This window comes from Microbacterium dauci (assembly GCF_030065535.1).
In the GTDB taxonomy this organism is placed as follows: Bacteria; Actinomycetota; Actinomycetes; order Actinomycetales; family Microbacteriaceae; genus Microbacterium; species Microbacterium dauci.
In genome coordinates this window covers 674,380-728,741 of the sequence record NZ_JASJND010000001.1, presented here as the reverse complement: position 1 = coordinate 728,741, position 54,362 = coordinate 674,380, and the positions used below count along the sequence as shown (strand labels likewise).

Sequence of the window (54,362 nt, the reverse complement as noted above, 5' to 3'; positions counted from 1 at the left end):
GGGGGGGGGGGGGGGGGTGTGGGGGGCCCCCCGGGGGGGGGGGGGGGGGGGGGCCCGGGGGTGGGGGTGGGGGGGGGGGCGCCCCCGGGGGCCCCCCCCACCACCTCAGGATCATTCGCCCTCGAGCTCGAGCAGTCGCTCGATGATGTTCGTCAGCTGCTCGTCGGCCACACCGTAGGCGGCCCAGTCGCCGTCGGCCATCGCCTCGTTGCGGTCGACCATGGCCTGCTGCGCCTCGGCGAGCAGACGGTCGAACTCATCCGTCGGGATCTCCGGCGTCGTCGGATCGGTCGGCGCCTCGGTCTCACCCGGCGTCGGGGTCGGCGTCGGGCTGCCAGTGCCCTGATCCGGCGTGTCCGCACCGGAGTCGCCGCCGAAGAGCTCGTCGAGCGCCTCCTGCAGGGTGTCCTCGAAGGCGACCTCGTTACCGAACGCCACGAGGATCTTCCGGAGCGTCGGGAGCTGCGTGCCACTCGACGCCTGCACGAACACCGGCTGGACGTAGAGCAGACCGCCACCGACCGGCAACGTCAGCAGGTTGCCGTTGAGCACCTCGGACGCACCCTGCCGGAGCAGGTTCATCTGCGACGAGATCGTCTCGTTCGAGTCGAACGTGTTCTGCACCTGGCCAGGACCGGGCACCGACGTGTCGGCGCTGATCTCGAGCATGCGGAGTTTGCCGTAGCCCTCTGCCTTCACGCCCTTTTCGTTCCCGGCGTTGCTGTCGACCGCGAGGTATCCCATGAGCACGTTCCGGGCGCCGTCACCGACCGAGGCCGGGATGAACGACGTGAACATCGAGTAGGACGGCTCGTCCTGCCCGGGCATCTGCATCGTGAGGTAGTACGGCGACTGCAGGTTCGTCTCGGTGACCGGGTCGGCCGGTGTCCGCCACGCGTTGTCGCGGCGGATGAACGACTCGGCGTCGTCGACGTGGTAGGTGCCGAGCATGGCGCGCTGCACCTTGAACAGGTCGGTCGGGTACCGGACGTGGCTCATGAGGTCGCCCGACATCTTCGAGATCGACTCGAGACCGGTCGGGTACACCTGCTGCCATGCCTGCAGCAGCGGGTCCTCCTCGTCCCACGCGTACAGGTTCACCGAACCGTCGTACGCGTCGACGGTCGCCTTGACCGAGTTGCGCATGTAGTTGATGTCGTCGAGCGCCACCCGCGGCGACGTGTTCGCCGTGTCGGCGATGGAGTCGCGCAGACTCACGATCGACGAGTACGGGTAGTTGTTGCTGAGCGTGTAGCCGTCGATGATCCACACCACGCGACCGTCGACGACGCTCGGGTACGGGTCGCTGTCGAGCTCGAGGTACGGGGCGACCTTCTGCACGCGCTCGCGGGGGTCGCGGTCGTAGAGGATCTGTGACTCCTCGTTGATGCCGTCGGTGAAGAGCATGTCGGTGGACTGGAACTTCAGCGCGTAGATGAGGCGGTTGAACGGGTTGCCCACGTTCGGACCGCCGTCACCCTCGAAGGTCGTGCGGGTCTGCGCCGCACCGTCTTCACCGCGCGGGTAGTCGAGCTCGATGTCGTCGCCGTCCTCGGGACCGCCCACGATCGAGTACTGGGGCGAGAACTCGCCGAAGTAGATGCGGGGCTCGTACTCCGCGCCCGTGGTGAGCTGACCGGCGGTCGGGATGCCGCGTTCGAGGAACACGGGGTTGCCGTCCTCGGTGCGCTCGTTGCCCTTCGCCGCCACCATGCCGTAGCCGTGCGTGTAGACGAGCGTGTTGTTGTACCACGACTGCGCCGTGCCGAGCTGCTCGAGGTTGAGCTCGCGCACCGAGACGACGGTGTCTTGGACTTCACCGTCGATCTCGTAGCGGTCGACGTCGAGGGGGTTCGTGAAGCGGTAGTACGAGCGGTACTGCTCGAGCTGGCGGACGGTCGGGCCGATCACCGCAGGGTCCATGATGCGCAGCGACGCCGTCGTGTCGGCATCCGCTCGGAGTTGACCCTCCTCGGCGGTCGTGACGGCCGCGTAGTCGGTCTTCTCGAGTCCGTCGATGCCGTACGCGAACTTCGTCGCCTCGAGGTTGTCCTCGACGTACGGCGCCTCATAGGTCTCGAGGTTCGGCGCGACCTGGAACTGCGACACCGCCCACGGATAGGCGACGCCCACGACCAGCGACGACACGATGAGGAGCGCCGTTCCGATGAGCGGGAAGCGCCAACGGCCGATGACCGCCGTGACGAAGAACAGCAGCGCGACGATCGCCGCGGCGATCGCGAGGATCGCAAGCCCCGGGATCACGGCGTTCACGTCGACGTAACTGGCGCCGGTGAAGCGGTCACCCTGCGTCGTGAGGCTGCGGTACCGGTCGAGCCAGAGGCTCACCGCCTGGACGGCGAGGTAGAGACCGGCGATGATCGCGAGCTGGATGCGCGCGGCCTTCGAGATGCGCAGCTCACGCTGACCGACGCGCACCGAACCGTAGAGGTAGGCCACGACGGCGGTCACGAGCAACGAGATCAGGAGCACGGCCGACGCGAAGCCGAGCGCCACACCGTAGAAGGGCATCTGGAAGAGGTAGAAGCCGGTGTCCATGCTGAACACGGGGTCGGTCTGGCCGGTCTCGACCGCGTTGGCCCAGAGCCACACGGTCTCCCATTGCGCGGATGCCGCGAACCCGGCGAAGAACCCGAAGAACACCGGGATGCCCCACATCGCGAGACGGCGGAGCGGCTCGACGACCTCCTGGTAGTGGTCGAGCTGCGAGCTCAGTCGCGCGTACACCGGACGAAGGCGGTAGGCGAGCTGGATCGCGGCGAAGACCGGCGCTGCCATGGCGACGAACCCGATCGCGAACATGACCACTCGGGCGAGCCACTGCGTCGTGAGCACCCCGTCGAAGCCCAGCTGGCGGTACCACTGCCAATCGGCGTACAGACTCGCGAATGCGAAGAACGCCATGACGAGCACGATCAGCGCACCGATCGTGATGGCGATCGCGCGACGGACAGGATTCGGAGCGGAGGGCGTGGCCGGGCCCGCAGTCGGTGTCGAGGTCACCCCTTCATCCTAAGTGGGGCATCTCGCGGCAGCGGCGTTCCGGCGGTGCGCTCTCGGCGGAATCCCGGTTCAGCGGCAGGTGGGGAGGTCTTCGACGCCTTCGTCCGAGCTGATCGCCTCGAGTGCATCGAGCGAGTCGGCGAGCGTCTCGACGGCGACCACGCGGAGATCGCCCGGGATGTGCCCCACCACCTCGTCGCAGTTGTCGACAGGTGCGAAGAACCATTCGGCGCCGGCGTCGTCGGCCCCGTGCAGCTTCTGACGGATGCCGCCGATCGGGCCGATCGTGCCGGCGGCATCGATCGTGCCGGTCCCGGCGATGTGGACGCCGCCGGTGAGGTCGCCGGGGGTGAGGACGTCGATGATCCCGAGCGCGAACATCTGGCCGGCGCTCGGGCCACCGATGCGGTCGAGCTGGATCGTCACGTCGATCGGGAAGTCGTAGTCGTGACTGGTCGTCACGCCGATGATCCACGAGGTCGTGCCGTCGACGACGTTCTCACGAGGCGTGATCTCGGTCTCGACCTCGTCACCGTCGCGGCGCACCACGATGGTGACAGGGTCACCCTCCCCGGCGTTGATCACCCCTCGGAGCTGGTCGGTGGTCTCGATCGGCGTGCCGTTCGCCGAGACCACGACGTCACCCTCTTCGAGCACGCCGGCCGCGGGTGAATCCTCGCTGAATCCGAACACCGCGACGTAGGGCGAGACGTCGTATCCGAGCTCGGTGAGCGCCGCAGCGGTGGCTTCCTTCTGCGAGTCGACCATGAGCGCCGCGCTCTCCTCGTTGCGCTGTTCGGTCGTCGTACCGACGGGGTAGATCTGCTCGATCGGCAGAACCGCCTTCGACGTGTCGAACCAGGCCATCGCGAGCTCGAACCAGGAAGGGGTCCGCTCGCGGTTGCCCACAACCTGCACGGTCGTCAGGTCGAGCGACCCCTCGGCCGGGTACGTGTCGGCACCTTCCACCGAGATGAGCGGCACCTCCTCGCCGTCGGCGTCGCTTGCGCTGCCGAGCGTGTTGACGACCGGACCCTGCTGCTGGATGACGTACGCCGTCGGAAGGAACGTCAACGCGAGCAGCGCCACCAGCGCGACCGCGAGCGACCAGATGCCGAGCACCGTACCGGCGCGACGCTGCCGCCGGCGACGCGGCTCGGGAGCGGCGGAGACATCGTCGAACAGGGACACGCAGGACCTTCTTCCGTCGCTCGTTCGCGACCGGCGTACACGGGACGGCTCCCGCTCGGACCGTGCGATGGAAACCCGCGACTAGCGTAGATCCAGATGTCTTCCCCCTGCTGAAAGGCGCCTGACATGAGCGACGACGACCGCCCCGACGACGACCTCGCCGAGATGCTGCGGCGCCTGCTGAGCGGCCAGGGCGGTATCGACCCCGAGGAGCTGCAGCGGATGTCGGGGCTGAACCTCGACCCGGCGATGATGCAGAACGTCATGCGGCACCTGCAGCAGGCGATGTCGGGCACCGACGAGGGCATCGACTGGTCATCGGCCAAGACCGGTGCACTCCACATCGCAAACCAGGACGGACTCGGAATCACCTCCGGCGCCCGTCAGGAGTTCGACCAGGCCTTCACGCTCGCCTCGTTGTGGCTCAGCGAGGCCACGGCGATCGGCGACCTCGCGGCGCCACCACGCGCGATCACGCGCAGCGAGTGGGTCGAGGCGACGCTCCCGGTCTGGCAGGAGCTGGCCGAGCCGGTGGCATCCTCGATCAGCGATGCGCTCATGGGCGCACTGGAATCGCAGACGCCGGATGAGATGCGCTCGGCCATCGCCGGCGCCGGTCGGATCATCCGGAACGTCGGCGGCGCACTGTTCGCGAATCAGCTGGGCACCGTCATCGGCCGCCTGTCGCTCGAGGTCGTCTCGGGCGGCGACGTCGGCATCCCGCTCATGCCCGACGGCGCGGCGACGATTTTGCCGCAGAATTTCGCCGACTTCGGCCGCGACCTCGAGATCGCCGAGGACCAGCTCGCTCTGGCCCTCGCGACCCGCGAACTGGCCCACGCACGCCTCTTCCGCCACGCGCGGTGGCTGCGCCTGCACGTGATCTCGCAGGTCACCGACTTCGCGCGCGGCGTGCACGTGGATGTCTCGGCGCTCGAGGAGCTGGCGGAACGCTTCGATCCGTCGTCGCCCGACGAGCTCCGCGGCCTCATCGAGAGCGGCGCGCTGCTTCCCCAGCGTTCCGAGGCGCAGGTCGCGGCGCTGACGCGACTCGAGAACCTGCTCGCCACGATCGAGGGCTGGGTCGACGTCGTCACCGCCGACGCGCTGACGCGACTGCCGGCCGCCGACAAGATCGCCGAGACGGTTCGCCGCCGCCGCGCCGCCGGCGGCCCGGGCGAGCGCGCGATGGCGTCGCTCGTCGGTCTCGAGCTGCGACCACGCCGACTGCGCGAAGCGGCCGCCATGTGGCGCGCCGTCACCGACGCGGTCGGGCCCGCCGCGCGCGACGCGCTGTGGGACTACCCCGACCTCATGCCGGGTGCGGACGACATCGACGACCCCGCCGGCCTGGTCGCACGCCTGCAGGCGCACGCCCGCGGCGAGACCCCCGCACCCGACGCGTTCGATGACGCGCTCGCCGAGTTGCTCGCCGCCGAGGAAGGACGACCCGAGGAGGGCGACGAGGAGGGCCCGAGCGGTCCTCGCCCCGTCTGAGCGCGCCTTCTCCACAGGCGCGTAAATGGGCGAACCGATCCGCCGACTGTGGACGGCGGGCGTCGCCGCCATCGCGAGAGGCGCAAGATCACGACATGCTCCGACTCGCCGACTCGCATCCGCCGCTGTGGCGGACACCGTCCTCCGTCCAGCTCGGCGCCGACGACCGGCGCCCGCTCGAGGGACTGAGCCTCTGGCAGGAGCGACTCCTCGACGAGCTCGTCGTCGGCATCCCCGATGCACGGTTCGGTCCGCTCGTCAAAGAACTCGGCGCCTCCGATCAGGATGCCGCCGACTTCCTCGACCGGATCGGCGGGGCGCTCGCACCGTCGCCGACCGCGTCGAGCGACGTACGCGTCGAGCTCCCCGCCGATCTCGACCAGGATGCCGAGACGACCATCCGTGCCGGGCTCGGCGCCGCCGGCATCCGGACCACGACGATGACGGGCTGGACGGTCGACGACCCGCGCGACCGGACGCCACTCCTCCTCGTCGCGCACCGCCTGGCAGATCCGACCCGCGTCGCGCGACTGGTGGCTGCGGATGTGCCCCACGTGCCGCTGCAACTGCACGGCGATCGCGTCACGGTCGGGCCGTTCGTCACGCCGGGTTCGGGAGCATGCCTCGCGTGCGTCCATGCGGCGCGTGCCGACGTCGACCCGGACTGGCCGCTCGTGGCGTCGCAGTTGCTCGCCCGCGAGGCGCCGCGGACGGAGCCACTCCTCCTCCTCGAAGGAACGATTCTCGCCGCGCGACTGCTCCGCGGCCGCGAGACCGGACGCTCGGTGTCGATCAGCGCCGCGGACGCGCGGCGCGAGTGGCGCGTGCACCGCCCTCACGAACGGTGCTGGTGCCGATCTCCTGCAGGAACCGCGACCGTTGCCGCTCCCGATGGCCCGACGTCCGAGCCCACGACAAACTCAAGGTTCGCGCGGCCCGCGTGATCCCGACGTAGGCGAGCCGCCGCTCCTCGTCGATCTGCTCGAACGTGGTCGCGTACGAGATCGGCAGCAGCCCCTCGCTGAGCCCCATGAGGTGCACGTGGTCCCATTCGAGACCCTTCGCCGCGTGCAGGGTCGCCAGCGTCACGGTGCGCAGCGCCGGCTCGTGCTGTGACTTCGCGCGGGCCGTGAGTTCGTCGGTGAACCCGCGCAGCGTCGTCCCCTCGGGCGCCTCCTCGGCGAGTCGGAGCACCGCTGCGCGCGCCTCCCACGCGTCACGGAGCGCACCACCCGCCGGCGGGGCCTCGTCGGTCAGTCCGAGCGAGCGCAACACGTCGCGGACGGTCGCTGCGAACGAGCCGGTCAGCGGCGCGACGGACGCACCACGCAGTGCGAGGAGCGCCTGCCGCACCTCGGGAAGGTCCCAGAACCGCTTGCCGCCGAGGACGGATGCCGCGATCCCGCGGGCCGCGAGCGCGGCCAGCAGCGGCGCGGACTGTGCGTTCAGGCGGTACAGCACCGCGATCGTGCTCGGTTCCACGCCGGCACGGAGCTGGGCCGCGACGCGGTCGGCGACACCGTCCGCCTCGGCCGCGTCGTCGTCGAACGCGGTGACCTCGGGCGCGGGGCCGGGCTCTGCAGGCGTCTCGAGCCGCAGCGCGCCGGGGCGCCCGCGCATCAACTCGTTCGCGACGGCCAGGACCGCGGCATCCGATCGGTAGTTGCGCTCCAGGCGCACGACCTGAACATCGTCGTAGCGTTCCTCGAACTCGAGCAGGTACCGCGGGTCCGCGCCCGCGAACGAGTACACCGTTTGGGACGCGTCGCCGACGACGCACAGGTCGTGCCGGTCGCCCAGCCAGAGCTCGAGCAGACGGTGCTGCACGGGCGAGACGTCTTGGAACTCGTCCACCGTGAAGTGGCGGTACTGCTCGCGGACGGCGAGGGCGACGCGCGGCTCCGACTCGATCATGCCGGCGCAGGCCAGCAGCACGTCCTCGAAGTCGAGCTGGCGACGCTCATCCTTCACGCGCTCGTAGGTCTTCTGCAGCTCCACGAGCGGGGTGATCGCGAGCCCCGGGATGCCGGTCGGCCGATCGGCCGCGTAGGTTTCGATCGACCGCATCGTGACCTTGCGCCACTCGATCTGCGAGGCGACGTCGCGCAGGGTCGCGGCGTCGAGTCGCAGCCCGATGTCACCGGCAGCCTGCCCGAGGAGACGGACCTTGCTGTCGACGATCGACGGGGCGGAGTCGCCCGCGACCTGCGGCCAGAAGTAGTTCAGCTGCGCGAGGGCCGCGGCGTGGAACGTCCTCGCGGCCACGCCCTCGACGCCGAGGGCGCGAAGGCGGCCGCGGAGCTCACCCGCAGCCTTCGCGGTGAACGTCACGGCCATGACGCGCTGCGGTGAATACGCGCCGGTGTCGACACCGTGCGCGATGCGGTGTGTGATGGTGCGCGTCTTGCCGGTACCCGCCCCGGCGAGCACGCACACCGGTCCGCGCAGCGCGGACGCGGCCTCGCGCTGCCGGTCGTCCAGTGCGTCGAGGGGCGAGGTCATCCGCGTGCCCACGACTGGATCAGGCTTCGCGCGATCGATGCCGGTCCCGGCAGACGGACGTCACCGTCGCCTGCGAGCAGCGCGACGATCTCGGTGCGGGAGAACCACCGCACTTCGACGATCTCGTCGCCGTCGGGACGCGCCTCGGCGTCGTCGATCGCGTGCGCGTGGAAGCCGAGCATCAGCGACCGCGGGTACGGCCATGCCTGCGAACCGCGGTACTCGACGCGCTCGACCCGCACGCCGGACTCTTCCGCCACCTCACGGTGGACTGTGCTCTCGAGCGACTCCCCCGCTTCGACGAACCCGGCGAAGGTGGAGAACACGGGTACGTCCCCCCACGCGGCGTTTCGTCCGAGCAGCAACCGCTCGCCGTCGGCGCTCGCGACCGAGACGATGACGGCGGGGTCGGTGCGGGGGAAGTGCTGCCGCCCGCACGACGGGCAGGTGCGCGACCAGCCGGACGAGCCGACCTCGGTGCGCGCGCCGCAACGGGGGCAGAACGGCGCTTCCCACAGCCAACGGCCGAGCGCGACGGCCTGCACGAACCGTCCGGCGTCGTCCGGCGCGAGGTCCCCGCCGACGGCACGCAGTGATTGCCACGGCAGGTCGGGTTGCGGCGCGGCATCCGGGTCGGCGATCGCGGCGAGCAGTGCGGATCCGTCCTCGGCGCGACCGAGGAACGCCCACTCGACGGGCTCGGTGACGTCGAGAACGCTTCCCCACTGCAGCAACCCGTTCGCAACGGGTGCGCGGTCTCCGTGCACCCGCAGCGCCCGAGTGGACGCGTCGGCGCGGACACGATCCAACAGTGCGGCGTCGAGCCGCTCACCGTCCGCGCGGTCGAGGACCGCCCGGGCCAGCGGCGGCGGAACGTCCTTCGTCGTCATCCGAGGACCTCTCTTGCGGGCGTGGCGCAGGAGCGCGGGGGCATCGCCGACCTACCCTTGGGGGCATGGCACGCTCACCCCTCACTCTAGCCGCGGCGGCGACGGCCGCTCTCTCGGGGACCGGCACCGAGGGCGCCCGCTTCGTCAGCGCCGCGGCGCTCACCGAGCACGCCACCGGGCGCTACGACAGCGCCCTCCTGCGCACTGACGACGATCGCCGACTCGTCGTCCGCGTGCCCATCACCGCCGACGCAGAGAACGATCTCGCGCTCGAAGAACGCGCCCTCGCCGCGCTGACCACGGGCGTCCGCTCGGTCATCGGCTTCCGCGCGCCCGACGTCCTGGGGCGCGCGCGCCTCGGCGACCGGATCGCCCGAGTTTTCACCCATCTCGACGGCTATCGAGTGGATGCCGCGCACGTGCCCGCCGGCCGTGGCGTCGCCTCCGCGTTGGCCGGCGCGATCGCCGCCGTCCACGACCTCCCCGCCTCGATCGTGCAGGGGGCCGGGGTCCCCGTGTCGACCGCCGCGCAGGTGCAAGGCGACACCGAGCGGCTGCTCGACCGCGCTGAAGCGACCGGACGCCTGCCGTTCGGCTTGCTCCGACGCTGGAGCCGTGCGCTCGCTGTCGACACGCTGTGGCGCTTCGAGCCGACGGTGACCCTCGGCGGAGTCGATCCCTCGTCGTTCACCTTCGTCGACGTCGACGACGTGCCCACCATCTCGGGGCTCCTCTCGTGGGCAGGGCTCCGCGTCGGCGATCCCGCCGAGGACCTCCGGTGGATCTCGTCCGCACCGGATGCCGCCACCGATGTGGTGGCGGCGTACGCGGCATCCGCGGGCCGCGCCCCCGACGCGATGCTCGCCGAGCGTGCGCGACTGCACGCGGAGCTGGAGTTCGCGAAGTGGCTCGTGCACGGCCACGAGGCCGGCTCGGAGTCGATCATGGACGACGCCGTCGCCCTGCTCACATCGCTCGACGACAGCGTCCGCGATGAGCCGGCGATCGCCGCCGCACCCGTGACCGTCGACGACGCGTTCGCGGCGCTCGGTCGGGTGCCCGACGCGCGCGATGCCGCCGTCGACACGTCGATGCAGACCGACGCGTACGACCCCGGTTCGATGGACCTCTTCGACGACGAGGACGACGACCGGTCGGGCGACGAGACGCAGCCGATCGAATCCGCCGAGTGGCCCGTGACGACGGATGCCGCGGAGTGGTCAGCGCCCGCCACCGACGAGGACGACGACCGCGACCCCGACGACGCCGCCCGGAACGCGCTGCGTCGCTGGACCGGCACCGCCTGAGCGATCGCGCTGAGTCGCGCCCTTCACCCGCGCAGGATCACGCCGTCACCGACGTAGAAGAGCACGACGTCGATCTGCTCGACCGGGACACCGTGTCGCACGTGGTACGCGCGTCGGTAGAGCTCGAGCTGCAGCATCCGCTCGGCACGCTCTGCCGCGGTGCGCGGTGGACGCCCCGTCTTCCAGTCGACGATCTCGATGCGGTCACCGCGGCGGTAGACGGCGTCGAGCTTGCAGATGATGACGTGTGCGCGGCCGTCGCCGAACGCGTCGGGATCGGTGAAATCGATCTCTGTCTCCACGGCGATCGGCTGGAGCTCCGCCCACTCCGAGGCGAGGAACGCCTCCTGCAGTCGTGCGAGGGCGGCGGCATCGGCTTCGTTGACGCTCCCCGTGCGCTCCTCGTCCTCGTCCCACAGTGTGTCGTCGCTCGAGCGGGCCGAGGCGACAAGGCCCGACCTGCGCTCGACCCAGGCGTGGAAGATCGTGCCCAGCCGCGTCTGCCGATAGGGCCGCTCCGGCAACGGGCGGTGCACGGCGACGGCGGCTGCCGCGTAGTCGGCGACGAACTCCTTGTACCGCGACGCCGGGATCCGGGTCGGCGCGGGCGTGTCGTGACCCGCGAGGCGGGCCGCACGCTCGGCAAGGAGGAGCTCGAGGTCGCGCGTCGGCTCGTGCCGCGGGGCCCCCTGCGCGGCGCGGACGTCGGCAGCACCCCGCTCGACGCCTGAGCGACGGGCGCCGAGCGGATCGAGCGGCCACTGAAGGGTCGCCCTCGCCCCGTCGAACGGGTTGTCGCCGACATCGAGGTCGGGCAGGTCGATGCCGAGTTCTGCTGCGATCTCGACTAGGAACCGGCTCGTCCGCCGCGGCTGCTTCGTCCCCGCCCACGGTGACCCCGTCAGCAGGAGGTGCTCACGGGCACGCGTAACTGCGACATAGGCGAGCCGGCGCTCTTCGGCGAGGTGCCGCTCCTTGATGCCCTCGTGATATCGGGCGAGTGCGGTTTTGAGTTCCTGCTGCGTCTCGGACTGATGCTCCCGCCACGCGAACTCGGGGAGCCACGCGCGGTCGCCGCGGAATGGGAACGGGAGCACGCCGAATCCGAGCCAGCCCTGTTTGTCGCGCAGCGCCGATGGCAGTTCGTCCTCCACGCCGCGGACCACGGCGACGGCGTCCCACTCGAGCCCCTTCGACCCGTGGATCGTGAGGAGCTGCACAACGTCGTCCTCGGGGGGCTCGGTGCGAGGTGCGAACTCGTCGAGCCGCTCGGCGCGGTCGAGCCATGCCAGCAGTGCCGAGAGCGACCCGCGCTCCTCGGTCTGCAGGAACCCTTGCAGTTCGTCGACGAACGCGCGCAGCTGATCGCCGGCGATCCGCGCCGGCCCGCGCGCCTCGTTCGCAGCGAGCTCCACATCGAGCCGCAGCTCGGCCTCGACGAGTCGCACGAGCTCGGGAATCGGCAGCGCCGCGGCGCGGCGCAGCCCCGCGAAGACCGCACCGGCGTCGCGGAGTCGCGTGCGTGCGGCATCCGTGAAACCGGCGAGCCACCCGTGGTCGGCCTTCTGTCGGGCGATGAAGTCGAGTGCAAGGACGATCGATCCGCGTTCGTCGCCGGCCGACGAGCGCATGCCCTCGGCGACGTCGGCGGCGAGCGGTTGCAGTGCCGTGTCGTGTCGTGAGAGCCGGTCGGCGAGGCTCGACAGCTCGCGCAGGTCGGCGAGCCCGATCGCCCAGCGTGGGCCCGCGAGCAATCGGATGAGCGGCGAGCCGGCGCGTGGATCGGCGATCACGCGGAGTGCCGCGACGACATCGACCACCTCGGGAGTCGACAGGAGGCCGCCGAGGCCGAGGATGCGATGCGGGATGCCGCGCCTGCCCAGCGCATCGGCGAAGCGCTGCATGTGCCGCTTGCTGCGCAGGAGCACCGCGCCGGTCGTGCCGTGCCCGGCGCCCCGTCGAGCGCCGCGAACCTCATCGAACCACGCAGCGACGCGATCCGCTTCGGCCTCGACATCGGTGTCGACCACGACCTCGACGTGCCCCTGCGGCGCGTCGGGCCGCGGCCGGAGCGTTCCGACCTCGACCGGAGCGGATGCCGCGAGTGGCGCGAGCACGGCAGTGGCCGCACGCAGCACGTCGACGCTGTTGCGCCAGCTCGTCAGCAGTGAATAGGTCGTCGCGTGTGCGTCACCCTGGAACGCGGCGGCGAAGTCGCCGAGGTTGCCGGCGCTGGCGCCGCGCCACCCGTAGATCGACTGGTGGGGGTCGCCGACGGCCATCACGGCAGTCCCTGCGAAGAGCCCCGAGAGCAGGTCGGTCTGGACAACCGAGGTGTCCTGGTACTCGTCGAGCAGAACGACGCGATAGCGCTCGCGCAGGTCGTCCCCGACGGCGCGGTGCGCGTCGACGACGGATGCCGCGCCGGCGACCTGGTCCGAGAAGTCGATCACGCCGCGCCTCCGCTTCTCGTCGTCGTAGGCGCGCGCGAGCCCGACGAGCACGCCCAGCCCGCCGACCTTCTCGGCGGCCGCGCGGATGTCCGCGTACACCGTCGTGCGACTGTTCTCGGACGGGCGCTCGAGGACGTCCTGGAAGGCATCCGCGAACGCCTCGAGTTCGTCGAGGTCGGCGCGGTTGTCGACGCGGTCGCGTGCGACGCGGAGCGCGGCGTCGATGATGGTCGACGGACGCTCGATGCGGTCCGGCAGTCGTGGGTCGTCCGACGCGTAGACGACCTGCCGCATCAGCAGCCACGCCGCCGACTCGCTGAGCACCACAGCGTCGGCATCCCGGCCGATCCGCACGGCATGCTCGCGGACGATCGCATCGGCGAAGCTGTTGTACGTCGCGATCGTGGGGCGGTCGAGGAGCGCGTCGGCGTCCGGGGGCGATGACGGCGACGGCGCGAGTGCATCGAGCGCGGCGCGTCGCTCCGCTTCGGGGGCGCCCGCACGTTCGAGCCGACCGAACACGTCGAGGCGTCCGGCTGCGTGGAGTGCCGGGAACTCGACCAGCAGACCGCGCCGCTCGAACTCCGCGAGCCGTTGCAGCCGTCTGCCGATCCGCTCGCCGAGCTCACCGGCGGCCTTGCGCGTGAAGGTCAGCCCGAGCACCTGGTCGCGGCGGACGAGCCCGTTCGCGACGAGCCACACGACGCGGCCCGCCATCGTCTCGGTCTTGCCGCTGCCGGCACCCGCGACGACGAGGGCCGGTGCGAGCGGCGCGGCGATCACCGCCGCCTGCTCCGGTGTCGGCGGGAACTGGCCGAGCGCCGCGGCGATCGCCTCGGGACTGATCGTCATGAGGCACTCACCGGCCCCACCGTGTGGATGCGGCAGAGGCCGCGGGTGTGGTCGTCGCGGCAGTGCGCCTCGTAGGGAGCCTCGAAACTCGTCCCCTGCATGATCTCGACCGCGCGGTGGATCCGGCCGACGAACGCAGCGCGCGTCTCCTCGTCGAACGGCGGCTGGGTGGGCTGCGCGTAGGGGGACTTCTGCTTCTGCTTGAGGACGACGAGTTTCGCCCCGGCGGATTCCGCGTCGCCCGCGGCAGGGATGGCGCCTGCTTCGAAGGCCAGCTGGTACGCGGCGAGTTGCGGGTTGTCGATCGCGGCGCCGTCCCCCGTCGCCTCGCTGCGTCCGGTCTTGAGGTCCACGATCACGACGCGGCCGTCCGGGAGCCGCTCGACCCGGTCGATCGAGCCCCGGAGCACAGCGGGGTGCGCGGCACCCTCGACGGGAACCTCCACCTCAAAGGTCCGCTCGGCACCGATGAGCTCGCCGCCGCTGCGTTCGACGTCGCGGAGGTAGGAAGCGAGGCGCGACACCAGGTCGCGTGCGCGTCGCCGCTCCGACTCGTCGACCCACCCCGATTCGAAGTCGAGCTGCGACCAGCGTGCATCCACGAAGGCCCACAGCGCCGCCTCATCCGACACGGCGATGTGTTCGAGCGCGGCGTGCAGCAGTGTGCCGACACCGGCCGTCGCCGTCCCGGGATCCCCACCGAGATCGCCGATCACCCAGTCGAGTTGGCATTCCTCGAGCGCGTGGATCCGCGACGGCGATACCCGAACGGGCGCGACGTCGAGGTCGCGCAGCGCTGCGTCGGAGGTCGGCGCGGCGACGCCGTACCACTCGCCCGGGTCGGCGCCGGCGACACCGGCATCCGCCAGCAAGGCGAGCTGACCTGCGGCGTGCTCCCGGGCAGCGCTGCCCGCGCGCGGGTCGGTGAGCGTACGACGGTGCTGCGCCACGAGGCCGCGGAGCGTCAGCGGATGCCCCGCTTCCCGCGGCGCGGGCTCAGCGGGCGGCAGCAGGTCGAGTAACGCACTCGGCCCGGTGTCGTCGTCGTCGACCGCGGTCACGACGAGGCGGGACCGCGCCCGTGACACCGCGCGGGCGAACAGCCGCAGCTCGTCGTGCAGCACCGTGCGGCGGCGGTCGAGCGCGTTGTCCGCGTCGTCGGCGAGGAGCCACGTGTCGAGCAGCCCGCCGCGCACCCGCAGGTTCGGCCAGACGCCGTCCTGCACACCGGCGACGACGACGGTGTCGAACTCGAGCCCGAGCGCACCCGCCGGCGTCGAGACCTGGACGCCGCTCGCCCGGACCGACGTCGCGAGGCGGTCTTCCGCGACCTCGGAGTCGAGCACCGCGCGCAGGTAGTCGACGGGCAGCGTGCCGTCTTCGCGCTCGCCGTGACGCTTGGCGGCCTCGAAGAGCGCGACGACGGCGTCGAGGTCGCGCCTCGCCTGCTCCGCGAGCGGACCGTGGCCGTCGGCGGCGACGCGGAGCGGACGCTCGCGCCCCTGCTGCTCCCACACGGTCCACAGCAGCTCGTGCGCCGTCGCGCCGCGCCCCTGCTGTTCGCGGAGGTCGGCGACCGTCCGCGCGATCCGCGCGGCGCGGCGCGCTTCGGGTGTGTCGATGAGATCGAACTCGAGCGGATGCCGCACCCCGGACGCCAGCAGCTCGCGGGCGCCGCGGTCGCCCCCTTCCGTGAGCTCGTGGTGTCGCAGTGCGGTGCGCAGCCGGCGGAGTTCGACGGGGTCGAGCCCACCACCGGAGAGGAGGTCCTGGACGTCGTCGGCATCCCACTCGTCGTCGTCACGAGCGGAGACGACCACGGCACGCAGGAGTTCCCGAACGATCGCGGTGTCGGCGAACGACCGTGCCGGACCGATCGCGGCCGTCGGGACGTCGCGCGCGGCGAGCTCGGATTCAAGGGCGGTGACTTGTCGCGTGTCGTGTGCGATGACGGCGCACTGCTCCCACGGCACGCCGTCGTGCACGTGCCGTTCGCGGAGCAGCCGTGCGATGTGGTCGTACTCCTCGGCGCGCGAGCGCAGCGCGAACGCACGCACGCTCCCGTCCGGTGGCGCACCACCGGGCGCGCGGCGGTGCGCCACGAGGCCGGCGGCACCGATCCGCGCCGTCACCTCGGCGACGAGATCTCGCTGCATCCTCGTCCCACGGTGCGCGCCGTCGAGCACATGGGTGTCGACCGCGAGCCGCGCGAAGTTCTCGGGCCGCGCGCCGCGGAATGAGCCCGACCCGACATCCGGGTCGCCGACTGCCAGGACCGCGACACCGTGGCTGCGGCACGCCTCGAGCAGCTCGACGCCGCCGAGCGTGAGCTCCTGGGCGTCGTCGACGACGATCGCGCGGAGGTCCGACAGCAGGCGCGCCCCCGTGACGCGATCTCGGAGCAGTCCGACCGCCTCACGGATGAGTCCGGCCGCGTCGCGATGCGCGCCACGCATGCGCCCGCGCACCCCGCTGTACTCGCGGGCGAACGACGCGAGCGAGTGCCAGACCTCACGATCGTCGCGATCGGCACGGTGTTCGAGCTCGTCCGCTGTGATCCCGAGCGTCGTCAGCTCGGCGAGGAACGCTCGGAGCTCAGCGCGGAACCCCGCCGTCGCCCGGATCTCGGTGCCGAGCCACGTCGGCCAGCGCGAGGCTCCGTCGAGCTCGTCCTGGGCGTCGCCGGCAAGCAGATCCGCGATGATGCGGTCCTCGTCGGGGCCGGTCAGCAGCCGCGGCGGTTCGTCGCCGGCGTGCACCGCGTGCGCTCGGACGACCTGGAATGCGAACGCCGCGAGCGACCGCGCCAGCGGGCCCGCGGTCGCGACGCCCACCGCCAGCGCGAGGCGGTCACGCAGCGCGGTCGCGGCCGTCCGCGTCGGCGTCAACACCATCACCTGCTCCGGTGCGAGCCCGCCGCCGACGAGCGCCACGATCCGTTCGACGACAACCGTCGTCTTCCCACTCCCGGGCGCGCCGATCACGACGCCGTTCGCGGATGCCGGGAGGTCGACCACGCGACGCTGGGCGGCATCGAGCGTCGGAGCGGAACCCATGCGCCCACGCTAACCCGCACGGCCGACACCGTTCGCCCACAGCGTTGCGGTGGCGGCATCCGCTCGGTACCGGTGTCGTAGGCTCGGACTGCGCCCGCACCGGCGGGCAGGGAAGGCAGGCACCACCGTGGAGATCCGCATCGGCATCGCGAACTCGCGCGAGCTCAGCTTCGATTCGAACGAGACCGCCGACGCGGTGCGTACCACCGTTGCGACCGCGCTCGACGCGGGCGCCGCCTACGTGACCCTCGCCGATGCGAAGGGCGCCACCTACCTCATCCCGACCGCGGGCATCACGTTCGTCGAGGTCGGCACCGACCAGTCGCGGCGCGTCGGCTTCGTCGCCTGACATGCTCATCGTCCTCGCGCTCGTCATCGGCGCGTCGATCGGCACCGCCGCACACTTCGCGCTCCCGCAGCGCGGCCTGCGCGGCGTCGCCGTCGGACCGCTGCTGGGGACCGCAATCGGGGCGCTCGCGTGGATGATCCTCACGTGGGCAGGGCAAGGTCCCGACTCGCTGTGGACCTGGCTCGCGACCTTCGCGGCACCGGCGGTGATCGTACCGCTCGCGCTCCGTACGCTCAGTCGGCGTCGTGCGAGCGCCGACGCGAGCGAGCGCGCAGCGCTCGGCATCGGCTGAGCGCTTCGCTCGGTCTCGGCTGAGCGCTTCGCTCGGTCTCGGCTGAGCGCAGCAGCAGCCGACTGACGCCGTCTCGATCGGCCTTCAGGCCTCCAGGCCGATGGCGGTCATCCGACGCGCGTGCGCGCCGAGGAGCTGGGTGAACACCGGCTCGACCTGCTTCTCGTCGTTGACGTCGAGCCCGCCCGGGCGCAGTGCGCCGCGCGCGACGAGCAGTGTGTCGCCGACGAGCCGCCTGCCCCACATGCTGAGCATCCCGCGCCACTCCTCGTCGGCGGCGATCGCGTCGGTGATGATCGCGACGAGCTGGGCCTGGTCGTCGTCGGCGCGGAGGATGGATGCCGCGCGGCGGCCGGCATCGCCGTAGCTGCCCGAGAGCGACAGATAGAAGTCGTCGAGGATCCCCGCGGTGATGTGCACCGAGAGCATCGTCTCGAGCGGACGGGCACCGTGCGTCGCGAGGCGGAACGCGTCGAGCGGCTCGCGGAACGGGAGCATGAGCGCGAGTGGGTCGTCACCGCGGTCACGGATCAGCTCGACGAGGCGCTCGTGCTTGAGCAGCGCCGCGCCGACGGCGCGCGAGAGCGAGGCCTTGTGGGAGAGCTCGGGGCTGCGCTCGATCAGCGCGCTCAGCGTCTCGACGTAGCCGAGCTGCAGGTACGCGGCCTGGCCGAGATACGTCGACACGTCGGGCGCGAGCTGCTCGAAATCGACACGACGGACGTCGCTCGCCTCGTCGCGCGAACGCAACCGAAGGATGCGACCGGGCGCCGGACGCCGCTGCCAGAACCACCTCACCACCGGGCCAGCCTACGGGGAGCCGAGTGCCGCTCGGGTAGGGTGGATTCGTCCCGGCGTCGGATCGGGACCCCGCGCCTGTGGCTGAGTGAAGGGCGTGGACCCTCATCGCGGCGGCCTCTCACCGCCAGACAGGCATGGAAACAGTGACGACTTTCGCAGAGCTCGGCGTCGACCAGGACATCGTCGATGTCCTCGCCGCCAAGGGCATCGTCGAGTCCTTCCCGATCCAGGAGCAGACCATCCCGCTCGGGCTCCCCGGCCAGGACATCATCGGGCAGGCCAAGACCGGTACCGGTAAGACGTTCGGCTTCGGCATCCCCGTCGTGCAGCGTCTCGGCCTCGATCCCTCCCCCGGTGTGAAGGCCCTCATCGTCGTCCCGACACGCGAGCTCGCGGTGCAGGTCTACGAGGACATGGACATGCTCACCTCGGGCCGCTCGACCAACGTCGTCGCCATCTACGGCGGCAAGGCCTACGAGGGGCAGATCGACCAGCTCAAGGCCGGCGCGCAGATCGTCGTCGGCACGCCCGGCCGTCTCATCGACCTGAACAACCAACGTCTGCTCGACCTGTCGAACGCGACCGAGGTCGTCCTCGACGAGGCCGACAAGATGCTCGACCTCGGCTTCCTCCCCGACATCGAGAAGATCTTCCAGAAGGTCTCGCCGGTGCGCCACACGATGCTCTACTCGGCGACCATGCCGGGACCGATCGTCGCGCTCGCCCGCCGGTTCATGTCGAACCCGATCCACATCCGCGCGAGCGACCCCGACGAGGGCATCACGCAGAAGAACATCAAGCACGTCGTCTACCGCGCGCACTCGCTCGACAAGGACGAGGTCATCGCCCGCATCCTGCAGGCCGAGGGTCGCGGCAAGACCGTCATCTTCACGCGCACCAAGCGCGCCGCGCAACGTCTCGTCGACGAGCTGAACGACCGCGGCTTCAACGCGGGTGCCGTCCACGGCGACATGAGCCAGGAGGCGCGCGAGCGCTCGATGGCCGCGTTCAAGGCGGGCAAGAAGGACGTCCTCATCGCGACCGACGTCGCCGCCCGCGGCATCGACGTCGACGACGTCACCCACGTCATCAACCACACGATCCCCGACGAGGAGCAGACCTACCTGCACCGCGCCGGCCGCACCGGCCGCGCCGGCAAGACCGGTACCGCCGTGACGTTCGTGGACTGGGAGGACCTGCACAAGTGGGCTCTCATCAACCGCGCCCTCGAGTTCGGCCAGCCCGAACCCGTCGAGACGTACTCGTCGAGCCCGCACCTGTTCACCGACCTCGACATCCCCGCAGGCACCAAGGGCCGCATCGCGACCGCACCGAAGGCGCAGCCGGCTCGTGCCGCGCGGCCCGAGCGTGCCGCCGACGCTGCGGCCGCCGGCACGACTGAGGGCGGCTCGCGTCGCCGCCGTCGTCGTCGTGGCGCCTCGGGTGAGACGAAGGTCGGTGCGACGTTCGCCGAGGGTGCGGATGCCGCGGCCTCGACGGGCGACTCGGACTCGAGCTCCGCCGATCGTGCAGCTGACGGCGCGGGCACCCACGACGGCGCCGGCAAGGAGCACCACGACGGCAACGCCGCTCCCGCGCGCCGCCGTCGTCGCCGCCGCGGCGGTGGCTCGGGTGCCGGCGTGAACGCCGCTCCCCCGGCCTGACGAACGCGTCAGCCGCTGACCGGCCGTGATCCGCGGCCGGTGGCGACGATGCGCGCGAGCATCTCGTCGGAGGTGGTGAACTCCCCCGGCTGGTTCGGCTTGCCGCGACCGTGGTAGTCGCTCGAGCCCGTGGTGATCATGTCGCGGTCCGCTGCCCAGACACGCAGGCGGCTGAGCCCGGGCTCGACGTTCTCGCGGTGGCCGACCTCGAAGCCCGCGAGTCCGGCATCGCGGAGTCGCTCGAGCAGTCGCTCCGGAAGCAGTCCGCCACGTCCGGCCGGGTGAGCGATGATCGGTACGCCACCGGCGTCGGCGACGGCCGCGACGGCGGTGACCGGGTCAGGCGCGAACAGGTCGACGTAGTAGGGGCTCGACGGGCTCAGGATGCCGCGGAACGCCTCGCCGCGGTCGCTGACGTGACCGCGCGCGACGAGGGCATCGGCGATGTGGGGCCGGCCCACCGTGGCATCCGCTGCGGTCTGCGCCAGGATGTCGTCCCACGTGAGGTCGAAGTCGCGCGCGATGCGGTCGGCCATCGTGCGGGCCCGGCTCAGTCTGGAGTCGCGGATCTTGTCGGTCAACGCTCGGAGCCCGCTGTCGTCGGGGTCGAACAGGTACGCGAGCACGTGCACGCTCCGCCACTCGTGCCGCGCCGAGAGCTCCATGCCCGGGATGAAGGTCATGCCGAGCGAGACGGCGGCGTCGGCGGCTTCGGCCCAGCCCGCCGTCGTGTCGTGGTCGGTGAGGGCGGCCGTGCGGATGCCGTGACGGTGCGCGGCGGCCATGACGGCTGCCGGCGGCTCGGTGCCGTCGGAGTGGTCGGAGTGCAGGTGGAGGTCGGCCTCGCCGACGCGTCGAGCCTGCGGAGCTGGCCCGGCTGACATGGGATCGAGCGTAGCGCGCAGATTCTCCACAGCCTGCCCGTCTATCGTCGCTGTGTGCTTCGTCTGCTGGGGATCCTCGTGACGATCGCTGCGGCGATCGGTGCCGCGATCGTTACCTGGCCGCAGTTCTTCCGGCTCGAGCGCGAAACACCGTTCGCGCACCTCGTCTCGCTGCGCCCGGTGCTCGTGCTGGCCTTCGGCGCGGTCGCCGTGGTGGCGCTGCTGCTGTGCCTCGGGCGTCGCACCCGTGCGTTCGGGGCCGGCATCGCGTTGATCGCGGTCGTCGCGGGTGTGGCGAACACCGGCATCCTCGCGTCCCGCGGGTTCGGCAGCACGCACCTGCCCGACCCGACCGACGACAGCATCCGCGTCATGACGTGGAACACCGCCGGCGAGGCGACCGACGTCGACGCCGTGGTGAAAACGGCGATCGCCATGCAGGTCGATGTCGTGGCGCTCCCCGAGACGAACGCCGACACCGGTGAGGCGATCGCGGTCGCGATGCGCGAGCGCGGCAACCCGATGTGGGTCCACGAGGAGAACTACGAGGGGTGGGATGCCACGTACACGACCCTCCTCATCTCCCCCGACCTCGGCGACTACGCCGTCGTGGAGTCGGCGTCGTCGGGTACCACGAACACCTCGGTGGTCCCGAGCGTGGTCGCGATGCCCGTCGACGGGAACGGCCCGACGTTCGTCGCCGTCCACGCTGTCGCTCCGCGCGCCAACGCGATGGACGAATGGCGCGCGGATCTGCGATGGCTGGCCGACCAATGCGCGAGCGAGAACGTGATCATGGCGGGCGACTTCAACGCGACCCTCGACCACATGGCGCGGTACGGCACCGACGGCGGCGACCTCGGGCGCTGCAGCGATGCCGCGAAGCGCACCGGCAACGGCGCGGTCGGCACGTGGGACACGGCGTGGCCGGCGCTGCTGGGCACCCCCATCGACCACGTGATGGCGACGGACACCTGGACCGCGACCGGGTCGGTCGTGCTGACCTCCCTCGACGGCACGGCCAGCGACCACCGCCCCGTCGTGGTGCAACTCGAACCGACCGGGTGACCGGATGCCGCGCGGGTGCGAGACTGGATGGATGAGCACCGACGAGCGCGACACGATCCCCACGTCGACTGATGTCCCGGCAGCCGAACAGGCGACCACGACGAACCGCAAGCAGCCGTTCCCGCAGGGATTCCTCGACACGATCTCCACCGGCTGGGCCGAGCGGCCCGAATCGCTGCCCCCGCAGCGCGCGCAGGCGCCGTACGCGGCTGCGCGCCGCGACAAGGTGTCCGCGGCGTTCCCCGGCGCACGCCTCGTGATCCCGGCCGGCTCGTACAAGCAGCGCTCGAACGACACCGACTACCCGTTCCGCGCGCACTCCGCGTTCGCGCACCTCACCGGCTGGTCGGCCGACGCCGTGCCCGACTCGGTGCTGGTCTTCGAGCCGATCGAGGGCGGTCACGAGGTCACCCTGTACCTGCGCGAGCGCGCCGATCGCACCACCGCGGAGTTCTATTCGGACGCGACGATCGGCGAGTTCTGGATCGGGCCGCGTCCTTCGCTCGAGGGCGTCGCATCGGACCTCGGTCTCGCCACGGCGCACGTCGACGCGTTCGCGGCATCCGAGGGCGACCTGGTGCTCGATGAGGACGAGGGCCTCACCCGCTTCGTCTCGGAGCTCCGGCTCGTGAAGGACCCGTACGAGATCGCGCAGATGCAACTCGCGGTCGACGCGACCGCGCGCGGCTTCGACGACATCGTCGCCGAACTCCCCCGCATCATCGACACCCCGCGCGGCGAGCGGGCGATCGAGGGCGTCTTCCACCTGCGCGCACGCACCGACGGCAACGGCGAGGGCTACGACACCATCGCGGCATCCGGCCCTCACGCCTGCTACCTGCACTGGACCCGCAACGACGGCGCCGTCGTCCCCGGTGACCTCGTGCTCATCGACGCGGGCGTCGAGGTCGACAGCCTCTACACCGCCGACATCACCCGCACGCTCCCGGTCTCGGGAACGTTCACGCCGATCCAGCGCGCGATCTACGAGACCGTCCGTGAGGCAGCGGATGCCGCGTTCGCTGCGGCCCGCCCGGGTGTGAAGTTCCGCGCCGTGCACGAGGCCGCCATGGCGGTCATCGCCGCGCGGGTCGCCGAGTGGGGGCTGCTGCCGGTCTCGGCCGACGAGGCGCTCGACGCCGACCGCGGCGGCCAGCACCGGCGCTACATGGTGCACGGCACGAGCCACCACCTCGGCATCGACGTGCACGACTGCGCGCAGGCGCGGCGCGAGATGTACTACGACGGGGAGCTCGCGCCCGGCATGGTCTTCACGATCGAGCCGGGCCTGTACTTCCAGATCGACGACCTCACGGTCCCTGAGGAGTATCGCGGCATCGGCGTGCGGATCGAGGACGACATCCTCATGACCGAGGAGGGCCCGGTGAACCTGTCGGCGGGCATCCCCCGCACCGCCGACGAAGTCGAGGCGTGGATCGCGGGCACGCGCGCGTGACGTTCACCCCACAGCCGTCGTTCACGACGCGGCCGCAGCTGTCGGGCGCCTTCGGCATGGCCGCGTCCACGCACGCGACGGCGACCGCGGTCGCGCAGTCCGTGCTGGAGCGCGGCGGCAACGCCTTCGACGCCGCCTGTGCGGGTGGGTTCGCGTTGCACCTCGCCGAGCCGCATCTGAACGGTCCCGGCGGCGATCTCGTCGGGCTCTTCCAACCGGCGGATGCCGCCGAGCCGACGGTGCTCATGGGGCAGGGCCCTGCGCCGGCGGGCGCGACGATCTCGCACTTCCGTGCCGAAGGGCTCGACCTCGTCCCCGGGACCGGCGGCCTCGCGGCGGCGGTTCCCGGCGCGGTCGACGCCTGGTTCGTGCTGTTGCGCGACCACGGCACGTGGGAACTCGCCGACGTGCTGGCGTACGCCATCGACCTCGCCCGGAGTGGCCACCCCCTGCTGCCGACTGCGGCGGCGACCATCGGTCGCGTCGCGGTGCAGTTCCGCGAGCACTGGCCGTCCTCCGCCGAGCTCTGGCTCGACGCGGAGGGCGCTCCGCCCGCCGCCGGGACCCGCCACCGCAATCCGACCTACGCACGCACGCTCGAACGCCTCGTCAAGGCGGGCGACGGTGCCGCCGACCGCGTGGGCCGCATCGAGGCCGCGCGCGCCGCGTGGCGCACCGGCTTCGTCGCCGACGCTGCATCCGCATTCCTCGGCGCACCGCATCGGCACGCCGACGGCGGCGACCATGCTGCGGTCATCACGCCCGCCGACTTCGCCGGATTCGAGGCCGGGTACGAGCAGCCGCTCAGCGTGTCGTTCCGGGGTGCGACGGTCTTCAAGGCGGGCGCCTGGACCCAGGGACCGGCGCTGCTCGAAGCGCTCCGCATCCTGGAGCCGCTGGACACGCTCGACCCCGCGACTCCCGAGGGCGCGCACACGATCCTCGAGACGCTGAAGCTCGTCCTCGCCGACCGCGACGCGCACTTCGGCGATGGCGCAGATGTGGCGTGGCTGCTCGCTGACCCGCAGGTCGCCGCGCGACGGGCGTTGCTCGGGGGTGTGGCATCCGCTGACTGGCGCGCCACCGAGCGGGACGACACCTGGGTGCCGCCGCTCCGGCGGCCCGATGCCTCGGGCCCTGCGGCGGGCACGGGTGAGCCGACGGTCGCCAAGACGGGCCAGACGCGCGGTGACACGTGCCAGATCGACGTCGTCGACCGCTGGGGCAACATCGTCGCGGTGACACCGTCCGGCGGCTGGTTGCAGTCGTCGCCGACGATCCCCGAGCTCGGGTTCTGCCTTGGGACGCGACTGCAGGTGGCCTGGTTGGACGAGTCGTCGCCGTCGGCGCTCCGCCCCGGCCGCAGGCCTCGGACGACGCTGTCGCCGACGATGGTGCATCAGGGCGACACCGTCATCGCGATGGGGACCCCCGGTGGCGACCAGCAGGATCAGTGGCAGCTGCCGATGCTCCTGCGCATGCTCGTCGGCGGCTACACCGCCCAGCAGGCAATCGACGCCCCGACCCTGCACACCACCGCGATGGTCGACTCGTTCTGGCCGCGCACCTGGACGCCGGCCGGCGCCGTCGTCGAGGACAGGCTCGGGGACGAGGTCATCGACGCACTCGTCGCCCGCGGACACGCCGTCACGCGGGCCGGCGACTGGGCGCTCGGCCGCCTCGGAGCCGTCGGTCTCGACCGCGCGACCGGCGAGTTGTGGGCCGCCGCCAACCCTCGCGGCATGCAGGGCTACGCCGCCGGCCGCTGACGCCCGCGCGCGAGATCAGGCGTGTGCGCGAAGCCAGGGGACGACGGATGCCGCGAGCTCGGCGCCGACCTCTTCGGCGGGGCGCTTGCGCCCCTTCACCTCGAAGGAGTGGCCGCCGCCCTCGGTCCAGGCGATCTCGGCGCGCTGGCACGTCGCCACCGCCGCGACGAAGTCGTCGGTCGGCTGCAGGAACGGGTCGACGGTGCCCGCGAGGAACAGCTGCGGCTGCGCGATCTGCGGCAGATGCGCGGCGCGCGCCTTCTCGGGCTGCCCCGGCGGGTGGAACGGATAGCCGAGGTAGACGAGTCCGGCGGGGTCGATGACGCCCTCGGATGCCGCGACGCTCGCCATCCGGCCGCCGTACGACTTGCCCGCAGCGAACCACGGCAGCGCGTCGGCAAGCTCCGCGGCGCGCGAGGCGACGGCCCGCCACGTCGCCACCGCATGCGCGGCGGGACCCGGCATGCGGCGACCGGCTTGCACGTAGGGAAAGACGAAGCGGAGCGTCGTGACACCGGCATCCGCCAGCGCACCGGCCGCCCCTGCCAGGAACGGGTGGTCCATCCCGGCTCCCGCACCGTGTGCGAGCGCGACGACGGCCCATGGATCGGATGCCGCGTCGACGATCTCGCCGACCTCGACCGTCCCGGCGGGCAGGTCGACGGAGATCATCGCGAGGGATCGGGCCCGGGCGCCGGGTCGGCCGGCGGGTCGATCCGCTCGCCGTAGCGCGGCGGTTCGACGGGCGGCGCGGGAGCGGGGTCGACGCGTTCTTCGGGAGCTGCCGGCGCCGGGTCGACGCGCTCGGGCAGCGGCTGTCCCGGTGCGACGCGTTCACCGTACTGCGGCGGCGTCGTCAGGTCGACCGGCGCGGGCGCGACGGGGGCGGCGGCGGGACCGAGCAGGTCCTTCGCGCGCGAGAAGCTGCGGGGCAGCACCGTCACGTCGTAGTGGTCGGCGATGACCTGCGTGACCGACGTGTAGTCGCGGCGGCGGCGGATGATCGAGTAGCTGATGATGCTCATGAGCATGCCGAGGGCGATACCGACGAGCATGACGCCGACGAACACCTGGATGACCGCCTCGGGGCTGCCGAGGACGAAGATCGCCGCGAACAGCAGACCGAGCAGCAGCCCGTTGATCGCGCCGGATCGTGCCGCCGTCGCGTACCCGAGGCGCCCCGTGATGCGCTCGACCGAGCGCAGTCCGCGCCCGACGATCGCGATGTCCTGCGCCGGCACGTCCGACGAGATGAGGGTCGAGACCGACTTCTGGGCCGCCTCGTACGAGGCGTACTCCGCGACCGTGGCGCCGTGCTCCTTGGGTGCTCCGCCCAGCATGCTCATCGCACCAGTCTGACACGCGCGGCTTTGCGCCAGCGCAGAGTCCGCGATGGACTCGCGGACTACGCTGGACGGGTGAGCACGCAGCGGGTCTTCGTCGCACGCCTGACCGGGTGTGCCGTTTTCGATCCCGCGGGCGACCGGCTCGGCCGCGTCCGCGACGTCGTCGTCATCTATCGCAAAGACGATCCGCCGCGCGTCGTCGGCTTGGTCGTCGAGATCCCCGGCAGACGCAACGTGTTCCTCTCGATCGGTCGGGTGACCTCGATCGCCAGCGGTCAGGTCATCACCACAGGCCTCATCAACGTGCGCCGCTTCGAGCAGCGCGGCGGCGAGGTGCGCGTGATGACCGAGCTCATCGGTCGGAGCGTCCATCTGAAGGACGCCTCCGGCACCGCCGTCATCGAGGACGTCGCGATCGAACGCGACCGCCTCGGCGATTGGCAGGTGGGCCAGCTCTTCCTCCGCAAGCCAAAGACCAGTGCGTCGCCGTTCGCCAAGGGCCCGACGACGTTCGCGCAGTGGAGCGACGTGCTCGACCAGCAGGTCGCCGGTGAAGCGCAGTCGGCGGAGCTGCTCGTCGCGTCGTTCTCGGAACTGAAGCCCGCCGACCTCGCGAACACGCTGCTCGACCTTCCCGAGGAGCGCCTGCTCGAAGTCGCCGAGGAGCTCTCCGACGACCGCCTCGCCGACGCACTCGAGGAGATGCCCGAGGACGAGCAGGTGCACATCCTCGAGGCACTCGGCGACGAGCGAGCCGCTGACGTGCTCGACGCCATGGAGCCCGACGACGCCGCCGACGTGCTCGGTGCCCTCTCGGACGTCCGCGCCGAGCAGCTCCTCGAACTCATGGAGCCCGAAGAGGCCGAAGACGTGCGCGCCCTCCTCGAGCACGGTCCCGACACGGCCGGTGGTCTCATGACGAGCGAGCCGATCGTGCTGTCGGCGGATGCCACGGTCGCCGAGGCGCTCGCCCTCATCCGCCGCCACGAGCTGCACCCCGCCCTCGCGGCCGCGGTGTACGTGACGCTGCCGCCGTACGAGACGCCGACGGGACGCCTCCTCGGCGTCGTGCACTTCCAGCGGATGCTGCGGTACCCGCCGCACGAGCGACTCGGCTCGATCATCGACGACACCGTCGAGCCCGTGCCCGTGTCTGCGTCGGCCGCCGAGGTCGCCCGCATGCTCGCGAGCTACAACCTCGTGGCGCTCCCGGTCGTCGACCACGCCCGACACCTGGTCGGCACGGTGACGGTCGACGACGTGCTCGACTACCTGCTGCCCGACGACTGGCGCTCGCAGGATGCCGACGACGCGCAGCCGGAGGTGCGCCGATGATGGCCCGCGCGCCGAAGTCCGGGTTCGAGGCCCCTCGTGGCCGTCGGACCTCGGTCCTCGGTCGGTCGACGGGTCGTGCCCCGCAGCCGTCGCGAGACCGGTTCGGACGCTTCACCGAGTGGATCGCCCGCGCGATGGGAACCCCCGCGTTCCTGCTGATCCTGACGCTCTTCTGCGTCGCCTGGATCGTGTGGAACACCGCGGCGCCCATTGGTCTGCGGTTCGACGACGCGGCGCTCGGGTTCACCGCGCTCACCCTCATGCTCTCGCTGCAGGCCTCGTATGCCGCGCCGCTCATCCTCCTCGCGCAGAACCGTCAGGACGACCGCGACCGCGTGCAGATCGAGCAGGACCGTCAGCGCGCGGAGCGCACCCTCGCCGACACCGAGTACCTCGCCCGCGAGGTCGTCGCGCTCCGGATGGCGCTGACCGACATGCAGCACGAGGTGCTCACCCGCGACGTGCTCCGCCAGGAACTCCGCGCGCTGCTGAAGGAGCTCGACGAACGCGACACCCCCGCCGAGGACGAGCGCCCGTGACCGACGCCGCACTCGTGCGGCGTGCCGTCTCCGCCGTCACCGACCCGGAACTGCGACGTCCCCTGGGTGAGCTCGACATGATCCGTGACGTCCGGGTCGACGACGGCGTCGCGGTCGTGGGCATCGCGCTGACGATCGTCGGGTGCCCGGCCGCCGACCGCATCGAGCGCGACGTCCGAGACGCGGCGGCATCTGTCGCGGGGATCGACAGCGTGACCGTCGAGGTCGGCGTCATGAGCCCGAGTGAGCGCGCCGCGCTCGTCGAACGCCTGCGCGGCCCGCGGACGATGCCGTTCGGCCCCGACTCGCTCACGCGCGTGATCGCCGTCACGAGCGGCAAGGGCGGCGTCGGCAAGTCGACGCTCACCGCGAACCTCGCCGTCGCGCTGGCGCGGCGCGGGCTCGCTGTCGGCCTCATCGACGCGGACGTGCACGGGTTCTCGATCCCGGGGCTCCTGGGCCTCACCGACGCCGACGGCCGGCCCCCGCAGCCCACGCGGATCGACGACCTCATGCTGCCGCCGGTCGCGCACGGCGTGAAGACCATTTCGATCGGGATGTTCCTGCCGCCGGACGCCCCCGCCGCGGTTGCTTGGCGCGGCCCGATGCTGCACCGGACCGTGCAGCAGTTCCTCACCGACGTGCACTTCGGTGACCTCGACGTGCTCCTCATCGACATGCCGCCCGGCACGGGCGACGTTGCGATCTCGGTCGGCCAGCTCCTCCCCCATGCCGAGGTGCTCGTCGTGACGACACCGCAGGCCGCGGCATCCGATGTCGCCGTCCGGAGCGGTCTCGTCGCACGCCAGACCGGTCAGCGTGTCCTGGGCGTCGTCGAGAACATGGCGGCCTTCACCCTCCCCGACGGCACGCTCGTCGATCTGTTCGGATCGGGCGGCGGCGCGCAGGTCGCCGCGGCGCTGTCGACCGAGACCGATGCGGTGCCGCTGCTTGGCAGCGTGCCCCTGAGTCCCGCGCTCCGGCATGGCGGCGACGTCGGTGAGCCGGTCGTGATCGCGGAACCTGCGGATGCCGCGGCGTCCGCGATCGACGCGGTCGCTGCGAGCCTCATGACGCAGCGGCGTTCGCTCGCCGGCAGGTCCCTGCCGGTACGTCCCAACTGAGGCTCGCTGTCAGGTCGCTTCGGCGTCGAACGGCGGCGGCGCGTCGGCCGGCCGCGGTGCGACGGGGGTGGTCGGGATCGCGGGTGTCGCGGTTGCGATCCCAGGCGTCCCAGCCGCCGACGCGGCTGCGGCCACCGCCGGCGTCGTCGCGACCGGCTTGACCGGTGCGTCGTCGATCAGCGCCTCTCGGATGATCCGGCGCGGGTCGTACTGCCGCGGGTCGAGCTTGCGCCACTCGATCTCGTCGAACTCGTCGCCCATCTCGTCGCGCACCCGGGAACGGGCGCCGTCGAGCCACTCCCGCACGCGCCTCGCGAAGCGGCCGAGGCTCGCGGCGTACCCCGGCAGTCGCTCGGGTCCGAGCAGGACGGCGGCGATGAGCGCGATGAGGAGGATCTTCTCCAGATCGAGCCCATTCGACATGCCTCTCAGGTTACCCGTGCGCCTGAGCCGTTCGCGGCACGTCGCGACCTAGGCTGTGATCGGAGGTCCAGCTATGGGCGAATACGACGCCACCCGCAGGTTCGCAGACGAGTCGATCGTCGAACCCGACGCGATCGCGCGCGCTCGCGCGCACGCACTCGAGATCGGCGCCGACCCGATCAGTGCCGCCGTCGGCGCGCAGTGCGCGGTCATCGCCGCGGCCAGCCGGGCGCTCAACATCGTCGAGATCGGCACCGGTGGCGGCGTCTCGGGGCTCTGGCTGCTGCGCGGCTCACCCCGCGCGACACTCACCACCATCGACAAGGAGCCCGAGCACCTCGCCGTGGCGCGCTCCGCGTTCGCCGACGCGAAGATCCCGGCCGCACGCGCCCGGTTCATCTCCGGCCGCGCGGCGGATGTCCTCCCCCGCATGAACGAGGCCTCGTACGACATCGTCCTCGTCGACGCCGACGTCGAGGGCGTCATCGAGTACGTCGAGCACGGCCTGCGACTCGTCCGCGCCGGGGGCACGGTGCTGGTGCCGCGCGTCCTCGCGGGCGGTGCCGTGGCCGACCCGGTGCGACGCGGTCCGCTCGAGAGCGCGTTCCGATCGCTCATCCAGGAGACGCAGTCCTCCCCCGCCGTCCTCGGGGCACTCTCGATCGTCGGCGAAGGGCTGCTCCAGCTCACGACCGTCGCGACCGAGGGCTGACGCCGGAAGGACCCCCGGAAACGCCGAACGGCCGATCCCCCGACCGGCCGTTCGATTGCGTTGTGGTGTCAGGCTGCGCCGACGACACCCGCCAGGACGCTGTGGAGTTCCTTCGCCTCGTCGTCGTTCACGGACACGACGAGTCGTCCGCCCCCTTCGAGCGGGACACGCACGATGATGAGGCGGCCCTCCTTGACGGCCTCCATAGGTCCGTCTCCGGTGCGCGGCTTCATGGCTGCCATGGTGGGGCTCCCTTTCGTCTTCGGCCTACCGAACAAGTCTACCCAATGGGCTGAACCGGTTCGCCTCGCGCCACCGGTCGGTGGCATCCGGTGTCATCTGACGCGACACTCAGCGCACCCCGCATCGCGGGGCCGCGACCTCAGGGAATGCGGTAGTAGGTGTCACCGAGGGCGAGCATCTCGTGGATCCACCACCACTGTCCGGCGATGCACGCGACGAGCACACCGATGCGCCACCACCGCGATGTCGGCACCGCGACGGCCCCGGCGAGCGGCGTCAGCGGGAGCAGGAGCCGGAAGGTGCTCGACTGCGGGAAGAAGACGAGCAGCAGGTAGACGAGGTAGCTGGCCGACCAGAGCCTGACCTCGCCGCCGAGCTTCCGCACCGCGGGTGCGAACAGCAACGCGCCGGCGATGGCTGCGACGAGGATGCCGAGCACGACGTACCCGAGCGCTTCGGGCAGCCCCCACAGACCGAACCACACTGCGGTCGCAGTGAGGAAGCCGCTGAACGGTACGAAGCCCTCCTCCGGGCCGACCCAGCTTCGTCGCCACGCCAGCTCGGTCTCCATGTACGCGGTCGGGTCGCCGGTCGCGATCGCGGCGAACACCTGCCATGAGAACCCGACCGCGCACGCCAGCGCGCCGAGCGCCACGATGTGCACGATCTGCCGCGTCGGCAGCGGGTCGGCGCGGCGACGGAACCACCGCACGATGCCGTACAGGCCGAGCAGGAGCGCGAACGCGAGGACGCCCGGGCGCGTGTAGCCCATCAGTGGGATGAGCAGGTACAGCCAGCCGAACGACCGCTTCGACAGCGCGAGGAGCGCGAGCAGCAGCCAGACGAGGAACAGCGACTCCGCGTAGCCCATCTGGAACAGCGCCGCGAGCGGTCCGTTCGCGAAGAAGACCACCGCCCAGACGGCGGCGACGTCGCCGATCCGCTTCCGGAGCAGGAAGAAGAGCACCACGGATGCCGCGTACCCCGCGACCAGCGACAGGACGAGCGCTCCCGTGGGGTAGCCCCCGAGCAGCGTCCCCAGCGCGTTCGCGAGGTACGGGTAGATCGGCATGAACGCCCAGCCGTTCTCGGCGACCACCCCCGCATCGTTCACCGGCAGCTCGGTCGGGTATCCCGACACCGCGATGAGCCAGTACCACTGGCCGTCCCAGCCCAGCGCGAGCGAGCCGATCGTGGCATCCGCACCGAAGCGCGAGTTCGGACCCGAAAGCTCGGCGGCGATCCAGAACAGCCCCGTCGTCAGCAGGCGCGCGGCGACGTAGACGACCGCGATGAAGCCCCAGACGGCGAGCGGCGACCTCAGGCGCCGGTGAGCCACGCGCGGAGCCCCCGCTCGACGTCCTCGATCTGCGAGAGCGGCACGCGCTCTTCGTCGTGGTGCGCCAGGTGCGGGTCGCCGGGGCCGTAGTTCACGGCGGGCACACCCATGGCCGAGAAGCGGGCGACGTCGGTCCACCCGTACTTGGGCTGCGGCACGGCGCCGACCGCGGCGACGAACTCCTGTGCAAGCGGCGCGTCGAGACCGGGGCGCGCGCCCTCCGCCAGGTCGACGATCTCGACGTCGAAGCCCGCAAGCACGTCGCGGATGTGCGCTTCGGCCGCCGCACCGTCCTTGCTCGGGGCGAAGCGGTAGTTCACCTCGACCTCGCAGGCGTCGGGGATGACGTTCCCGGCGATGCCGCCGCCGATGCGGACGGCGTTGAGCCCCTCGCGGTAGACGAGCCCCTCGACCTCGACCTCGCGCGGCCGGTACTCGGCGAGCCTGGCCAGGATCGGCGCGGCCTTGTGGATGGCGTTCTCGCCGATCCAGGCGCGCGCGCTGTGCGCGCGGACGCCCGAGGTCCGGACGATCGCGCGGAGGTTGCCGTTGCACCCGCCTTCAACCTGCCCGTTCGACGGTTCCCCGAGGATCGCGAAGTCGGCCTCGAACAGGTCGGGACGGGATGCCGCGAGGCGGGTGAGGCCGTTGAGCTCGGCGGCGACCTCTTCGTGGTCGTACCACATCCAGGTGATGTCGACGCGGGGGTCGGTGAGCTCCGCGGCGAGCTTCAACTGCACCGCGACGCCGGCCTTCATGTCGACGGTGCCGCGTCCCCAGATGAAGGGCTGCCCGTCGACATCGACGTCGCGGGTCGGGACATTGCCGTTGATGGGGACCGTGTCGATGTGCCCGGCGATCGCGACGCGCTGCGCGCGCCCGAGGTTCGTCCGCGCGACGATCGTGTCGCCGTGGCGGGTGACCTCGAGGTGGTCGAGGCCGTCGACAGCGGCGAAGATCGCGTCGGCAAGGGGCGTCTCATCGCCCGAGACACTCGGGATGTCGCAGATCGTTCGGGTGAGGTCGACGGACGAAGCGGTGAGGTCGAGCACGGGCATGGACCGAGTCTAACGACGGGCCGTGAGCCCCGACCGGCGTGGTCGCCCGGGCGGGGCCGGTAGCCTGGACTGGTGAGTGAACTGCGTCGCGTGTGGGGTATCGGTCTGGCCACGAAGCGGACGGACGGGACGGTGCTCGACACCTGGTTCCCCTCCCCCGCGCTGGGAGCCGCTCCGGACTCCCCCGACGTGTCCTCGCTCGAGCCGCACGCGGGCGCCGACGAGCGCCGAGGCGTCGTCGTCGAGGTGGTCGTCGTCGACATCGATCTGGATGCCGCGCCGACCTCGACCTCCGACGCATACCTGCGGTTGCATGCGCTCTCGCACCGCCTCGTGCAGCCGAACGACGTCGACCTGACCGGAATCTTCGGGCACCTCCCGAACGTCGCGTGGACGAACGCCGGCCCGGTCCACCCGGACGACCTCGAGCGGCTGCGCCCGGGCCTCGTCCGCGCCGGCATCCAGGTGCAGGGGCTCGACAAGTTCCCGCGCCTCACCGACTACGTGGTGCCGTCGGGTGTTCGAATTGCGGATGCCTCGCGGGTGCGGCTCGGTGCGCACCTGGCATCCGGCACCACCGTCATGCACGAGGGCTTCGTCAACTTCAACGCGGGCACGCTCGGCGCCTCTATGGTCGAGGGACGCATCTCGCAGGGTGTCGTCGTCGGCGACGGCAGTGACATCGGCGGCGGCGCCTCGATCATGGGCACGCTGTCGGGCGGCGGCACCCACCGCGTGTCGATCGGCGCTCGCACGCTGCTCGGCGCGAACGCCGGCATCGGCATCTCGCTCGGCGACGACTGCATCGTCGAGGCGGGCCTCTACGTCACCGCCGGCACGAAGATCGTGCTGTCCGCCGAAGCGCCCCTGCACGACGGCTCGCGCCCGGTCGTGAAGGGCGCCGACCTGTCCGGCCAGCACGGTATCCTCTTCCGCCGCAACTCGCTCACGGGTGCCGTGGAAGCGGTGCGGCGCGAGGGCGTCGGCGTCACGCTGAACGCCGACCTCCACGCCTGAGCGTCCCTCCGTTTACGAACGGTTTTCGGGGTTCTCATCGATCTGAAAGCCCCAGAGTCGTGCGTAAACGGACGAGGGTCAGCCGCGGAGCGCGGCGGCCCGTGCCTCGCGGTGCTCCTCGTCCGAGATGACGCCGCGGGCGTGCAAGTCGTCGAGTTCGAGCAGGCGCTGCTCGAGTGACGGTTCGAGCGTCGGCTGCTGCCGTTCTGCCAATGCGTCGCTCCGCAGGACCTTCGCCGCGATCGCGGCATCCACGGTCAACGGATCGATGCCGGCGTTCTTCAGGATCCGGTACTTGCGGAACCCGACCACGATCGAGACGATGATCCCCGCCACGACGAGGACGAGCACGAGTCCGAACATCGCGTTGAAGCCGGCGGCCGCAGCCTCGAACCCCGTGTCGAACTCGGGGTTCACCGGCACGAACTCACCCTCCCCGTAGAACCCGTCGACCGGAATGAACTCCCCCCAGAGCTGTCTCATGCGCTCAGCGTAGCCCTGCAATGGCGATTCCGCGTGGATCGGCACGACGAAGCGCCCACCCCTCGGAGAGGGCGCGGGCGCTTCGTGCTGCGGACAGTCAGGCCTCGGTCGGGTAGTCCCGCTCGCCGGCGCCCACGTAGAGCTGCTGCGGACGACCGATCTTCGTCTGCGGGTCGTACTGCATCTCGCGCCAGTGCGCGAGCCAGCCGGGCAGGCGGCCGATCGCGAACAGCGGGGTGAACATGCGGGTCGGGAAGCCCATCGCCTTGTAGATGACGCCGGTGTAGAAATCGACGTTCGGGTAGAGACGGCGCTCCTTGAAGTAGTCGTCGTTGAGGGCGATCTCTTCGAGCTCGTTCGCGAGGGCGAGCAGCGGGTCTTCGACACCGAGTTCGCGCAGCACCTCGTCGGCCGACTCCTTGACGAGCTTGGCGCGCGGGTCGTAGTTCTTGTAGACGCGGTGCCCGAAGCCCATGAGCTTCACGCCGTCTTCCTTGTTCTTGACGCGCTCGACGAACCGCTGCACGCTCTCGCCGGAGTCGCGGATGCGCGCGAGCATGTCGAGCACAGCCTCGTTCGCACCACCGTGGAGCGGACCGTACAGGGCGTTGATCCCAGCAGAGATCGACGAGAACTGGTTCGCACCGGTCGAGCCGACGAGGCGGACGGTCGACGTCGAGGCGTTCTGCTCGTGGTCCTCGTGGAGGATGAGCAGCCGCTCGAGCGCCCGCGACATGACCGGGTTGATCTCGTAGGGCTCGGCGTGGTTGCCGAAGTTCAACTTCAGGAAGTTGTCGACGAAGCTCAGCGAGTTGTCGGGGTACAGGAACGCCTGGCCGATGCTCTTCTTGTGCGCGTACGCCGCGATGACGGGCAGTTTCGCGAGCATGCGGATGGTGTTCAGCTCGACGTGCTCGGGGTTGCCCGGATCGCTCTGGCCCTCGTAGTAGGTCGAGAGCGCGGCGGTCGCGGCCGAGAGCACCGACATCGGGTGCGCGGTGTGCGGCAACGCCGAGAAGAAGTGCTTGAGGTCTTCGTGGAGGAGCGTGTGGCGACGGATCTTCTCGTCCCACTCGCCGAGCTGGTCGGCGGTCGGGAGCTCGCCGTAAAGCAGCAGCCACGCGACCTCGAGGTAGCTGCTGTGCTTCGCGAGCTGCTCGATCGGGTAGCCGCGATAGCGCAGGATGCCCTGGTCGCCGTCGATGTAGGTGATCGCCGACTTCGTCGAGGCGGTGTTGACGAATCCGTAGTCGAGCGCCGTGTGGCCGGTCTGCTTCGTGAACGTCGAGAAGTCGACGCTCGGGACGCCCTCGCTTCCTGAGACGAGCGGAAGTTCCGCGGTCTTGTCACCAACGGTCACGGTGGCGATCTGAGGGGTGTCCGCGTTCGTCACGAAGCCTCCTTGCGGTCGTCGGGAGCGGTCTTTACAGCCTATCGGTGTGCGAGCGCGTCTCCTGACCTCGCCAACGGATCGACCGATTCGTGTGAGGAATGCTACGAAGCGAGCAGTCGCTGGGCCGCCGCCGCGATCCGCTCATCAGACGCGGTGAGCGAGAACCGCACGTGCTGCGGGAAATGCGACCCGTAGAAGTGTCCGGGTCCGGCCAGGATGCCGAGCTCCGCGAGCCGCGCGATCGAGTCCCACGCGTCTTCGCCGGCGGTGGCCCACAGGTAGAGTCCGCCTTCACTGTGGTCGATGCGGAACCCGGCCGCCTCGAGCGCAGGGCGGAGCGTGTCGCGACGCGCACGGTAGCGCTCGCGCTGCGCGTCGACGTGCTCGTCGTCCTCGAGGGCTGCAACCATCGCCGCCTGCACGGGCGCCGGCACCATGAGACCGAGATGCTTGCGCGCCGTCAGCAGCGGTTCCACGATCGACGCGTCGCCCGCGAGGAACGCGGCCCGGTAGCCGGCGAGGTTCGACTGCTTGCTGAGCGAGTACACCGAGAGGAGACCGGTGAGGTCGCCGTCGGTCACACGCGGATCGAGGACGCTGGGGACCGCGGCATCCGCCCACGGTCCGTCCCAGCCGAGCTCCGCATAGCATTCGTCGGATGCCACGACGGCGCCGAGCTCGCGTGCGCGGGCCACGGCCCGACGGAGCTCGTCGACGCCGAGGACGCTGCCGTCGGGGTTGCCCGGTGAGTTGAGCCACACGAGGCGGGTCGCGGCCGGCCATTCGTCGGGGTCGTCGGCCGCGAGCGGGGTCGCACCGACCAGGCGCGCGCCGACCTCGTACGACGGATACGCGGCACGCGGGTGGACGACGACGTCGCCGGGGCCGAGGGCGAGGAGCAGCGGCAGGAGCGCCACCAGCTCCTTCGAGCCGACGGTCGGAAGGATGTGCGCGGGCGTGAGTCCCGGAACACCGCGGCGACGCGCATACCAGGCGGCGATGGCCTCGCGCAGTGCAGGGGTGCCGACCGTCTGCGGGTATGCGTGGGCGTCGGTGGCGGCGCTCAGCGCTGCCGCGACGACCGCCGGCGTGGGATCGACCGGAGAGCCGATCGACAGGTCGACGATGCCATCCGCGTGGGCGCGGGCACGCGCGGCATACGGGGCGACGGCATCCCAGGGGTAGTCGGCGAGATCGCGGACGCTCATGCGCGGCGACTCAGTGGGCCTGCGGCGGGAGCGCGGAGATGACCGGGTGATCCTTCGCGATCACACCGACCTTCGCGGCGCCGCCGGGCGAGCCGATGTCCTCGAAGAACTCGACGTTCGCGTTGTAGTAGTCCTGCCACTCCGCCGGGAGGTCGTCCTCGTAGTAGATGGCCTCGACCGGGCAGACCGGCTCGCACGCACCGCAATCGACGCACTCGTCCGGGTGGATGTAGAGCGATCGCTCACCCTCGTAGATGCAGTCGACGGGGCATTCGTCGATGCAGGCACGATCCTTCACATCCACGCACGGCAGGGCGATCACATACGTCACCCCAGAAGTCTAGTTCGTCGGTCGCAGGGAGGACGCCGAGGGCCAGGCCACCACGATCGCGGCGATGAGCGGGACGACGATGGTCCAGATGACCCCCGTGGTGATCTCACCCTCTGGCGCGGCGGGGACGACGATCGACCCACCGGGACCGCGACCCGAAAGGATCACCGTCGCCGCCAGCGCACCGATCCCGGCTGCGAGTGCGGTCGCCCGCTCCCCCGTGAGGACGCGGATGGCGACGAGCATCGCCGCCAGCCCGACGATGGCCGTGATCAGCCCGACCGGCAGGACACCCCACATCGCGGCCTGGCCGATCACGCACGCGACGCCGTAGACGAAGCCGAGGACGGCGGCGACGAGCCAGGTCGCGATGCGGGCGAAGAGCGGGTTCACGGGACCAGTCTAGAAAGCCACGGCCGAGCTCACGCTGCGAACCCGGCGGCGCGGAGCCCCGCCGCCACCAACGCAGCGGCGACCACGACAGCGAGGAACGGTGCCCGCACCATGAGGAGCCCCGCGGCCACCAGGATCGCCGGCACGCGGGCGTCGAGGACGATCGCCTGCGCCGCCCCGAGTGTCTGCACCACGACGAGCGCCGCCAAGAGCGCGACCGTCAGCAGATCGATGGTCCGTGTCGGCCTCGGCGCGTCGAACCAGCGGGGCGGCACGAGGTAGCCGACCGTCTTCAGCGCGACGCACACGATCGAGGCGAGCAGGAGCGAGGTCCACAGCGTCACGGGCGCACCTCCCCCGGCTCCACCGGGCGGACGTCGTCGCCCGCCTTCGGTCCACCCAGGTTCGTCCAGCCCACGACGAGGGCCACGACCGCGGCGACGAGCACGGGCAGCCCCGGCATGAGCGCCGGCGTCAGCACCGCCGCGACGACGGCGGCCGCAGCGGCGACAGCGATCGGCTGGCGTCCGCGCAGCCGTGGCCACAGCAGCGCGAGGAACGCGGCGGCCGCCGCAGCGTCCAGCCCGTACGCACGGACGTCACCGAGCACGTCGCCCAGCAGCGCGCCGACGAGCGTCGACAGGTTCCACCCCAGGTAGATGCCGATCCCGGTCACCCAGAAGCCGACGCGCTTGGCCGCGGCATCCGTCTGCGCGAGCGAGACCGCGGTCGACTCGTCGATCGTGAAGTGGGATGCCGCGGCCCGGCGCCAGAATCCGTTCCCGACGACCGGCGACATCCGCAGACCGTAGGCGACGTTGCGGATGCCGAGAAGACCCGCCGAGGCGACCGCCGCGATCGGCAGTCCTCCCCCGCCGATGACGCCGACGAACGCGAACTGCGAGCCGCCGGTGAACATCAGGAGACTCAGGACGCAGGTTTGCCAGACGCCGAGTCCCGACGCCACCGCGAGCGCGCCGAACGACACGCCGTACGCGCTCGTCGCGACCGCGACACCGACGGCGTCGCGCCACGCCCGACGCACGGGCGACGAGTCACCCGCCATCGGGCCCTCCGGAGGTCAGGCGTTCGCGTCCTGGCGCTTGCGCTGCGAGGCCACGCGGCCACGGATGGTCGCGTCCAGCTCGACCTTGCGGATACGGACCTTCTCGGGCGTGACCTCGACGCATTCGTCGTCGCGGGCGAACTCGAGGCTCTCCTCGAGGGTGAGCACGCGGGGCGGCGTCATCGACTCGAAGGAGTCCGACGTCGACGAACGCATGTTCGTGAGCTTCTTCTCCTTGGTGATGTTGACGTCCATGTCGTCGGCGCGCGAGTTCTCGCCGATGACCATGCCCTCGTAGACCTCTTCGGTCGGCTGCACGAAGAAGCTCATGCGCTCCTGGAGGGCGATCATCGCGAAGGGCGTGACGACGCCGGCGCGGTCGGCGACGATCGAGCCGTTTTGGCGGGTGGAGATCGCGCCGGCCCACTCGTCGTAGCCGTGCGAGATGGCGTTGGCGATGCCGGTGCCGCGGGTGATGGTGAGGAACTCGCTGCGGAAGCCGATGAGGCCGCGCGAGGGAACGACGAACTCCATGCGCACCCAGCCGGTGCCATGGTTGGTCATCGTCTCCATGCGGCCCTTGCGACCGGCCATGAGCTGCGTGATCGCGCCGAGGTGCTCTTCGGGAGCGTCGATCGTGAGGTGCTCGAACGGCTCGGTCAGCTTGCCGTTCTCGTCACGACGGGTGACGACCTGCGGCTTGCCGACGGTGAGCTCGAAGCCTTCGCGGCGCATGTTCTCGACGAGGATCGCGAGGGCGAGCTCGCCGCGGCCCTGCACCTCCCACGCGTCGGGCTTGCCGATGTCGACGACCTTGAGCGAGACGTTGCCGATGAGCTCGCGGTCGAGGCGGTCCTTGACCATGCGCGCCGTGAGCTTGTGGCCCTTGACCTTGCCCATGAGGGGCGACGTGTTCGTGCCGATCGTCATCGAGATCGCGGGGTCGTCGACGGTGATCGCGGGGAGCGGGCGGACGTCCTCGGGGTCGGCGATGGTCTCACCGATGGTGATGTTCTCGATACCGGCGATGGCGACGATGTCACCGGGGCCGGCCGACTCGGCCGGGAAGCGCTCGAGCGCCTGCGTCTTGAGGAGCTCGGTGATGCGCGCGTTGGTGTGCGTGCCGTCGTGACGCACCCACGCGACTGTCTGGCCCTTCTTCAGCGTGCCGTTGAAGACGCGCAGGAGCGCGAGGCGGCCGAGGAACGGGCTGGAGTCGAGGTTTGTGACCCACGCCTGCAGCGGCGCCTCGTCGTCGTAGGCGGGTGCCGGGACGTGCTCGAGGATCGCCTCGAACAGCGGCTCGAGGTCGTCGTTGTCGGGCAGGGCGCCGTTGTCGGGGCGGGTGCGGGATGCCGCGCCGGCGCGACCCGAGGCGTACACGACGGGGACGTCGAGGAGCGCGTCGACGTCGAGGTCGGGGACGTCGTCCTGGAGGTCGGAGGCGAGACCCAGCAGCAGGTCGTGCGCCTCCTCCTCGACCTCGGCGATGCGCGCGTCGGGACGGTCGGTCTTGTTGACGAGGAGGATGACCGGCAGCTTGGCCTCGAGCGCCTTGCGGAGCACGAAGCGGGTCTGCGGGAGCGGGCCCTCGGACGCGTCGACGAGGAGCACGACGCCGTCGACCATGGACAGACCGCGCTCGACCTCGCCGCCGAAGTCGGCGTGGCCGGGGGTGTCGATCACGTTGATCGTGATCGGGGTCTCGGTGTGGGCACCGTTGTACGTGATCGCCGTGTTCTTGGCGAGGATCGTGATGCCCTTCTCGCGCTCGAGGTCGTTCGAGTCCATCGCGCGCTCTTCGACGTGGGCGTGTTCGCCGAACGAGCCGGTCTGACGGAGCATGGCGTCGACGAGCGTCGTCTTGCCGTGGTCGACGTGAGCGACGATCGCGACATTGCGCAGATCCGAGCGGAGGGCGTGGGCCATGAGGGTCCTCAACAAAAGCGAATGGGGGTGCGACCCGGATTCGGGTGCACCCCCATTCTACAAGCGGTTCAGCTGGGAGCCGGCGTCACCGGCCCATCGCCGAGCTTCCGCCGTGACGACGCTGGTCGATACCGGGTTCGGACGGCGTCGCGGGCTGCGCGGCATCCACCGTCGGAACGTGCTCGGTGCCGCCGCCGATGAGGGCGGCCCGGGCCTCGCGACGCGCGCGCTGCTGGTCGGGGTCGGGCACCGGCACCGCCGCGATGAGCCGCTGCGTGTACGGATCCTTCGCGCCGCGCAGGATCTGGTCACGCGTGCCGACCTCCACGAGCTTGCCGTGGTGCATCACCGCGATGCGGTGCGCGAGGATGTCGACGACCGCCAGGTCGTGGCTGATGAACAGGCACGCGAACTTCAGCTGCTGCTGCAACTCCTGCAGCAGGTCGAGGAAGCGGGCCTGCACCGACACGTCGAGCGCCGAGGTGGGCTCATCGGCGACGAGGAGCTCGGGCGCCAGCGCGAGTGCGCGGGCGATGCCGACACGCTGCTTCTGACCACCGGACAGCTCGTGCGGGAAGCGGTTGCGGTACGACGTCGGCAGCTCGACCTGGCTGAGCAGGCTCTCGACGCGACGGTCGAGCTCCTTGCCGCTCGCCTCGCCCGCGAGCAACAGCGGCTCGCCGATCGACTGACCGATCGGCATGCGCGGGTTCAGCGACGACGCCGGGTCCTGGAACACGATGCCCGTGCGACGACGGATCGCCGTGAGGTCCTTCAGCGACGCGTTCGAGATGTCGGTGCCGACCGCCGTGAGCTTTCCCTCGGCGATGGGGAGCAGACCTATCGCAGCGCGACCGAGGGTGGTCTTGCCGGAGCCCGACTCCCCCACGAGACCCATGATCTCGCCCGGGTAGACCTGCAGATCGATGCCGTCCGCGGCGCGGAACGCGGGGATCCGCCCACGCTTCGGGTACTCGATCGCGACGTTCTCGAACGAGAGGATCGGCGCCTGGCCGCTCTCGGACGGCTGCACCTTGTCGGTCGCGTGCTCGCGGATCGCTGCGACGGATGCCACGCCCTCGACCGTGACGCCCGCCTCAACCGGCTCGAGGACGCCGAGGCCGAGGTGCGGGACCGAGGCGAGGAGCGACTTCGTGTACTCGTGCTGCGGCGCGTGGAAGATCTCGTCGACCGAGCCGGACTCGACGACGACACCGTTCTTCATCACCATGATGCGGTCGGCCAGGTCGGCGACCACGCCCATGTCGTGCGTGATCAGGATGATCGCGGAGTCGAGGCGGGTGCGGAGGTTGCGCATCAGGTCGAGGATCTCGGCCTGGACCGTCACGTCGAGCGCGGTCGTCGGCTCGTCGGCGATGAGCAGCATCGGGTCGCACGAGATCGACTGGGCGATCATCGCGCGCTGGCGCTGACCACCCGACAACTGGTGCGGGTACTTGTGGAAGGACTGCTCGGGGTTCGGCATCTCGACCATGCGGAGCAGCTCGATCGCGCGCTCCTTGGCCTTGGCCGGAACGAGTTCACGGTCGTGCGAGCGGAGCGCCTCCATGATCTGGAAGCCGACGGTGTAGACCGGGTTGAGCGCGGTCATCGGCTCCTGGAAGATCACCGAGATCTCGTTGCCGCGGAGCGCGCGCAGTTCGGCGTCCGGCATCCCCTGCATCTCCCGGCCACGCAGCTTCATCGAGCCGCTCACACGGGCGTTCTCGGGGAGCAGGCCGAGCAGCGCCATCGAGCTCGTGCTCTTTCCCGAGCCGGACTCACCGACGATCGCGAGCACCTCGCCGCGGTGCAGCTGGTAGTTCATGCCGATGGCGGCGGGGTAGAACTGGCCCTCGACCCAGAAGTCGACGCCGAGGTCCTGGACCTCGAGGATCGTCTCTGCCGAGGCAGCGGGAGCCGTGGCTGCCTTCATGGAGTGCGTCATGCGTTGTGTTCCCATCTGGAAAGCTGGAGGTCATGGCGTTCGAACAGGTCCGATACCGTCCGCTCGCGAGCCGTGTGCTCGCCGCTGTGACCGTCGTGGTCTGCGCGATCGGCGTGGTGTCGCTCGTCGCGCTCGATGTGATGGATGCGGTGCGGTACGGCTGGGGCCTGGCCCTCGTCGCCGTCCTCGTCTGGGCGATGTTCTGGCGCCCCGAGCTGATCGTCGAGGAGCACGGCATCACCGTCGTGAACGTCTTCCGCACCGAGTTCGTGCCGTGGCCGGCGATCGTCCTGGTCGACACCCAGTGGGCGCTGACCCTGCGCACCTCCGACCGCGTGGTCCGCGTCTGGGCGAGCCCCGCGCCTGGGCGCCACCGACTGCTGGGCCTGTCGCGCAGCGACTTCCAAGGCCTCGGCGACACCGCGCGCGGTGCGCACGGCAGCCTTCGTCCCAGCGACGCGCTGTCGGTGCCCAGCGGCAACCTCGCGCAGCTGATCCGCGGCCGATGGGAGCGTCTGGCCGAGACGGGCGCCCTCGCTGCGGGCGCCGAACCCGGTGCGACCCGCACCGACTGGCACACGACGACGATCATCGTGACGGCCGCGCTCGCGGCCGCCACGGTGATCGGCATCGTGCTGTAGCAGCAGCATCAGGGCGTTCGCCCGTCGTGCGGGTTCTCCGCGCGCGGGTCACGATCGCCACCGGTGTCACCCGTGTAGGGCGCTGCCCCTGGCATCGTGACCGACGGCGCATCGGTCGACGGCGTGGTGTCGACGGCAGCGGGAGCGGCGGCACCCGTCTTCGCCAGACCGGCACGCGCCATCGCGCGCGCGCTCGGCATCTTCTTCTGGCGCGGGTCGAATGCGTCACGAAGACCGTCGCCGATGAAGTTGATGCACAGGGCGATCGCGATGATGAACACACCGGGCCACCAGAACAGCCACGGACGCGTCGAGAACGCCGCCTGGTTGTCGGAGACGATCTTGCCGAGCGACGTATCGGGCGACTGCACACCGAAGCCGATGTAGCTCAGCGCCGACTCGAGCAGGATCGCACCGGCCATGAGGAGCGTCGCGTTGACGACGATCACGCCGATCGCGTTCGGGAGGATGTGCCGGAAGATGATCCGTCGGTCGCGGGCACCTGAGACGCGCGCGGCATCCACGAACTCGCGTTCACGCAGGGTCAGGAACTCACCGCGCACGAGACGTGCGAGCGTCGTCCACGCGAACAGGCCGATGATGACACCGAGCACGGCGGCACCGAGGTTGCCGAACGTGCGGCCGAGCACGGAGCCGATGACGATCAGCGGGATCGTGATGACGATGTCGGTGAAGCGCATGAGCACCGCGTCGGTCGCCTTGCGGTAGTAGCCCGCGAGCGCACCGATGACGACACCGATGATCGTCGCGACGACACCGGCGATGACCATCACCATGATCGACTGCTGCGCGCCGCGCATGACGACCGCGAAGATGTCGCGGCCGACCTCGTCCTGTCCGAACGGGTGGTTGCCGAACCGGATCCCGTCGCCGCCGAGCCATTCCGGGATGAGACTCAGCGTCGGCGCACCGCGATTCTCGACCGGCGGGATCTGCGTCCAGGTGTACTGCCACCAGCCGGGGATGCGGATCCCCCACAGGCTGATGCCCACCGAGGTGAACGAGAGCAGCACGATGAACGCGAGAACGAACATCGCGACGAGCGCGCCGCGGTGTCGGAAGAACCGTCGCCGGACGATCTGGCCCTGGCTCAGGCCCTCGGTCTCGCGCTGCTCGATGGATGCTTCGGCGTTGATGGTGCCCGTCTTCGCGGGCTCTGGGGTGACGGAGGTCATGTCAGCTCACCTTGATTCGGGGGTCGAGCGCCGCGTAGACCAGGTCAGCAATGAGGTTGAAAACAACCGCCAGCGTGCCGGCCACGACGAAGAAGGCCATCACGGGGTTGGGGTCCACCGCCTTGATGCCGTCGACGAAGAGGCGGCCCATGCCGCTCCAGCCGAAGACGGTCTCGGAGATGACCGCACCACCGACGATGGCACCCACGTCGAACGCGATGATCGTGGTGATCGGGATGAGCGCGTTGCGGAACGCGTGACGCACGACGACGGTGCGCTCGGTGAGGCCCTTCGCGCGTGCCGTGCGGATGTAGTCCTGGTTCATAACCTCGAGCAGGCTCGCCCGCGAGTAGCGGGTGTAGCTCGCGAACGAGATGAGGATGATCGCGATCGTGGGGAGCAACAGGTGGGTGTACAGGTCGATGCCCTGCACCCAGAAGTTGCCACCCAGGCTCGGGGTCGACGAACCGACGGTCGCGATCGGACGCCCGCGCACCCGACCGGATGCCGCGTAGGCGGCCCAGTACGACATGTACTTGTCGAGCGCGATAAGACCCGCGGAAATGAACGCCGTGAAGATCGCGGTACGGATGACAGGTCCGCGGTCCGGCTTGCCGAAGAACCAGCCCGTCACGCCGCCGACGACGACCGTGAGGACCGCGAGCCCGATGAACAGGCCGAGCGACATGCCGTTGAGGAACGACGTCATCGCCGGGTAGTACAGCGCGATGCCCACGACGGCCATGGTGAGTGACGCGTACAGGGCCTTCCGGTTCCGGAGCCCCGTCGAAATGGCGGTGATGCCGAACGCCGTACCGATCGCGAGGATCGCGTACACGACGATCCCGATCTCCGGGTCGGCGAACCAGCGCGTGACCGACAGGTACACAAGCACGCCCGCGGTCGCGGCGGCTGCCGCCACGAAGACGATGGCGCGGCGGGCGAGGGTGCCGCCGATGACGGACATCCAGAGGAGGCCGGAGACGATCGCGCCGACCACGATCACTGCCGTGGCGATCTCTGGATCGGCGAGCCAGTTGTTGACCTGGATCGCGCCGTACTGCTTGAGGAGCACCGCGACCCAGAAGATCGGCAGCGAGAAGAAGAGGAACGAGATCAGCGTGACCGTGTAGTCGAAGCCGCTGTACTGACGCAGGGCCGACACGATGCCGACGGTGATGCCGAGGATGATCGCGACGATGGTCGCGGTCGTAACGAGCGTGATGGTGGAGGTCAGCGCGTTCGCGAGCAGCGCGTTGACCGGCTGGTTCTGCACGCTGACACCGAAGTCACCGCGGAAGAGGCCGCCGAGCCAGAGGAAGTAGCGCAGCGGTGCGGGAACATCGAGGTTGAGGAGCTTGGTTCGCGCCTCGATGAGCTGCTCCTTGTTCGGAGCGTTCGACTGCCGGAGTTCCTCGAGAGGATCACCGGCCAGCGAAGTCAGGACGTACATGAGGAACGTCGCTGCGAAAAGCACGAAGACTGAGGCGATCAGTCTTCGGATAATGAATGAAGCCATGGGGGTGCGGCCACCTGTCGATCGGGTGAGCGTGACGCAGGCCGATCGGGCCGGCGTCGACGCGCGGTGTGGAGAAGCCTAACAAGCGAAGGTGCAGGTCCCCGAGGGGACCTGCACCCCAGTCCTCGGGTTCCCCTCACCGGATCACGGTGAGGGGAACCCGATCGGACGACTTACTCGGCTCCGGTGACCGACCAGTCCCACGCGTTCCAGAACACCGTCGGGGCGAGGATCGACGAGTCGATGCCCTCCACGCGGTCGCTGTACGCGGTGACCTCGGGGAACTGGAAGATGGTGACGCCGTAGAAGTCCTCCCACAGCAGCTTGTCCATCTCCGCCTGCAGCTCGATCTGCTTCGCAGCGTCGAACGTCAGGTTCAGCTCGGCGACGATCTCATCCACACGCTCGTTCGAGTAGTAGTTGAGGTTGTTGATCGCACCGGTCTGGAAGGTCGGCAGCGAGTTGGTGACACCGAGGCTCGTCGACTGCCAGCCGAAGAGCGAAGCGTCGTAGGCACCGGGGGTGCCCAGCAGGCCGCCCCAGTCCTCCGAACCGCAGTCGGTGACCTCGAAGCCGGCCTCAGCAGCCGACGCCTGGATCAGCGAGAACTCGTTGACACGACGCGGGTTGTTCGACGCGTAGAGGATGCAGACCGAGGTGTCGGTGATGCCCGACTCCTCGAGCAGCGCCTTGGCGCCCTCGATGTCGACCTCGGCGAAGTCAGCCGACGTGTTGGCGGCAGCCGAGTCGTCGTAGCCCTCAGCACCCGGGACGAACAGCTGCGAGTCACGGAGAATCGCGTCGTCACCGATGATCGGCTTGATGAGCGTGTCGACGATCTCCTGGCGCGGGATCGTCTTGAGGAACGCCTCACGGGCAAGCGGGTTCGAGAAGATGTTCTCGGGGTTCTTGCCGTTGTCGAACTGCAGGTCGACGTGCTCGTAGGTGCCACCGAGGCCGGTGCTCACCGTGATGTTGTCGATCGCGTCGAGGGCGGTCACCAGGTCGGCAGTCGCCTGCGGCTGGATGATGTCGACCTCACCGTTCTCCAGCGCCTGCACCGCAGCGAGCGGGTCGGGGATGAAGCGGATCGTGATCTCTTCGATGTTCGGGGTGTTCTCGCCCGCGTACTCCGGGTTGGCGGTCAGCGTGATGAACTGGTCCGCCTCGAAGTTGCTGATGACGTAGGGGCCCGAGCCGACGACGAGGTCGGGGTCTTCCGGCATCGCGGTGAAGTTGAAGCCACCGTTCCAGAACGACGAGATGGGCGCCAGCGCGGCGGCATCCTCGTTGTTGATGGCGTCGATGACGGCCTGCTTGGCCTCGGCGGCATCCTCGACCTCGAGGGCCTTCTTGCCGACGACGTGCGCCGGGAGCGGCGACGGGAACGAGAGCTCCCAGTCGACGAACGGCTTGTCGTACTCGAGGGTGATCGACTTGCCGTCGTCGCCGATCTCGGGCGTCTTCGAGACGAGGCCGAGGCCGGCGTCCGGAGTCGCACCCGAGTCGAAGTAGACGACGTCGGTCGGGAACGCGTCGGTGAACTCGCCCGTCTCGGGGTCGGTGAACTCACCCGGGTCGAAGTCGGGGGTGTCGAGCGAACGCGACAGTGCGGCCCAGTTCAGGAGGAGGTCGGCGGCGTCGACATCGGTGCCGTCGGACCACTTCACACCGTCAGCAACGGTGTACTTGACGACCAGCGGGTCTTCCGAGACGAGCTCGTAGGAGCCGAAGGAGGTGTTCTGCACCAGCTCGGGGGTGTTGTTGTAGTAGTTGAAGCCGTCCAACACCAGGTAGTTGATGTTGTTGTTCGCGGTGGCGTTACCGAACGACGTGTTGCCGTTCATCGAGTAGAACGCCTGGTTCCACGCGGCGGTGATCGACGAGCCTTCGACGAGACCAGAGTCGTCGCCGTCGGTACCCGTTCCACCCGGCGCGCACGCCGAGATCGCGAGAGCTCCGGCAGCGGTGATCGCCACCGCAGCCGAGATGCGCCTGATTCTCACTGTTCCTCCTGTGCAAGGGTTATGCGCCCGCACTGAAAACAGTCCGGGCACGGATACGGACACACTAAGCAGGCCTCCCAGAACCCGGCAAACGGGGTCGGCAATCGTTACATATCCTTAACTCAGGGCCACAGGCACGTGACAATCTGATAATCCGGACGCCTCGCCGCACATTTTTCTGCGCGATTCGACCGCGTGTCGCGGGTCGGTTCGTGCACGGGTGGCATACGCGTCCGGGTGCCTGCGGTCGTGGCATCCTGACGGGATGACCACGCTCCCCCAGCCCACCGACCACCGCCGGCTGTGGTGGGAGATCGCGATCATCCTCACGCTGTCGATCGGCCGGTCGGCGGTCTACTCGGTCATCTCGCTCCTCGAAGCGCTGACGCGGGCACCGCTCGGCGATCAGCAGACCTCGCTGAACCCCGGCGCCGGAGCGACCGCCTTCTGGGACGTGCTGGAACAGGTGCTCGCGTACGTCTTCGGACTCGCACCGGTGGCCCTCGCCATCTACCTGCTGTGGGAGCCGGCGGCATCCGGATTCCGGAAGATCGGGCTGACCTTCGAGCGCTTCGGGCGGAACGTCTCGGGCGGGCTTTTGCTGGTCGCCGTGATCGGCATCCCCGGACTGGGGCTCTACGCGCTCGGGCGCACGCTCGGGATCACCGTGCAGGTGGATGCCTCGCCGCTGGACTCGTCGTGGTGGACGATCCCCCTGCTGCTGCTCGCCGCGCTGCGGGCCGGGCTCCTCGAAGAGGTCGTCATGGTCGGCTACCTCTTCGACCGGCTGCGTCGGCTCGGCTGGAGCACGTGGACGATCATCCTGTCGACCGCGGGGCTGCGCGGCGCCTACCACACGTACCAGGGCTTCGGCCCGCTGGTCGGCAACATCGCGATGGGCGTCGTCTTCGGCTGGGTGTACCACCGCTGGGGCCGCGTCATGCCGCTCGTCGTCGCCCACGTCGTGATCGATGTGATCGCGTTCGTGGGCTATCCCCTCGCCGCTGCCTGGTGGCCCGGCGTCTTCGCCCCGCCTGGCGGGTGACGCCGCGCGCGGCCTCCGCTCGCGCGCAATGCGGCCCGGCGGGCGCGCGGCATCCGCTCGTCCGCGGCATCCGCTCGTCTGACCGCGAGAGAACATGTGCGCGCCGAGAGAACGGCGGCTACCCGATCCCTCGGGGCGCAGGTGTTCTCTCGACGTCGGACGCCGGACGCCGGCTCGTGCTGGGAGGGGCATGTGCCGACGTGGGGCGCTTTCTCCACACGTGGATGCCGCGGCGCGCGGCATCCACAACGCCGTGCATCTGTGTGCCCGCACCTTGCCGGAGGGGAGCATGACGGGATGCTGCTGCGTGCGATCCGTCCGGCCATCTCACCGTGCGCCGTCACCCTCCTTCGGCGCGCGGATGTTCCTCACCCCGAGCGAGCCATCGCGCGGGGCGAGCTCGTGCGAGTGCGCCCGGGAGTCTTCACCCCGACAGTGACGTGGACGGCGCTCCGTCCGTGGGAGAGATATCTCGTTCGTGTGCACGCCGTCGCGCTGACGCACCCTGACGCGGTGTTCTGCCACGAATCAGCCGCGGCGCTGCTCGGGATGCCGGTGATCGGCGACCCGGTCACCGTGCACGTGCTCGTCCCCGCAAGCCACGCTGCTCGCGAGTCAGGCGGCATCCGCACTCATCGGGTCACCACGATGCCCGACCTGATCATCGACGGTGGGCTCATCGTGACCACTCCCGCGTCGCGCGGTATCGAGACAACGCGATCGGGTTGGCTGCGGCCGATGCGGCCCTCCGGGGCGACCCGTCGCTGACGCCGGAAACCCTCCGCGGTGACAACGAGACCCGGACGACGAGTCGAGGCCGGGCGCATGCGCGGTGGGTCATCGACCGCGCGTCGGCGCAGCGGGAGAGTGTCCTCGAGTCGATCAGCGACGCTGCGCTGGAATGGCTGGGCTTCCCACCGGCCGTCCTCCAACAGGAGTTCGCGGCCGAGGGTGGTCGGATCGACCGCGGCGACTTCTGGTGGCGGAACCTGAGACTCCTCGGCGAAGCGGACGGCGAGTTCAAGTACGACGGGCGCTTCGGCGACCCTTCCGCACTGCTCCGCGAACGGCATGCCCGTGACAGAAGGCTCCTGGGCGGTGGCATCCGCGCAATCGCTCACTGGGGCTGGATCGATGTCGCGCGCGTCTGGCCGCTGCGCGACCTCCTCCTGGGCCACGGCCTGATGCAGCTGCGTGCACCCGACCTCCCGCGCCTGCACTCGCTCATACAGACTCTCGCACCATACGACCGGCTGCTCAGTTCGCTCCGCGGTTCGAGACGTCGCGGTGCGGCATCCATCGAGAGCACAACCGACGGCCGAGAGAACGGGTAACACCCATTCTCTCGGGTCGCAGATGTTCTCTCGCCGCCAGGGCGGTGGGATGCCGGGGGCGGACGCCGGGCGGTGGGATGCCACGCACGCGGCATCCCACCCCGGCGAGAGCGCCCGGGTGAGCCGCGCAATGCGCGGCTCACCCGGGGTCAGGCGAAGGCCTCGATGGGCGGGCAGGCGCAGACGAGGTTGCGATCGCCGTAGGCGTTGTCGATGCGGCGGACCGGCGGCCAGTACTTCGTGCGCACGAGCGTGTGCACGGGGTAGACCGCCTTCTCACGCGGGTACGCGTGGGTCCATTCGCCGGCGATCACCGACTCCGCGGTGTGCGGGGCATTCACGAGCGGGTTGTCTCCCGCGGGCCACTCCCCCGCGGCCACGGCATCCGCCTCGGCCTTGATCGCGATCATCGCCTCGACGAAGCGCTCCAGTTCGGGCAGGTCCTCGGACTCCGTCGGCTCGACCATGAGCGTCCCCGCGACCGGGAACGACATCGTCGGCGCGTGGAAGCCGTAGTCGATGAGCCTCTTCGCGACGTCGTCGACCGTGACCCCCGTGGCCTCCTTCAACGGACGCAGGTCGAGGATGCACTCGTGCGCGACGAGCCCGCCCTCCCCGGTGTACAGCACCGGGTAGTGGTCCTCGAGCCGCTTCGCGACGTAGTTCGCCGCCAGCACCGCAGCACCCGTCGCGGCCCGGAGCCCGTCGGCACCCATCATGCGGACGTACGCCCACGAGATCGGCAGGATCGACGCGGACCCGTACGGCGCTGCCGAGATCGGCCCGCCGTCGAAGACGTACCCGCCGGCGTGCTCGGCACGCTGCGCGAGCGGGTGCGACGGCAGGAACGGCGCGAGGTGCGCCTTGGCCGCCACCGGCCCGACGCCCGGCCCGCCACCGCCGTGCGGGATCGCGAACGTCTTGTGCAGGTTCAGGTGCGACACGTCGCCGCCCAGGTCGCCGAACCGCGCGAAGCCGAGCAGCGCGTTGAGGTTCGCACCATCGACGTACACCTGACCACCCGCGGCGTGGACCGCCGCGGTGATGTCGACGACGTCCTGCTCGTAGACGCCGTGCGTCGACGGGTAGGTGATCATCAGCGCGGCGAGGTTGTCGGCGTGGGTCTCGACCTTGGCGCGCAGGTCGTCGAGGTCGACGTTGCCGGCCTCGTCGCACGCGACGACGACCACGCGCATGCCCGCCAGAACAGCGGATGCCGCGTTGGTGCCGTGCGCCGACGACGGGATGAGGCACACCTCGCGGTGCACGTCGCCCCGCGATTGGTGGTACCCGCGGATCGCGAGCAGGCCCGCGAGCTCGCCCTGCGAGCCCGCGTTCGGCTGCAGGGAGACCGCGTCGTAGCCGGTCACCTCAGCGAGCCAGCCCTCGAGCTGTTCGATCATGACGAGGTACCCGGCGACGTCGTCGGCCGGCGCGAACGGGTGGACGCGCGAGAACTCGGGCCAGGTGACGGCGGCCATCTCGGTCGCCGCGTTCAGCTTCATCGTGCAGGACCCGAGCGGGATCATGCCCCGGTCGAGCGCGTAGTCGCGGTCGGCGAGCTGCTTGAGGTAGCGCATCATCGCCGTCTCGGACCGGTGCGTGTTGAACACCGGGTGCGTGAGGTACCCGTCGGTACGCCGGACCGCCTCGGGCAGGTGGGCGTTCCGGTCGCGCAGCGGCACGAAGACCTTCGACGTCTCAACGCCGAACACCGCGGCGATCGCATGCAGGTCGGCGACGGTCGTCGTCTCGTCGACGGACAGGCCGACCGAGTCGAGGTCACGGAACCACAGCTGGTACCCACGGGCGCGCGCAGTGTCGATGACCTCCTGGCCACGGCCGGGCACACGCACGACGAGGGTGTCGAAGAACGCGTCCTCGAGGACGTCGTTCCCCGCCTCGACGAGCCAGTCGCGCAGCAGCGACGTCTTCGCGGTGACCTCCTCGGCGATCCGACGCAGCCCCTCGGGGCCGTGGTAGACCGCGTACATCGAGGCCATGACGGCCAGGAGCACCTGCGCGGTGCAGATGTTGCTCGTCGCCTTCTCGCGGCGGATGTGCTGCTCGCGCGTCTGCAGCGAGAGGCGGTAGGCGGGGTGACCCGCGGCATCCATCGAGACACCGACGAGACGACCGGGCAGCTGCCGCTCGAGGCCTGCACGCACGGCCATGTAGCCGGCGTGCGGACCGCCGAAGCCCATCGGCACGCCGAAGCGCTGGGTCGTCCCCACGGCGACGTCGGCGCCCATCGACCCGGGCGAGCGCAGGAGTGTCAGCGCGAGCAGATCGGCGGCGACGACCGCGAGGCCGCCCCGCTCCTTCACCGCGGCGATCGCGGGCGTCGGGTCCCACACTCGGCCGGACGCGCCCGGGTACTGCACGAACACCCCGAACGCGTCGGGGATCGCGCGATCGGCCTGGCCGCCGGCATCCGACCAGACTCGGAAGTCGACTTCCTTGATCTCGACGCCGACCGCGGCGGCGCGGTGGTGTAGCAGCGCCTTCGTCTGGGGCAACGCATCGACGTCGACGAGGAAGACGTCGGATGCCGCCTTCGACGCGCGCCGCGCGACGAGCATGCCCTCGACGACGGCCGTCGACTCGTCGAGCATCGACGCGTTCGCCGTCGCGAGCCCGGTGAGGTCGGTCACCATCGTCTGGAAGTTGATGAGCGCCTCGAGTCTGCCCTGCGAGATCTCGGGCTGGTACGGCGTGTAGGCGGTGTACCAAGAGGGGTTCTCGAGCACGTTCCGCTGGATGACCGACGGCGTGAGCGTGTCGTAGTAGCCGAGCCCGATCATCGACCGTGCGCTGCGGTTCTGCGCGGCGAGGTCGCGGAGCTCCGCGAGCGCCTCGGCCTCGGTGGCCGCGGACGGGATGGTGCTGTCGCGGGGCGCGTCGTGGATGTTGCCCGGCACAGCGCGCTGCACGAGCGCGTCGACGGAGTCGTAGCCGAGCGCGGCGAGCATGAGCTTTTGCGCGGCGGCACCCGTGCCGATGTGACGTTCGCGGAAGGCCGAGCTCACGCCTCGCCGCCCGTCAGCGCGACGTACGCGTCGCGGTCGAGCAGGCCGTCGGGCGTGCCGTCGACCTTGATCTTGACGAGCCAGGCGTCGAACGCGCCGGCGTTGACCGAGGACGGGTCGTCCACGACGGCGCCGTTGACCTCGACGACCTCGCCCGAGAGCGGGGCGTACAGCTCGCCGACCGACTTGGTCGACTCGATCTCGCCGACGACGGCACCGGCCGTGACGGCGGAGCCGACGGCGGGCAGCTCGACGAAGACGACGTCACCGAGCTGGGTGGCGGCGTAGTCGGTGATGCCGACGGTCGCGATGTCGCCGTCGAAGGCGATCCACTCGTGCTCGGCGGTGTAGGAGAGGGCGGTGAGATCGGTCATTTCTGTCTCCGGTAGAAGGGCAGGTCGATGACGGTCGCGGGGATGCGGGTTCCGCGCACGTCGATGGTCAGGGTGGTGCCCGAAGCGGATGCCGCGGGGTGGACGAACGCCATCGCGATGGGATGGCCGAGGGTGGGGCTGAGGGCGCCCGAGGTGATCTCGCCGACGCGCGTGTCGCCGTCGAACACCTCGTAGCCGGCGCGACCGGCGCGGCGCCCCTCAGCGGCGAGGCCGACGAGGACGGGCGCATCGGTCAGGTCGCGGGCGGCGAGCCCG

Annotated in this window: 46 protein-coding genes (1 of these 46 running past the window's edge); 17 read left to right on the top strand and 29 right to left on the bottom strand. The window is 70.4% G+C overall.

Annotated elements, in window-relative coordinates; genetic code table 11:
• Positions 1 to 111: 111 nt before the first annotated feature.
• Positions 112 to 3,024, bottom strand: a complete 2,913-nt coding sequence (locus tag QNI14_RS03470; RefSeq protein WP_283714840.1) for a UPF0182 family membrane protein — start codon at positions 3,022 to 3,024, stop codon at positions 112 to 114.
• A 69-nt stretch (positions 3,025 to 3,093) separates the two neighbouring features.
• Positions 3,094 to 4,215 (bottom strand): YlbL family protein, encoded by a 1,122-nt coding sequence (locus QNI14_RS03465; protein ID WP_283714839.1) that lies wholly within the window; start codon positions 4,213 to 4,215, stop codon positions 3,094 to 3,096.
• Between the two features lie 126 nt (positions 4,216 to 4,341).
• On the opposite strand from QNI14_RS03465, the gene QNI14_RS03460 reads away from it, so the two are divergent.
• Positions 4,342 to 5,712, top strand: coding sequence for a zinc-dependent metalloprotease (locus tag QNI14_RS03460; RefSeq protein WP_283714837.1), 1,371 nt, complete (start codon positions 4,342 to 4,344; stop codon positions 5,710 to 5,712).
• 792 nt (positions 5,713 to 6,504) lie between these two features.
• Here the strand turns inward: QNI14_RS03460 and QNI14_RS03455 are convergent.
• Positions 6,505 to 8,214, bottom strand: coding sequence for an ATP-dependent helicase (locus QNI14_RS03455; protein ID WP_283714836.1), 1,710 nt, complete (start codon positions 8,212 to 8,214; stop codon positions 6,505 to 6,507).
• Positions 8,211 to 9,104: an NAD(+) diphosphatase gene (gene nudC, locus QNI14_RS03450; RefSeq protein WP_283714834.1), complete on the bottom strand. Its 894-nt coding sequence runs from the start codon at positions 9,102 to 9,104 to the stop codon at positions 8,211 to 8,213. Before nudC ends, QNI14_RS03455 begins: the two co-directional genes overlap by 4 nt.
• Positions 9,105 to 9,169: 65 nt before the next feature.
• Here nudC and QNI14_RS03445 point away from each other — a divergent pair, with 65 nt between their 5' ends.
• The gene (locus QNI14_RS03445) at positions 9,170 to 10,411 is read left to right on the top strand and encodes a phosphotransferase (protein WP_283714833.1); all 1,242 of its coding nucleotides are present in this window, start codon (positions 9,170 to 9,172) and stop codon (positions 10,409 to 10,411) included.
• A gap of 23 nt (positions 10,412 to 10,434) precedes the next feature.
• Here QNI14_RS03445 and QNI14_RS03440 read toward each other — a convergent pair whose 3' ends face one another.
• Positions 10,435 to 13,716 carry an ATP-dependent helicase gene (locus QNI14_RS03440; RefSeq protein ID WP_283714831.1) on the bottom strand — a complete coding sequence of 1,094 codons (3,282 nt, stop codon included), beginning with the start codon at positions 13,714 to 13,716 and terminating at the stop codon, positions 10,435 to 10,437.
• Positions 13,713 to 16,772 (bottom strand): ATP-dependent helicase, encoded by a 3,060-nt coding sequence (locus tag QNI14_RS03435; RefSeq protein ID WP_283714829.1) that lies wholly within the window; start codon positions 16,770 to 16,772, stop codon positions 13,713 to 13,715. Before QNI14_RS03435 ends, QNI14_RS03440 begins: the two co-directional genes overlap by 4 nt.
• 127 nt (positions 16,773 to 16,899) lie before the next feature.
• Between QNI14_RS03435 and QNI14_RS03430 the strand changes: the two genes are divergently transcribed.
• A complete protein-coding gene (locus QNI14_RS03430) occupies positions 16,900 to 17,121 on the top strand; it encodes a DUF3107 domain-containing protein (RefSeq protein WP_283714828.1) in 222 nt (73 codons plus the stop codon).
• Position 17,122: 1 nt separating this feature from the next.
• Positions 17,123 to 17,413, top strand: coding sequence for a hypothetical protein (locus QNI14_RS03425; RefSeq protein ID WP_283714827.1), 291 nt, complete (start codon positions 17,123 to 17,125; stop codon positions 17,411 to 17,413).
• A gap of 84 nt (positions 17,414 to 17,497) precedes the next feature.
• On the opposite strand, the gene QNI14_RS03420 is transcribed toward QNI14_RS03425, so the two are convergent.
• A complete protein-coding gene (locus QNI14_RS03420; protein ID WP_283714826.1) occupies positions 17,498 to 18,214 on the bottom strand; it encodes a ferritin-like fold-containing protein in 717 nt (238 codons plus the stop codon).
• Positions 18,215 to 18,357: 143 nt separating this feature from the next.
• Between QNI14_RS03420 and QNI14_RS03415 the strand changes: the two genes are divergently transcribed.
• On the top strand, positions 18,358 to 19,878 hold the full coding sequence (locus tag QNI14_RS03415; protein ID WP_283714825.1) for a DEAD/DEAH box helicase: 1,521 nt from the start codon (positions 18,358 to 18,360) through the stop codon (positions 19,876 to 19,878).
• 8 nt (positions 19,879 to 19,886) lie between these two features.
• Here QNI14_RS03415 and QNI14_RS03410 read toward each other — a convergent pair whose 3' ends face one another.
• Positions 19,887 to 20,762 (bottom strand): PHP domain-containing protein, encoded by an 876-nt coding sequence (locus tag QNI14_RS03410; RefSeq protein WP_283714822.1) that lies wholly within the window; start codon positions 20,760 to 20,762, stop codon positions 19,887 to 19,889.
• A 54-nt stretch (positions 20,763 to 20,816) separates the two neighbouring features.
• Here QNI14_RS03410 and QNI14_RS03405 point away from each other — a divergent pair, with 54 nt between their 5' ends.
• Genes QNI14_RS03405 through QNI14_RS03395 form a run of 3 tightly spaced genes read left to right on the top strand, consistent with a single transcriptional unit; the run spans position 20,817 to position 25,055 of the window.
• Entirely contained in the window at positions 20,817 to 21,830 is a 1,014-nt protein-coding gene (locus tag QNI14_RS03405; RefSeq protein WP_283714821.1) for an endonuclease/exonuclease/phosphatase family protein, read from the top strand.
• A gap of 31 nt (positions 21,831 to 21,861) precedes the next feature.
• Positions 21,862 to 23,286, top strand: coding sequence for an aminopeptidase P family protein (locus QNI14_RS03400; RefSeq protein ID WP_283714819.1), 1,425 nt, complete (start codon positions 21,862 to 21,864; stop codon positions 23,284 to 23,286).
• On the top strand, positions 23,283 to 25,055 hold the full coding sequence (locus QNI14_RS03395) for a gamma-glutamyltransferase family protein (RefSeq protein ID WP_283714818.1): 1,773 nt from the start codon (positions 23,283 to 23,285) through the stop codon (positions 25,053 to 25,055). The genes QNI14_RS03400 and QNI14_RS03395 overlap by 4 nt, the downstream gene beginning before the upstream one ends.
• Positions 25,056 to 25,070: 15 nt before the next feature.
• Here QNI14_RS03395 and QNI14_RS03390 read toward each other — a convergent pair whose 3' ends face one another.
• The gene (locus tag QNI14_RS03390) at positions 25,071 to 25,727 is read right to left on the bottom strand and encodes an alpha/beta hydrolase family protein (RefSeq protein ID WP_283714816.1); all 657 of its coding nucleotides are present in this window, start codon (positions 25,725 to 25,727) and stop codon (positions 25,071 to 25,073) included.
• Entirely contained in the window at positions 25,724 to 26,401 is a 678-nt protein-coding gene (locus QNI14_RS03385) for a YflT domain-containing protein (protein ID WP_283714814.1), read from the bottom strand. Before QNI14_RS03385 ends, QNI14_RS03390 begins: the two co-directional genes overlap by 4 nt.
• A 72-nt stretch (positions 26,402 to 26,473) precedes the next feature.
• Here QNI14_RS03385 and QNI14_RS03380 point away from each other — a divergent pair, with 72 nt between their 5' ends.
• Genes QNI14_RS03380 through QNI14_RS03370 form a run of 3 tightly spaced genes read left to right on the top strand, consistent with a single transcriptional unit; the run spans position 26,474 to position 29,399 of the window.
• Positions 26,474 to 27,736 (top strand): magnesium transporter MgtE N-terminal domain-containing protein, encoded by a 1,263-nt coding sequence (locus tag QNI14_RS03380; protein WP_283714812.1) that lies wholly within the window; start codon positions 26,474 to 26,476, stop codon positions 27,734 to 27,736.
• Positions 27,736 to 28,275, top strand: coding sequence for a DUF1003 domain-containing protein (locus QNI14_RS03375; protein WP_283714811.1), 540 nt, complete (start codon positions 27,736 to 27,738; stop codon positions 28,273 to 28,275). The genes QNI14_RS03380 and QNI14_RS03375 overlap by 1 nt, the downstream gene beginning before the upstream one ends.
• Positions 28,272 to 29,399 (top strand): Mrp/NBP35 family ATP-binding protein, encoded by a 1,128-nt coding sequence (locus QNI14_RS03370; RefSeq protein ID WP_283714809.1) that lies wholly within the window; start codon positions 28,272 to 28,274, stop codon positions 29,397 to 29,399. The genes QNI14_RS03375 and QNI14_RS03370 overlap by 4 nt, the downstream gene beginning before the upstream one ends.
• Before the next feature lie 9 nt (positions 29,400 to 29,408).
• Here QNI14_RS03370 and QNI14_RS03365 read toward each other — a convergent pair whose 3' ends face one another.
• Positions 29,409 to 29,822 carry a twin-arginine translocase TatA/TatE family subunit gene (locus QNI14_RS03365; protein WP_283714807.1) on the bottom strand — a complete coding sequence of 138 codons (414 nt, stop codon included), beginning with the start codon at positions 29,820 to 29,822 and terminating at the stop codon, positions 29,409 to 29,411.
• A gap of 73 nt (positions 29,823 to 29,895) precedes the next feature.
• On the opposite strand from QNI14_RS03365, the gene QNI14_RS03360 reads away from it, so the two are divergent.
• Positions 29,896 to 30,534, top strand: a complete 639-nt coding sequence (locus QNI14_RS03360; protein WP_283714805.1) for an O-methyltransferase — start codon at positions 29,896 to 29,898, stop codon at positions 30,532 to 30,534.
• Positions 30,535 to 30,602: 68 nt separating this feature from the next.
• On the opposite strand, the gene QNI14_RS03355 is transcribed toward QNI14_RS03360, so the two are convergent.
• From QNI14_RS03355 to dapE, 3 genes are all read right to left on the bottom strand, one after another.
• Complete coding sequence (locus tag QNI14_RS03355) at positions 30,603 to 30,776, bottom strand: DUF3117 domain-containing protein (protein WP_184216798.1); 174 nt, start codon at positions 30,774 to 30,776, stop codon at positions 30,603 to 30,605.
• 140 nt (positions 30,777 to 30,916) lie between these two features.
• Positions 30,917 to 32,116, bottom strand: a complete 1,200-nt coding sequence (locus QNI14_RS03350) for a hypothetical protein (RefSeq protein WP_283714796.1) — start codon at positions 32,114 to 32,116, stop codon at positions 30,917 to 30,919.
• On the bottom strand, positions 32,098 to 33,174 hold the full coding sequence (gene dapE, locus QNI14_RS03345; RefSeq protein ID WP_283714795.1) for a succinyl-diaminopimelate desuccinylase: 1,077 nt from the start codon (positions 33,172 to 33,174) through the stop codon (positions 32,098 to 32,100). Before dapE ends, QNI14_RS03350 begins: the two co-directional genes overlap by 19 nt.
• A 72-nt stretch (positions 33,175 to 33,246) precedes the next feature.
• Here dapE and dapD point away from each other — a divergent pair, with 72 nt between their 5' ends.
• The gene (dapD, locus tag QNI14_RS03340; protein WP_283714793.1) at positions 33,247 to 34,191 is read left to right on the top strand and encodes a 2,3,4,5-tetrahydropyridine-2,6-dicarboxylate N-succinyltransferase; all 945 of its coding nucleotides are present in this window, start codon (positions 33,247 to 33,249) and stop codon (positions 34,189 to 34,191) included.
• Positions 34,192 to 34,269: 78 nt separating this feature from the next.
• Here dapD and QNI14_RS03335 read toward each other — a convergent pair whose 3' ends face one another.
• The 9 genes from QNI14_RS03335 to QNI14_RS03295 form a co-directional block, all read right to left on the bottom strand.
• Positions 34,270 to 34,674: an SHOCT domain-containing protein gene (locus QNI14_RS03335; protein WP_283714792.1), complete on the bottom strand. Its 405-nt coding sequence runs from the start codon at positions 34,672 to 34,674 to the stop codon at positions 34,270 to 34,272.
• A 97-nt stretch (positions 34,675 to 34,771) separates the two neighbouring features.
• The gene (locus QNI14_RS03330; RefSeq protein WP_283714790.1) at positions 34,772 to 36,067 is read right to left on the bottom strand and encodes a citrate synthase; all 1,296 of its coding nucleotides are present in this window, start codon (positions 36,065 to 36,067) and stop codon (positions 34,772 to 34,774) included.
• Between the two features lie 101 nt (positions 36,068 to 36,168).
• Positions 36,169 to 37,275 (bottom strand): succinyldiaminopimelate transaminase, encoded by a 1,107-nt coding sequence (gene dapC / locus QNI14_RS03325; protein WP_283714788.1) that lies wholly within the window; start codon positions 37,273 to 37,275, stop codon positions 36,169 to 36,171.
• Between the two features lie 10 nt (positions 37,276 to 37,285).
• Complete coding sequence (gene fdxA / locus QNI14_RS03320; protein WP_283714787.1) at positions 37,286 to 37,606, bottom strand: ferredoxin; 321 nt, start codon at positions 37,604 to 37,606, stop codon at positions 37,286 to 37,288.
• Between the two features lie 9 nt (positions 37,607 to 37,615).
• The gene (locus tag QNI14_RS03315) at positions 37,616 to 37,999 is read right to left on the bottom strand and encodes a histidinol dehydrogenase (protein WP_283714786.1); all 384 of its coding nucleotides are present in this window, start codon (positions 37,997 to 37,999) and stop codon (positions 37,616 to 37,618) included.
• 29 nt (positions 38,000 to 38,028) lie between these two features.
• Positions 38,029 to 38,343, bottom strand: coding sequence for an AzlD domain-containing protein (locus QNI14_RS03310; RefSeq protein ID WP_283714784.1), 315 nt, complete (start codon positions 38,341 to 38,343; stop codon positions 38,029 to 38,031).
• Positions 38,340 to 39,065 (bottom strand): AzlC family ABC transporter permease, encoded by a 726-nt coding sequence (locus tag QNI14_RS03305; RefSeq protein WP_283714783.1) that lies wholly within the window; start codon positions 39,063 to 39,065, stop codon positions 38,340 to 38,342. Before QNI14_RS03305 ends, QNI14_RS03310 begins: the two co-directional genes overlap by 4 nt.
• Before the next feature lie 15 nt (positions 39,066 to 39,080).
• On the bottom strand, positions 39,081 to 40,994 hold the full coding sequence (gene typA / locus QNI14_RS03300) for a translational GTPase TypA (protein ID WP_283714782.1): 1,914 nt from the start codon (positions 40,992 to 40,994) through the stop codon (positions 39,081 to 39,083).
• 85 nt (positions 40,995 to 41,079) lie between these two features.
• Positions 41,080 to 42,942, bottom strand: coding sequence for a dipeptide ABC transporter ATP-binding protein (locus QNI14_RS03295; RefSeq protein WP_283714781.1), 1,863 nt, complete (start codon positions 42,940 to 42,942; stop codon positions 41,080 to 41,082).
• A 32-nt stretch (positions 42,943 to 42,974) separates the two neighbouring features.
• On the opposite strand from QNI14_RS03295, the gene QNI14_RS03290 reads away from it, so the two are divergent.
• Positions 42,975 to 43,583, top strand: a complete 609-nt coding sequence (locus QNI14_RS03290; RefSeq protein WP_283714780.1) for a PH domain-containing protein — start codon at positions 42,975 to 42,977, stop codon at positions 43,581 to 43,583.
• An 8-nt stretch (positions 43,584 to 43,591) separates the two neighbouring features.
• Here the strand turns inward: QNI14_RS03290 and QNI14_RS03285 are convergent, their stop codons facing one another.
• From QNI14_RS03285 to QNI14_RS03275, 3 genes are all read right to left on the bottom strand, one after another.
• On the bottom strand, positions 43,592 to 44,779 hold the full coding sequence (locus QNI14_RS03285; protein WP_283714779.1) for an ABC transporter permease: 1,188 nt from the start codon (positions 44,777 to 44,779) through the stop codon (positions 43,592 to 43,594).
• Position 44,780: 1 nt separating this feature from the next.
• Positions 44,781 to 46,298, bottom strand: a complete 1,518-nt coding sequence (locus QNI14_RS03280) for an ABC transporter permease (protein ID WP_283714777.1) — start codon at positions 46,296 to 46,298, stop codon at positions 44,781 to 44,783.
• A gap of 173 nt (positions 46,299 to 46,471) precedes the next feature.
• Positions 46,472 to 48,304, bottom strand: a complete 1,833-nt coding sequence (locus QNI14_RS03275; protein WP_283714776.1) for an ABC transporter family substrate-binding protein — start codon at positions 48,302 to 48,304, stop codon at positions 46,472 to 46,474.
• Between the two features lie 265 nt (positions 48,305 to 48,569).
• On the opposite strand from QNI14_RS03275, the gene QNI14_RS03270 reads away from it, so the two are divergent.
• The 3 genes from QNI14_RS03270 to QNI14_RS03260 all read left to right on the top strand — a co-directional run bounded on the left by QNI14_RS03270 (position 48,570) and on the right by QNI14_RS03260 (position 50,683).
• Entirely contained in the window at positions 48,570 to 49,349 is a 780-nt protein-coding gene (locus QNI14_RS03270; protein ID WP_283714775.1) for a CPBP family intramembrane glutamic endopeptidase, read from the top strand.
• Positions 49,350 to 49,646: 297 nt separating this feature from the next.
• Positions 49,647 to 50,117, top strand: a complete 471-nt coding sequence (locus QNI14_RS03265; protein WP_283714774.1) for a hypothetical protein — start codon at positions 49,647 to 49,649, stop codon at positions 50,115 to 50,117.
• Complete coding sequence (locus QNI14_RS03260; RefSeq protein ID WP_283714773.1) at positions 50,075 to 50,683, top strand: hypothetical protein; 609 nt, start codon at positions 50,075 to 50,077, stop codon at positions 50,681 to 50,683. The genes QNI14_RS03265 and QNI14_RS03260 overlap by 43 nt, the downstream gene beginning before the upstream one ends.
• 149 nt (positions 50,684 to 50,832) lie before the next feature.
• Here the strand turns inward: QNI14_RS03260 and gcvP are convergent, their stop codons facing one another.
• The 3 genes in view from gcvP to gcvT are tightly spaced (at most 53 nt apart) and all read right to left on the bottom strand, a layout consistent with a single transcriptional unit that may run on beyond the window.
• Positions 50,833 to 53,655: an aminomethyl-transferring glycine dehydrogenase gene (gene gcvP, locus QNI14_RS03255; RefSeq protein WP_430539237.1), complete on the bottom strand. Its 2,823-nt coding sequence runs from the start codon at positions 53,653 to 53,655 to the stop codon at positions 50,833 to 50,835.
• A 53-nt stretch (positions 53,656 to 53,708) separates the two neighbouring features.
• Entirely contained in the window at positions 53,709 to 54,086 is a 378-nt protein-coding gene (gcvH, locus tag QNI14_RS03250; protein WP_283714771.1) for a glycine cleavage system protein GcvH, read from the bottom strand.
• Positions 54,083 to 54,362: the final stretch of a glycine cleavage system aminomethyltransferase GcvT gene (gene gcvT / locus QNI14_RS03245; protein ID WP_283714770.1), read on the bottom strand. 839 nt of this gene lie beyond the right edge of the window; only the last 280 of its 1,119 coding nucleotides appear in the window; its start codon lies beyond the right edge, outside the window; it ends in the stop codon at positions 54,083 to 54,085. The genes gcvH and gcvT overlap by 4 nt, the downstream gene beginning before the upstream one ends.

Bases quoted from the DNA above. Each gene is read 5' to 3' on its own strand.
- QNI14_RS03460 (WP_283714837.1), top strand. From the start codon at position 4,342: ATGAGCGACGACGACCGCCCCGACGACGACCTCGCCGAGATGCTGCGG.
- QNI14_RS03455 (WP_283714836.1), bottom strand. From the start codon at position 8,214: ATGACCTCGCCCCTCGACGCACTGGACGACCGGCAGCGCGAGGCCGCG.
- nudC (WP_283714834.1), bottom strand. From the start codon at position 9,104: ATGACGACGAAGGACGTTCCGCCGCCGCTGGCCCGGGCGGTCCTCGAC.
- QNI14_RS03445 (WP_283714833.1), top strand. From the start codon at position 9,170: ATGGCACGCTCACCCCTCACTCTAGCCGCGGCGGCGACGGCCGCTCTC.
- QNI14_RS03440 (WP_283714831.1), bottom strand. From the start codon at position 13,716: ATGACGATCAGTCCCGAGGCGATCGCCGCGGCGCTCGGCCAGTTCCCG.
- QNI14_RS03435 (WP_283714829.1), bottom strand. From the start codon at position 16,772: ATGGGTTCCGCTCCGACGCTCGATGCCGCCCAGCGTCGCGTGGTCGAC.
- QNI14_RS03425 (WP_283714827.1), top strand. From the start codon at position 17,123: ATGCTCATCGTCCTCGCGCTCGTCATCGGCGCGTCGATCGGCACCGCC.
- QNI14_RS03410 (WP_283714822.1), bottom strand. From the start codon at position 20,762: ATGTCAGCCGGGCCAGCTCCGCAGGCTCGACGCGTCGGCGAGGCCGAC.
- QNI14_RS03400 (WP_283714819.1), top strand. From the start codon at position 21,862: ATGAGCACCGACGAGCGCGACACGATCCCCACGTCGACTGATGTCCCG.
- QNI14_RS03390 (WP_283714816.1), bottom strand. From the start codon at position 25,727: ATGATCTCCGTCGACCTGCCCGCCGGGACGGTCGAGGTCGGCGAGATC.
- QNI14_RS03385 (WP_283714814.1), bottom strand. From the start codon at position 26,401: ATGAGCATGCTGGGCGGAGCACCCAAGGAGCACGGCGCCACGGTCGCG.
- QNI14_RS03375 (WP_283714811.1), top strand. From the start codon at position 27,736: ATGGCCCGCGCGCCGAAGTCCGGGTTCGAGGCCCCTCGTGGCCGTCGG.
- QNI14_RS03365 (WP_283714807.1), bottom strand. From the start codon at position 29,822: ATGTCGAATGGGCTCGATCTGGAGAAGATCCTCCTCATCGCGCTCATC.
- QNI14_RS03360 (WP_283714805.1), top strand. From the start codon at position 29,896: ATGGGCGAATACGACGCCACCCGCAGGTTCGCAGACGAGTCGATCGTC.
- QNI14_RS03355 (WP_184216798.1), bottom strand. From the start codon at position 30,776: ATGGCAGCCATGAAGCCGCGCACCGGAGACGGACCTATGGAGGCCGTC.
- dapE (WP_283714795.1), bottom strand. From the start codon at position 33,174: ATGCCCGTGCTCGACCTCACCGCTTCGTCCGTCGACCTCACCCGAACG.
- QNI14_RS03335 (WP_283714792.1), bottom strand. From the start codon at position 34,674: ATGAGACAGCTCTGGGGGGAGTTCATTCCGGTCGACGGGTTCTACGGG.
- dapC (WP_283714788.1), bottom strand. From the start codon at position 37,275: ATGAGCGTCCGCGATCTCGCCGACTACCCCTGGGATGCCGTCGCCCCG.
- QNI14_RS03305 (WP_283714783.1), bottom strand. From the start codon at position 39,065: ATGGCGGGTGACTCGTCGCCCGTGCGTCGGGCGTGGCGCGACGCCGTC.
- typA (WP_283714782.1), bottom strand. From the start codon at position 40,994: ATGGCCCACGCCCTCCGCTCGGATCTGCGCAATGTCGCGATCGTCGCT.
- QNI14_RS03295 (WP_283714781.1), bottom strand. From the start codon at position 42,942: ATGACGCACTCCATGAAGGCAGCCACGGCTCCCGCTGCCTCGGCAGAG.
- QNI14_RS03290 (WP_283714780.1), top strand. From the start codon at position 42,975: ATGGCGTTCGAACAGGTCCGATACCGTCCGCTCGCGAGCCGTGTGCTC.
- QNI14_RS03285 (WP_283714779.1), bottom strand. From the start codon at position 44,779: ATGACCTCCGTCACCCCAGAGCCCGCGAAGACGGGCACCATCAACGCC.
- QNI14_RS03280 (WP_283714777.1), bottom strand. From the start codon at position 46,298: ATGGCTTCATTCATTATCCGAAGACTGATCGCCTCAGTCTTCGTGCTT.
- QNI14_RS03270 (WP_283714775.1), top strand. From the start codon at position 48,570: ATGACCACGCTCCCCCAGCCCACCGACCACCGCCGGCTGTGGTGGGAG.
- QNI14_RS03265 (WP_283714774.1), top strand. From the start codon at position 49,647: ATGCTGCTGCGTGCGATCCGTCCGGCCATCTCACCGTGCGCCGTCACC.
- gcvP (WP_430539237.1), bottom strand. From the start codon at position 53,655: ATGCTCGCCGCGCTCGGCTACGACTCCGTCGACGCGCTCGTGCAGCGC.
- gcvH (WP_283714771.1), bottom strand. From the start codon at position 54,086: ATGACCGATCTCACCGCCCTCTCCTACACCGCCGAGCACGAGTGGATC.